The organism is Streptomyces sp. LARHCF249, from assembly GCF_052871255.1.
The window spans coordinates 171,828-229,108 of sequence record NZ_JBIXJQ010000011.1; the positions used below are offsets into that span (position 1 = coordinate 171,828).

Below are 57,281 nucleotides of genomic sequence, written 5' to 3' on the forward strand. Positions count from 1 at the left end.
GTGGAGTTGTTGGGGGGGGTTTGGTTTGGAGCTTTTGTGGGTTTGTTGGGCGGGCCCCCCCCCCCCCCGGGGGGCCCCGCCCCGGCCATTCCGGCTTCTGGGAGCAAATGACGCATCCTTGACAGGAATCCCCGCGAGAGAGGCGCTTCCAGGATGAGTGCACCCATTGCGACTGTGCGCGGCCGTGGCTATCGGACGGATCAGGTCGACCGGTACCTCGCCCGGCTGTCCGGCAGCCGTGACGAGGCCTGGGAGCGGGTGGCACGGCTGACCGTCCTGGCGAAGCAGATGGAGGGGGAGGCGGGGCGGCTGCGTGAGGCGGTGGCCGCGCTGGCTCCGCAGACGTACGAGGACCTGAGCGAGCGGGCCCGCCGGATCCTGCTGCTGGCGCAGGAGGAGGCGGACGTCCTGCGGGGCGATGCGCGGGTGGACGCGGCGGAGGCGCTGGGCGCGGCCGAGGCGTACGGGCAGCGGGTGGGGGAGCTGGCGCGCCAGGATGCGGAGGCGGTGCGCGAGCAGACCGAGGTCCGGGCCCGGCAGGGGCTGCTGCGGGCGCAGCGGGAGGCGGACGACGCGCGGGCGGAGGCGCGGGAGGACGCGCAGGCCTGGCGGGCGGAGGCGCAGGCGGGGCTGGCGGAGGCGCGGCGCCGGGCGGAGGCGCTGCTCGCGGAGCGCGAGCAGGAGCAGCGGGAGCGGTGGGAGGCGGCCGAGCGGGAACTGCAGGGGCGGGAGGCGGAGCTGGAGGCGCGCCACGCGGAGCTGGAACGCTACGCCGAGGCCCGGCTGGCGGAGGCCCGCCGGGGTTTCGCGGAGGCGGAGGAGGCGGCGCGGCACGGCCAGGAGGACGCGGAGGCGCTGGCCGCCGAGCTGCTCGCAGAGGCGCGGGTGGCGGAGGAGCGGGTGGGGCGGGAGACGGACCGCATCCTGCGCGAGCACGCGGAGGCGGAGGAGGAGATGCGGGCCCACATGAACCATGTCCGCTCCAGCCTGGCGGCCCTGACGGGCCGAGCCCCCGCGGAAGGCTGACCCGGGCCGGCTGCGGAGCGGCCGAAGGGGCTCAGCCCTCGTAGCGGTACGGGTCGCTGCGCAGGCCGCGGGCGGTGACGACCACGGTGAACGGGGGCTTCGCCGTGGCCGGGAGCGGCGCGGTCAGGGCGCCGGTCAGCGGGTCGGCTTGCGCGGGGACGGGGGAGCCGTCCACGGTGAGGGCGGGAGCGGCGGAACCGGGGGCGGCGGAGGCGGGCGTGGTGAGGCCGCCGCCCTGCACCGTGAGGCGGCCCTCGGAGACGTTGACGTCCGTGATCACCGGGTTCGGGCGGACGGCCATCTTGTTCACCAGGTAGGCCCCCGCCGGGGCGCCCGTCAGGGCCCAGATCTCGGAGGGCAGGCGGGGGAGCCCCGCGCCGACGTCCGAGAGGAAGAACAGGACGACGTAGAGCATCGTGACCCCGCTGAGGGCGACGTACTGGAGGTCGACCAGGTCCGTGCGCCCGCCGTCGTTCGCGATGAGCTCCCGCAGCGGACGGCGCCCCGACGCGGTGGCCTTGGCGGCCGGCTTGGGCATGCTGCCGTTCTCGACGCGCAGGCCGACCACCGCCTTCGCCGCGATCATGGCCACGTACGGGCCCCCGAGCAGCGGCAGGTACACGGTCGTGAGCGAGGACAGCGGGCCGTCGGAGCCCTGGAAGTACGCGGCTCCACCGCCGGTCGTGAGCCCGTACCCGAGGGTGGCGAGCAGCAGCCAGACCAGGATCACCGTCCAGGCCAGGGCGAGTGCCGTGGAGGTGGAGAGCCGCCCGTCGCGGCCGGTGATGAAGGCCGGGTGGCGGTACAGCCGGCGGGCGAGCGGGCCGGCCAGCGCGGCCAGCAGGAGCAGTGCGAGGAATGCGGAAGCCATGCGTCGTCCCCCCGGAAACGGTCGTGGTTCCGACTTAACCCGCTGACGCGGAGCATGACAAGTCGCCGCCGGGCCGGGGCTGTTACTCCTCGATGTGCTCCGGCAGCACCGGGAACCTGCGCGGCGCCACCAGCAGCAGCACCAGAAGGGCGGCCAGGGCCGCGCCCGTCGCGCCGAGGAAGATGTGGTCCACGGCGGCGGCCACGGCCTCGCGCAGGTAGTCGGCGGCTGCCTGGGAGAGCAGGCCCGGCTGGTCCAGGGCCTTCGTCACGTCGTCCAGGGCGTCCGGCAGTCCGGGCACGGGGGCGTCCGCCAGGCGGGCGGCGAGGGTGGCGTTGGCGACGGCCGCCAGCAGGGCCGCGCCGATGCTCTGGCCGACCTGGCGGGAGAACAGCACCGAGGCGGTCGCCGTTCCGCGCTCCGTCCAGCCCACGGTGGACTGGACCCCGATGAGCAGCGGGAGCTGGAAGAGGCCGAGAGCGCCGCCCAGCAGCAGCATGATCAGCGCGGGTTGCCAGGGGCGGGCGGGATAGGGGAGCAGGGTGAAGGAGTACAGGATCACCGCGGCCAGCCCGATGCCGACGGCCGCGGTGTTCCGGAAGCCGATCCGCCGGTAGACGTGCTGGCTGAGGGCGGCGGTGATGGGCCAGCTCAGGGTCATCACGGACATCACCAGCCCCGCGCCGACGGGCCCGAGGCCGAGCACGGACTGGGCGTACGTCGGCAGGAACACCATCGGGGCGACCATCAGCAGGCCGAGCGCCCCCATGGCGAGGTTGACGGCGGCGATGGTGCGCCGGCGCCACACCCAGCCCGGCAGGATCGGTTCCTCGGCCCGGCGTTCCACCCGTACCACCACCGCGGCCAGCACCGCGCTCGCGCCGAGCAGCCCCAGCGAGGGCGCGGACAGCCAGGGCCAGGCGACCCCGCCCTGGACGAGCGCGAAGAGCAGCAGCCCGCCGCAGGCGAAGATGGACAGCGCTCCCGCCCAGTCGACCGGGCCGCGGCGCCCGGGGGACCGTACGGGCTCCTTCAGGTGACGGGTGGTCATCCACAGGGCGAAGGCGCCCAGCGGCAGGTTGATCAGGAAGATCCAGCGCCAGTGGGCGTACGAGGCGAGCATCCCGCCGAGCGCCGGGCCGGCCACCGCCGAGACGGCCCACGTGGTGGACATCCTGGCCTGGATCCTCGGCCGGTCCTTGAGCGGGTAGAGATCGGCGGCCAGCGTCTGCACCGTGCCCTGGAGGGCGCCGCCGCCCAGGCCCTGGACGATCCGGAAGGCGATGAGGGCGGCCATGTTCCAGGCGAGCGCGCACAGCAGCGAGCCGACGAGGAACAGGCCGATGCCGAAGAGCAGCACGGGCTTGCGGCCAAAGGTGTCGGACAGCTTCCCGTAGACGGGCAGGGTGACGGTGACGGCGAGCAGATAGCCGGAGAAGAGCCAGGAGAAGACCGAGAACCCGCCGATGTCGCCCACGATCTGGGGCACGGCGGTGGCGACGATGGTGCTGTCGATGGCGACGAGCGACATGCCGAGCATCATCGCCGCGACCACGGCGGCGGGTGGCCGCCCCTGCGCCGGCGCGGGCCTCGTGCCGGACCCGGTGTCCCTGCCGCCGGGACCGCCCGTGCCGCCCGGACCGCCCGTGCCTGCCGTACCGGCCGTGCCGGATGCGGCGCCTCCGGGTATGCCGTCAGGTCTTCCTTCCGCGCTCTCCGCTGCCGCCACCGAGATCCCTTCCCCCTGCACGTACTCGCGGGGAACACCTTCTCACCGCTGCCGTATCCGGCGGTATCCCCCATGGCAGCTCCCTCGAAGGGTGGAGAACCCCTAGGGGACGCTCCGCACAACGGCCCAGGGGTCATTCGTCCCGGCGGAGGAGGAGGACGGTTCCGGCGCGTCCTTAACTGGTTCACACGGGCCGGGAACCCGGGGGGTGGGGTTAACCCCCGGGTGGATACGGCGATGGGCACCAGGGCGCCGGAGCCCGGTCCGCAACAGACTTTGGGCGCGGCGACGCAGGTACACAGCGGCATATCGAGAAGGAGAAAGACCGTGACAACGGCTATGACCGAAACCAGGCACGGGGGTACTGGAGGGCATGCTGCCGTCGCGGCCCGGGCGCGGAAGGTCGTCAAGGCCTACGGCTCCGGTGAGACGCGGGTCGTCGCCCTCGACGACGTGGACGTGGACATCCACCGCGGCCAGTTCACCGCGATCATGGGCCCCTCCGGCTCCGGCAAGTCCACGCTGATGCACTGCCTCGCCGGACTGGACACGGTGACCAGCGGGCAGATCCACCTCGACGACACCGAGATCACCGGCCTGAAGGACAAGAAGCTCACGCAGCTGCGCCGCGACCGGATCGGTTTCATCTTCCAGGCCTTCAACCTGCTGCCGACGCTCAACGCCCTGGAGAACATCACGCTCCCCATGGACATCGCGGGCCGCAAGCCCGATGCGCAGTGGCTGGACCGGGTCGTGGAGACCGTCGGCCTCGCCGGCCGTCTCAAGCACCGTCCGACCCAGCTCTCCGGCGGCCAGCAGCAGCGCGTGGCGGTCGCCCGCGCCCTCGCCGCCCGCCCGCAGATCATCTTCGGGGACGAGCCCACCGGAAACCTGGACTCCCGGGCCGGCGCCGAGGTCCTCGGCTTCCTGCGCCGCTCCGTGGACGAGCTCGGCCAGACCATCGTGATGGTCACCCACGACCCGGTGGCCGCCTCCTACGCGGACCGCGTCATCTTCCTCGCCGACGGCCGGATCGTCGACGAGATGTACGGGCCCACCGCCGAGCAGGTCCTCGACCGCATGCTGTGCTTTTCTGGGGGACGCCCCCAGACCCCCGACTTCGACGCGCGCGGGCGGACGTCATGAGCAACACCGTCCTGAAGACCTCGCGGCGCAACTTCGTCGCGCACAAGGGCCGGATGGCGCTCTCCGCCGTCGCGGTCCTGCTCTCCGTCGCCTTCGTCTGCGGCACCCTCGTGTTCACCGACACCATGAACGCCACCTTCGAGAAGCTGTTCGCGGTCACCAGCTCCGATGTGACGGTCAGTGCGAAGGAGGCGAAGGACGGCGAGGAGATCTCGGCCCGCGGCAGGCCCGAGATACTGGCAGGCTCGGCCGTCGAGCAGGTCAAGAAGGCCGAAGGCGTGGCGGGCGCCGAGGGCGCGGTCATGTCGATGTCCGTCACGGTCGTCAACTCCAAGAACGAGAACATGGGCTCGACCACCGGTGCCCCGACCATCGCCGGCAACTGGAACGACAACGAGCTCAAGTCCATGAAGATCACCTCGGGTCACGCACCGCGCGGCCCCACCGAGGTGATGGTCGACGCCGACACCGCGGACAAGCACCACCTGAAGCTCGGCGACGAACTGCGCACCATCGCCGTCACCGGCGACTTCCGCGCCAAGATCAGCGGTATCGCCACCTTCACCGTGACCAACCCGGGCGCGGCGATCGTCTACTTCGACACCCCCACGGCGCAGCAGCACCTGCTCGGCGCCCCGGGTGCCTTCACGCACGTCAACGTCACCGCCAAGGACGGGGTGAGCGACGAGCGGCTCAAGGCGAACATCGCCGCGGCCGTCGGCGCGGACACCTACAAGCTCCAGACCTCCAAGGAGGCCTCCGACGCCAACCGCAAGGACGTCGGCTCCTTCCTCGACGTCCTGAAGTACGTGATGCTCGGCTTCGCCGGGATCGCCTTCCTCGTCGGCATCTTCCTGATCTTCAACACCTTCTCGATGCTGGTCGCCCAGCGCACCCGCGAGATCGGCCTGATGCGCGCCATCGGCGCCGACAGCGGACAGGTCCTCAAGTCCGTCGTCCTCGAGGCCTTCCTGCTCGGCGTCGTGGGCTCGGTCCTGGGGGTCGGGGCGGGCGTGGGCCTCGCCATCGGCCTGATGGAACTCATGGGCCAGATGGGCATGCGCCTGTCCACCGACGATCTGACCGTCGCCTGGACCACCCCGGTCATCGGCATCCTCCTCGGCGTCGTCGTCACCGTCGTCTCCGCCTTCGTCCCGGCCCGCCGGGCCGGCAAGGTGTCCCCGATGGCCGCCCTGCGCGAGTCGGGCACCCCCGGCGACAAGAAGGCCGGCGCCGTCCGCGCCGTCCTCGGCCTGGTCCTCACCGGCATCGGCGGCGCGGGCCTCTACCTGGCCGCCGCGGCCGATGAGGCCGGACCCGGCTCGCTCTGGCTGGGCCTGGGCGTCGTCCTCACCCTCATCGGCTTCATCGTGATCGGCCCGCTGCTCGCCGCGGGCGTGGTGCGGGTGCTCTCCGGAGTGGTGCTTCGGCCCTTCGGCTCCGTGGGCCGGCTCGCCGAGCGCAACGCCCTGCGCAATCCGCGCCGCACCGGCGCCACCGCCGCCGCGCTGATGATCGGCCTCGCGCTGGTCGCCTGCCTGTCGGTGGTCGGCTCGTCGATGGTGGCCTCCGCCACCGACGAGCTCGACCAGTCGGTCGGAGCGGACTACATGATCGCCTCGCAGACCCAGCAGCCGGTCATGCCGCAGGCCGAGCAGGCGCTGAAGTCCGTCCGGGCCCTCGACCACGTCACCGCCTACCGCACGGTGGAGGCGAAGCTCACCGCCCCCGACGGCTCCACCGAGACGGACGAACTCGGTGCCACCGACCCGACGTACGCCAAGGACATCCGCCGCAAGATGATCGCCGGCGAGCACGCGGCGGCGTACGGCAAGGACTCCATGTCGGTCGGTTCGGAGTACGCCACCCGGCACGGCATCAAGGTGGGCGACGAGCTGACGGTCGCGTTCGCCGCCGGCAGCACCGTCAAGCTCAAGGTCGCGGCGATCACCAGCGACGAGGGCAACCTCGACAAGGGCATGAAGTACATCAGCACCGCGGTCGCCGAGGCGAACGTCCCGGCCGACCGGATGCCGCGCCCCTTCATGCTGCTGGCCGGCGCGAAGGAAGGGCAGTCCGACGCCGCGTACAGCTCGGTCAAGGCGGCGCTGGCGGAGTACCCGCAGTACCAGGTGCTCAACCGGGCCGACTACAAGCAGTCCCTGAAGGACCAGGTCGGACAGATGCTCAACATGGTCTACGGGCTCCTCGGCCTCGCCATCATCGTCGCGGTCCTGGGCGTCGTGAACACCCTGGCCCTGTCGGTGGTCGAGCGGACCCGCGAGATCGGCCTGATGCGCGCCATCGGCCTCTCGCGCCGCCAGCTGCGCCGCATGATCCGCCTGGAGTCGGTGGTCATCGCCCTCTTCGGGGCCCTGCTCGGCCTCGGGCTGGGCATGGGCTGGGGCGCCACCGCGCAGCAGCTCCTCGCCCTCCAGGGCCTGGAGGTGCTGGAGATCCCGTGGCCGACGATCCTCGGGGTGTTCGCCGCCTCGGCCTTCGTGGGCCTGTTCGCCGCGCTGGTCCCGGCCTTCCGGGCGGGGCGGATGAACGTACTGAACGCGATCGCGAGCGAGTAGCGGGCCCGCGTTCGCCAACGGGGGTACGCCGGTCCGGGACCTCGGGGTTTCCGGACCGGCGTCGTTCCCGCTTCTCGTACGGGTTACACGCGGCGCATCAGGACGACGCCCTCCGCTTCGCCCACCAGGGCGAACCGTGCGCCGGGGTGCAGCTGGTGCGCGTAGTCGGCCGGGTCCTCGCCGGCCCACTTGGAGGAGTTGTCGAGGGTGATCCAGTCCGGGACCACGCCCTTGCTGCCGCCGATCCACAGCACCCGGCAGCGGGAGGTCAGCCGGGTCAGCGGGCCGGTGTCGGCCTCCACCGTGGCCCCGTCGGGGATCCGGCGGAGGAGTTCCTCCACGGCGGTGACGCGGGCCGGCTTCTCGTACGTGGCGGCCTGGGCGAGCTTCTCGGTCGGCAGGCTGGTCGCGCTCAGCGCGAGGCCCGCGGCGAGGACGGCGGTCGGCAGCTGGAGGGCGTACGCGCGCAGCCAGGGCCGCTCGCCGCGCCGGACGGTGTCGATGGCGTCGACCAGGGCCAGGGTGACGACGGGCATGAGCACGGCGCTGTAGTGCCAGTCGGTGGACCAGTAGTGGTCGTCGCCGGACAGGAACCGCCAGCCGAGGGTGGGTGCGGCGACCAGCAGCAGCGGCGAGCGCAGGGCGAGCAGCCCGGAGGTGGGGATCAGCACCCAGGCCAGGGTGGTCAGCTTGGTGTCGAGGCCGGCGAAGGGGCCCGCGCCGTCGATCTTGTCCCAGTAGCCGTAGCCCGCCGCCGCGAAGGCCGGTATGAACACGGTGAACACGAGGACCGCGAAGACCACGGCCCCGGCGGCGACCCCGAGGGCGATCCAGCCGGCCCGCCGGTCGGTGGGCATGGCCCGCCAGGCGACGACCACGGCCAGCGCGGCCAGCGTGAAGCCCAGGTCCTCCTTGACCAGGAGCAGGGGCAATCCCCACAGCAGGGCGGCCCGCCACCGCCGGTCGAGCACCGCCTCCAGCGCGAAGGCGAGCAGCGGCACGGCGAAGGCGATCTCGTGGAAGTCGAACTCCACGGCCCGCTGGATCCCCCAGGACAGCCCGTACGCGATCCCGACGGCGAGCCCGCGGGGCCGCCCGAGGAGCCGTCCGGCCACGCGGGTGACGGGGACCGCGGACAGCGCGAAGAGGGCGGCCTGGGCGGCCAGCAGGGTGAGGGGGCCGGGGAAGACCCGGTAGAAGGGGGCGATCAGCGCGATGATCGGGGAGAAGTGGTCCCCGAGGATGTTGGCCCCGGGCCCCTTCAGATCCGCGACGGGCGCCTGGAGGTGCGCGTAGGCGCGGATGGCCTGCTCGAAGATCCCGAGGTCCCAGGAGGCCCATTCCATCCGCCGGAACCGCCCGACGGACAGCACCAGGTACACGGGGAGCAACCCGCCGGCCACCAGCCAGGGCCCGGCCCAACGGGCTCGCCCCGGCTTTGCCGGAGCCTGCGCCACCGCCGCCGCGCGGGCTATCGCATCGCTCGTCACGGCCTCGTGCTCCCTCGGCGAGCTCAGACGGTCAGTACGTCGACATCGTAGAGGGGGATGTGCTTGTCCCGGGTGACGAGCGTGAGCCCTTCGGACTGGGCCTGGGCGATCAGTATCCGGTCGAAGGGGTCCTTGTGGTGGAGGGGCAGCCTGCCCGCCAGGACGCCGTGGTGGGTTTCGATGGGCAGGGCCTGGAACTGTGTGTTGCAGGCCTGCATCGCGAGATCCTCGGTGCTGGTGAGCTTGCCCGCAGCCTGTTTTACGGAGATCTCCCAGGGCGTGACGGCGCTCATGTACACCGTGAGCTCCCGCCCGAGGAGCTCCCGCGTCTCATCGGGAAGCTCCCCGTTCATCCACCACAGGACGACGTGCGTGTCGAGCAGGAGCTTCACGCGTCGACCTCGAAGGCCTCGGCGAATCCATCCGGCAGGTCATCGAAGTCGTCGGCGATCTTGATCCGGCCCGCCAGGGCGCCGTAATCCGTGCGCCGAACCTTCCCCGCGAGCGGGATCACCTTCGCGACCGGTTCGCCGGCCTTGCTGATGATCACCTCCTCACCGGTGGCGACCGCCTCCAGGATCTTGGAGAAGTTCGTTTTCGCCTCGTGGACGTTGTACTGCCGGGCCGCTTCCATGGGGTCTCCAGGGCAGAGGTGGACTAACTGCTGGACCAAGCGTAATCAGATCGGCCGAGTCGGCGCCAGCTCCGTCACCCTCCCGGGTGACCCGAATCCCCCGCGCGTGGCGGCCGGGGCCGTCGTAGGGTGGGAACCCCCGGCCCGTGTGACGTGTCGGGTCCTTCGCGTTGCCCTTTCACGACCCTCACCGGATGGAAAGCCTCTACATGAGCCTGCACGGACTGCTCGACGCCGTCACCCGGGACCCCGCCCTCGCCGAGGCGGTCACCGCGGCCGGGGACGGCAACCGCATGCATGTGGACCTGGTCGGCCCCCCCGCCGCGCGGCCCTTCGCGATCGCCGCGCTGGCCCGGCAGACCGAGCGGACCATCCTCGCCGTCACGGCCACCGGGCGGGAGGCCGAGGACCTGGCCGCGGCCCTGCGCTCGCTGCTGCCCTCGCCCGACCAGGTCGTGGACTACCCGTCCTGGGAGACGCTCCCGCACGAACGGCTCAGCCCGCGCAGCGACACCGTCGGCCGCCGCATCGCCGTCCTGCGCCGGCTCGCGCACCCGAGCAAGGACGACCCGGCCGCCGGCCCCGTGTCCGTGGTCGTCGCGCCGATCCGCTCCGTGCTCCAGCCGCAGGTCAAGGGGCTCGGGGACCTGGTGCCCGTGGCCCTGCGGCAGGGCCAGAGCGTCGACCTCGGCGAGGTGACCCAGGCGCTGGCCGCCGCCGCGTACGGCCGCGTGGAGCTCGTCGAGAAGCGCGGCGAGTTCGCCGTGCGCGGCGGCATCCTCGACGTGTTCCCGCCCACCGAGGAACACCCCCTGCGCATCGAGTTCTGGGGCGACGAGGTCGAGGAGATCCGCTACTTCAAGGTCGCCGACCAGCGGTCGCTGGAGATCGCCGAGCACGGCCTGTGGGCCCCGCCCTGCCGCGAGCTGCTGCTCACCGACGAGGTGCGGGAGCGGGCCGCGGCCCTCGCCGAGGCCCACCCCGAGCTCGGCGAGCTGCTGAACAAGATCGCCGAGGGGATCGCCGTCGAGGGCATGGAGTCCCTGGCCCCGGTCCTGGTCGACGACATGGAGCTGCTCATCGACGTCCTGCCCGCCGGGGCGATGGCCGTCGTCTGCGACCCCGAGCGGGTCCGGACCCGGGCCGCCGACCTGGTCGCGACCAGCCAGGAGTTCCTGATGGCCTCCTGGGCGGCCACCGCGGGCGGCGGCGAGGCCCCCATCGACGTCGGCGCCGCCTCCCTGCGCGGCATCGCCGACGTCCGCGACCACGCCCGCGAGCTCGGCATGATGTGGTGGTCGGTCTCCCCCTTCGCCGCCGACGAGGCGGACCTGGCCGGCGGGGACACCCTCAAGCTCGGCATGCACGCCCCCGAGGCCTACCGCGGGGACACCGCCCGCGCGCTCGCCGACACCAAGGGCTGGATCGCCGACGGCTGGCGCACCGTCTACCTCACCGAGGGCCACGGCCCGGCCGCCCGCACCGTCGAGGTGCTCGGCGGCGAGGGCATCCCGGCCCGGCTGGAGGCCGATCTCCGCACCCTGGAGCCGTCGATCGTCCACGTCGCCTGCGGCTCGGTCGACAACGGCTTCGTCGACCCGGTCCTGAAGATCGCGGTCCTGACCGAGACCGACCTCACCGGGCAGCGCACCGCCACCAAGGACCTCGGCCGGATGCCGACCCGGCGGCGCAAGACGATCGACCCGCTGACCCTGGAGGCCGGCGACTACATCGTCCACGAGCAGCACGGTGTCGGCCGCTACATCGAGATGGTGCAGCGCACCGTCCAGGGAGCGACCCGCGAGTACCTCCTCGTCGAGTACGCCCCCGCCAAGCGCGGCCAGCCCGGCGACCGGCTCTACATCCCCACCGACCAGCTGGAGCAGGTCACCAAGTACGTCGGCGGCGAGGCCCCGACCCTGCACCGGCTCGGCGGCGCCGACTGGACCAAGACCAAGGCGCGGGCCAAGAAGGCGGTCAAGGAGATCGCCGCCGACCTCATCAAGCTCTACAGCGCGCGCATGGCGGCGCCCGGCCACGTCTTCGGCCCGGACACCCCCTGGCAGCGCGAACTGGAGGACGCCTTCCCGTACGCGGAGACGCCCGACCAGCTCACCACCATCGCCGAGGTCAAGGAGGACATGGAGAAGTCGGTCCCGATGGACCGGCTGATCTGCGGCGACGTCGGCTACGGCAAGACCGAGATCGCGGTCCGGGCGGCCTTCAAGGCGGTGCAGGACGGCAAGCAGGTCGCCGTCCTCGTGCCCACGACCCTGCTCGTGCAGCAGCACTTCGGCACCTTCTCCGAGCGGTACGCGCAGTTCCCGGTCGTCACGAAGGCGCTGTCCCGCTTCCAGGGCGAGGCCGAGTCCAAGGCCACCCTGGAGGGCCTGAGGGAGGGTTCGGTGGACGTGGTCATCGGTACCCACCGGCTCTTCTCGCAGGAGACCAAGTTCAAGGACCTGGGCCTGGTCATCGTCGACGAGGAGCAGCGCTTCGGCGTCGAGCACAAGGAGCAGCTGAAGAAGCTCCGCGCCAACGTCGACGTGCTCACCATGTCCGCGACCCCGATCCCGCGCACCCTGGAGATGGCGGTGACGGGCATCCGCGAGATGTCGACGATCACCACCCCGCCCGAGGAGCGGCACCCGGTCCTCACCTTCGTCGGCCCGTACGAGGAGAAGCAGATCGGCGCGGCCATCCGCCGTGAACTGCTGCGCGAGGGCCAGTGCTTCTACATCCACAACCGGGTCGAGTCCATCGACCGGGCGGCCGCGAAGCTGCGTGAGATCGTGCCCGAGGCGCGGATCGCGACCGCGCACGGGCAGATGTCCGAACAGGCCCTGGAGCAGGTCGTGGTGGACTTCTGGGAGAAGAAGTTCGACGTGCTCGTGTCGACGACGATCGTCGAGTCCGGCATCGACATCTCCAACGCCAACACCCTGATCGTGGAGCGCGGCGACAACTTCGGCCTCTCCCAGCTGCACCAGCTGCGCGGCCGAGTGGGCCGCGGCCGCGAGCGCGGGTACGCCTACTTCCTCTACCCGCCGGAGAAGCCGCTGACCGAGACCGCCCACGAGCGGCTCGCGACGATCGCCCAGCACACCGAGATGGGCGCCGGCATGTACGTGGCCATGAAGGACCTCGAGATCCGCGGCGCGGGCAACCTGCTCGGCGGCGAGCAGTCCGGCCACATCGCGGGCGTCGGCTTCGACCTGTACATCCGCATGGTCGGCGAGGCCGTCGCCGACTACCGGGCCGCCGTCGAGGGCCAGGTGGAGGAGGAGCCGCCGCTCGAGGTCAAGATCGAGCTGCCGGTGGACGCGCACGTCCCGCACGACTACGCGCCCGGCGAGCGGCTGCGCCTCCAGGCGTACCGGTCCATCGCGTCGGCCAACTCCGAGGCGGACGTCAAGGCCGTGCGCGAGGAGCTCACCGACCGCTACGGCAAACTGCCCGAGCCGGTGGAGAACCTGCTGCTGGTGGCCGGACTGCGGATGCTCGCGCGCGCCTGCGGCGTCGCCGACATCACCCTGCAGGGCCCCAACATCCGCTTCGGGCCGGTGGAGCTGCGCGAATCGCAGGAGCTGCGCCTCAAGCGGCTCTACCCGGGGGCGGTGCTCAAGCCCGCCACCTCGCAGGTCCTCATCCCGCGCCCGAAGACCGGCCGGGTCGGCGGGAAGCCGCTGGTCGGGCGGGAACTGCTGGCCTGGACCGGCGAGTTCCTGACCACCATCCTCGGCTCCTGACCGCCCGCTCCCGACAAGGGTGGAGGCCGGAAGCCCTCCCGGGCTTCCGGCCTCCCGGCCCGAACGGCGGGCTATTTCATCGGATCCTCGTCGATGCCCAGCTTCTTTTCCATCTGCTGCTGGGTCTGGTCGATCCTGTCGGTGTACTTGCCGCCGGTCCGCTCGTTGGCCTCCTGCTCGGCCTTGTCGGACATTTCCTTGGCCTTGGCCTTGGCCTTCTCCGGGTCCTTGAACCTGTCGAAGATCCCCATGTCGCGGGCTCCTTCCGTATCCCGTTTGCGACGGTACGCCCGTTTGGGGTGATCCGCTCGCCGGGGTCCGGAACCCGCTGTTCAGGCCGCATGGGCGGCGATCGCGCGGCGACCGTACAACGGTTGGGCACATCCCCTCACCGTGGCCGGAATCGCTGTATACGCTCATACCCGAAACCCTTTCCGCACGGCCCGTCAGGAGCACCGATGCACGCCCCCGGCATCCCGCCGCAGCACGGTCACCAGCCCAGTACCGGGGGCGTGGTGGCCCTGCGCGTGATCTTCGCGCTGCTGCCGATCCTGAGCTGTGGCTTCCTGGCCTGGGGTTCGATGCTGCGGCTCGCGATCGTGACCCGCGCGGCCCGCGACTGGACGCTGCTCGCGCTGAGCTGCGGGCTCTCCGTCGGCTCCGTCGTGCTGATCGGCCTCGACCCCACCGCGGACACCAGCGGCTGGCAGGGCAACACCGGGGCCGGCGGCATCATCCTCACCGGCTTCGCGACCTGCGTGTACTTCCTCGTGGCCGACATCCGCCACCACGAACGCCTGCGGACCGCGGGCCCCCAGGCGCACTGGTACCCGGCGCAGACCGCCCCGTACGCCCGCCCGCAGCAGGCCGCCACACCCGCCTACGGCTACCCGTCCACCCAGACGACCGTCCCGGCGCACCTGTCCCCGCAGGTTCCCCCGCAGGTCCCGCAGCAGCCCCCGCAGCCGACCCCGCCCCCGCGCATCGGGCAGGTCCGCGCCGAACTCGACGAGCTCAGCGAACTGCTGCGCAAGCAGACCCCGCCGCCCGGCAGCCCGCACCGGGACACCGACCAGACCCCGATCCAGGACCCGAATCAGTGACCGACCGGCTCATCGGAGACCGCTACCAACTGTCGTCCATCCTGGGCCAGGGAGGCATGGGCCAGGTCTGGACGGCGTACGACCGGCGCCTGGACCGGCGGGTCGCCGTCAAACTGCTGCGCCCCGACAAGGTCGCCGGCCCGGGCACCGTCGCCGAGGAACTGCGCCGCCGCTTCGTGCGCGAGTGCCGGGTCACGGCGCAGGTGGACCACCCCGGCCTGGTCACCGTGCACGACGCGGGCAGCGACGCCGACGAACTCTTCCTCGTCATGGGGTACGTGGAGGGCTCCGACCTCGCCGACCACCTCGCCGCCCACGACCCGTACCCCTGGCAGTGGGCGGTCGCGGTCGTCGCGCAGCTGTGCTCGGTGCTCGCGGCCGTGCACGCGGTGCCGATCGTGCACCGCGACCTGAAGCCGCGCAACGTGATGGTCCGCCCGGACGGCACCGTCCTGGTCCTCGACCTCGGCGTGGCCTCGGTCATGGACACCGACACCACCCGCCTCACCAGCACCGGCACCCCGATCGGCAGCCCCGCGTACATGGCGCCCGAGCAGGCCATGAGCGGCTCGGTGGGCCCGTACACCGACCTCTACGCGCTGGGCGTGCTGCTGTACGAACTCCTCAGCGGCAACGTCCCCTTCGCGGGCTCCACCGCCCTGGGCGTGCTCCACCGCCACCTGTACGAGCCCCCGGCGCCGGTCCGCCCGCAACGCCCGGAGATCCCGCCGGAGCTGGAGGCGCTCATGCTCCGCCTCCTGGCCAAGGACCCGCAGGACCGCCCGGCCTCCGCGCAGGCGGTCTACGAGGCCCTCGCGCCGCTGCTGCCCGCCCGCGGCAGCCGCGCCCCCGCCGGCCCGCTCGACCCCACCCGCCCCTTCCTGCGCCCGCAGGCGCCGTGGCCCGACCGGGCCACCGTGATCCCCCCGCAGCCGACCTCCCCGCCGACCCCGGTGCCCGCGCAGCCCGACATCCCCGGCGCCGTGGACGAGGCGCGCAAACTGCTGGACCAGGGCCGGCTGACCCAGGCCGGGGACATCCTCGGCGGGATCCTCCCGGCCGCGGCCGCCCAGCACGGCGAGCACTCGCCGGTGGTCCGCTCCCTGCGCAAGCAGTACGCCGCCACGCTGATGGACGACGGCCAGTACCGCCGCGCCCTGCCCGAACTGCGCCGGCTCGCCGACGAGTTCCCGGCCAGCGACCCCCAGTCGCTGCGCTTCCGCTACGACGCCGCGCAGTGCCTGGAGCAACTCGGCGAACCGGCCGCGGCCCTGGCGGAGTACCGCTCGCTGCTCCCGCTCTTCGAGAACCACTACGCCAACCCGGACCCCGGACTCCCCCTGGAGGTCCGCCGCCGGATAGCCCACCTGCTGCTCTCCCTCGGCGACCGGCCCTCGGCCCGCGACACCCTGGCCCGCCTGCTGTTCGACGCGGAACGCCTGCACGGTCCGAACCACCCCTTCCCGGGCGAGATCCGGCGCACCCTCCACTGGCTCGGTCAGGTCCGCTGACGCCTCCTGCGCGCAAGCTCCAGACCCAGTACGACCGCCAGGGCGAGCGCACCGGCCGCCGCGCCCGGAAGCAGGCCCGGCGGGCGGAACGTGCAGGTCACCGCCGTGGTGCGGCCGTCCAGGGGGATCGCGACCAGACCCAGGTGGGAGGCGGCCGGGCGGTCGTTGCAGGTCCAGCCCGCGATCGCGGGGACCGAGAGGACCGCCGTGCCGGTGCTGCCCGGCGGGAGCACGGCGCGGACCTGCGCGGAGCCGACCGCGACCGAGGTGGCGGCCGTGGCGCGCAGCCGGGCCACGGCCGTGTCCAGCAGGCCGCGGTCCAGGCAGGACAGCGTCCACCGGGCGGGCGCGGCCCGGTCGAAGACCAGCGCCGAGGAGGCGCCCCGGGAGACGCCCATCGGCTGGACGGCCGCCCGGTTGCGCGGGGCGTTGCCGTTCAGCCGGAAGGCCGGCCCGTCGGCGAGGCGGGCCGTCGCGTTGTACTCCGGCGCCCACAGGTAGGCCTCCGTGCCCGCGCGGCAGACCCCGGGCGCGCGCGGGTCTTCGTACACCCGCGCGCCCAGCAGCAGTTCCTGGTTGGCGAAGGGCGAATCGCCGTACGCGGCGGGTGCGCCCGGCGGGCGGGTCGTCACCAGCGGCGGGACCTCGGCGCGGCGGACGGTGCCGTCCGGCTGGAGGCGCGCGCCGACCGCGAAGACCGCGTCCGTCACCGGGCTGTCGATGCTCTGGACGTTGCGCCCGCGCGAGGTCCAGCCGGCCCCGAGGGAGGCCATCGTGCGCGTGAACACCTCCGGAGTGTGGCTGCTGTAGTACGAGCCGCCCTCCCCGCCCAGCAGCAGCGGGTCGTTGCCCGTCAGGGCCGGCCGGCTCGGGTCGGTGCGGTACGCCGGCCAGCCCTCGGCGCCCGCCAGGGCTCCGGCGCGCGCGGTGTGCGCCGGGCCCCAGGACGGGTAGTCGTCGAGGCCGCCGAGCTTGCCCCGGTGGCCGTACGCGGTCGTGGCGGCCCCCTGCCCGACGAGTACGGCCGCCAGCAGCGCGGCCGCCGGAACCGCGAGCCGGCGGTGGCGCAGCGCCCACCAGGCCCCGGCCGCCGCCACCAGCCCGCCGCAGAACAGCACGTACCCCCAGGCCGTCACCAGCGTGCTCCCGCTCGCCCACAGGGCGGCGGCCGCCAGCAGGCCCGCCCCCGCCGCCAGCGCGCGCGGCCCCGGGAGCCCCGCCGACAGCCCTGCCCAGGCGGCGATCACGGCGATCCCGGCCAGTACGAAGGTCTGCCGGTACGGGCTTCCGTTCGGGGTCGCGAACAGGTGCCAGGCCAGGTGCGTCGGGGCCCACTGGAGGGAGAGCACCACGGCCGCCGTCAGTCCGGCCCAGGCCAGCCGGGTGCGCGCCGCCGCCGCCCGGTGGAAGGGCAGCGCGGCCACCAGCAGCAGGGTCCCGGTGCCCACGAAGACGGCGGGGGAGGAGAAGGAGTACGTCGCCGGAAGCAGCCGGGCGAACAGGTCCGCCCAGGACACCGGCCGGAACTCCTTGACCCAGCCGGGGTAGGCCTGCCCGGAGCTGAGGAAGAGGGGAGCCAGCACCGGGGCCGCGAGCGCGATCCCCAGCGCGGTCGTGGCGGCCGCCCGGCCGATCACGGCCGGCCGGGCCTTCGCCGACTCCCGAGTCAGCACCACCCGTACCAGCAGCACCAGCGCCGCGCCGAGGGTGGCCATGTAGGCGGTGTAGAAGTTCGCCGTCCAGCAGACGGCCACGACCAGTACGGCGGCCGGCAGCCGCCGCCCGCGCAGCGCCCACTCGCCGGTCAGGCACAGCAGGGGGAAGGCGATCAGGCCGTCGAGCCACATCGGGTTGTAGGAGGCCTCGATCACCGACCAGCCGCACAGCGCGTACGAGGCCCCGAGCAGCCCCGCCGCCCACCAGGCCCCCCGGCGCTGCGTGCGCAGCAGCCAGGTCATGGCCGCCGCCGCGGCCGCCGTCTTGAGCACCGTGACCACGTACACCGCGAGGTCTATGTCCGCGCGCGGGAACAGCCCGACCAGCACCGCGAAGGGGCTGGCCAGATAGGTGCCCAGGTCCGGCAGGAAGCTCGTGCCGTATCCGGACTGCCAGTTGAACAGCAGCCCGCCCTCCGCGCGGCCGTGCAGGAGGTCCCACAGGTGCGCGTGGAAGGGGACGAACTGGTTGCCGAGGTCGTTGATGCTGCGGTGGCGCGGGCCGTACGGGAAGACGCGGGCGACGGCGTCCCCGGCACCCACGGCCACCACCGTGAGCAGGGCGGCGAACGCGGAGCCGGCCAGGCTCAGGCGTCGCGGCGAGCGGTGCGGTGTCGACATGGTGCGCCGACTTTGGCACCACCGGGGGACAGCGGGATGGCCACCGGGTGAACGAGTACCTCAACACCCGGGGAATCGTTGGTCGAAGCAGTGGCCCGGATCACCCTGACTGCATACCATCGATGATCGCACGGCCCTTGTGCACCGACGCACAATCTCCCGGCCCTGGAGGCTCCTTTGCACCGTCGCACTGCGCTCTCCGTCTCCACCGCCCTGCTGCTGGCGGCCCCCCTGCTGTCCGCCTGCTCGGGGCAGGCGCGCCCCGGTACCGCGGCCGTGGTCGGCGGCGAACGGATCACCACCTCCGCCCTCCAGGCCCAGGTGAACGACGTGCGCGCCGCCCAGAACCGCACCGGGCAGGCCGCCGCCGAGCTCATCGCGAGCACACCCAACCTGGAGCGCCAGAAGCTCGACTCGATGCTCCAGAGCCACATCATCGACAGGATGGCCAAGACGGCCGGGATCTCCGTCTCCGCCAAGGAGATCGAGGACGAGCGCAAGGCGTACGTCGAGGAGAACCAGGGGGCCGAGCAGTTCGAGGCGCTGCTGCTGCAGAAGGGCGCCATGGCCCCCGGCCAGGTCGACCGCTTCCTCCGGGACCGGGTCCTGCTGACCAAGCTGACCGCCAAGTACGGCAACGGGAAGCTGGAGGAGCCCGCCCGGACCGCCGCGAAGGCCCTGCGCATCGAGGTCAACCCGCGCTACGGGTCCTTCGACGTCCAGCAGATCAAGCTGGGCGCCGGGGAGACGCCCTGGATCACCCAGCGGACCCGGCCCGAGCAGGCACCCGCCGGAGCCTGACGCCCGCCCGCGGAGGTAGGTTCGGAGGGTGACCGACCACGACCACCCCGAGTCCACCACGGCCGAGCCCACCGGCCGCATCGTCCTGCTGACCACCAGCCACCGGGTCGCCCCCGGCGTGCTGTCCTGGCCCGCGTGGCAGACCCTGCACGCCGCGGAGCGGGTGCTGTGCGCCGACCCCGGCCACCCGCAGCTCCCGTACCTGCGGGAGGCGGGCGTCGAGGTCGTCCACGAGAGGCCGGACGCGCAGGAGCTGGTCGGGGCCTGCGCCGGCGGCGGCACGGTCGTGGTCCTCCTGAGCGGCGAGGGCGACCAGCGGCTCACCGACGGACTGGCCAGGCTCGCGGGCTCGGGCCGGGTCGCCATGCCCGACCTGGAGCTGCTGCCCGGTTCGTACGACCTGCCGGGCGCCCGCCTGCTCGACCTGGTCCAGGTGATGGACCGGGTCCGGCGCGAGTGCCCGTGGACCTCCCGGCAGACCCACCGGGGCCTGGCCAAGTACGCGATCGAGGAGGCGTACGAACTGGTCGAGGCCATCGAGGACGGGGACCGGGAGGAGCTGCGCGAGGAGCTCGGGGACGTCCTGCTCCAGGTGGTGTTCCACGCCCGGATCGCGGAGGACCACGAGGTGCCGGACGAGGCGTTCTCCATCGACGACGTGGCCGCGACCCTCGTCGAGAAGCTGATCCACCGGCACCCGCACGTCTTCGGCGACGAGAAGGCCGAGACCCCGGAGGACGTCAGTGCCCACTGGCAGCGCACCAAGGCGGTCGAGAAGCGCCGGGAATCCGTCACGGACGGGATTCCGCTGGGCCAGCCGGGGCTCGCGCTCGCGGCCAAGCTCGCCGGGCGGGTCCGTACGGGCGGTGTGGCCGTGGAGCTGCCCCCCGGTGAGGGCATCGGGTACGAGCTGCTGGAGCTGGCGGCGCGCGCCGAGGCGGCGGGGATCGACCCCGAGACCGCGCTGCGCGCGGCGGCCCGCGTCTACCGGGACGCGATCCGGGCCGCCGAGGGCGTCGGCGAGTAGCCCCCAGCAGCAGTACTGAACCCGTCAGCCCCTCGGCGATCGGCCCGAGGGGTTGTGCCAGTGCGGCGCGGGGCGGTTCAGGAACCACTCCCCGAAGCCCAGCGGGCGGCCGTTCGGGCCGTGCCCCTTGCCGGCGGCCGGTACGGAGTCGTGGAAGATCCGGCCGGGGTGGGCGCCCAGCTCCTCCAGGAGGAAGGCGGTCTCCTCGATGAACAGCGGCGGTCCGCTGAGGTAGACGTCCTGGTCGGGCCACAGGCCCCGGTTGCCGAGCGCGGTGGCCAGCCGGTCGGTGGCCTGGTTGCGGTGCTGCCCGGGGGCCGGCGTGATGTAGGTGACGGCGAGCCAGGGGCAGGCGGCGGCGTACTCGTCGATGAGCGCGCGGTCGTAGAGGTACGCGGCGTCCCGCGCGACCACGAAGAGCCGTACGTCCTGATCGGGAGGGTGCTCCGCGAGGTCCTCCAGGATGGCCCGGACCGGCGCCCAGCCGGTCCCGGCGGCGATCAGGCTGGCCGGGCGGTCCGCGTGGCGGAAGGTCAGCTGCCCGCCCGCCGCACCGAGCCGCAGCGTCTCGCCCGGCTGCACGTCGCGGACCAGGGCGGTGCTCAGCCGCCCCCGCTCGATCCGGCTGACGTGCAGGTCCAGGGTGCCGTCGGGGCGGGGGGCGTTGCCGACGGAGTACGTGCGCCAGGTCGTCGGGACCCGCTCGCTGCTCACGCTCGTGTACTGGCCGGGCAGATAGGGGAAGGGGGCGTGCGGCCTCAGGGTCAGCACGCCGATGTCCTGCCCGTACTGGAGGTGGCGTACGACCTCCGCGTCCCACCAGGGCGGGTCCTCGCTCGAGGCGGCGCCGGCCAGCATCGCGTCGGCGATCACCTGGTACGCCTCGGCCCAGGCCTTCTCCACCTGCGGGGTCCAGGCCTCGCCGGAGGTCTCGGCGAGGGCGGCGAGCAGGCTGGTGCCCACGGCCGCGTAGTGCTCGGGCCCGGCCCGGAACTTGCGGTGGTCGCGGCCCAGGTCGCGGAGATAGGGGACGAGGCTGTCGTTCTCCAGGTGGGCGATCACGTGGGTGAGCGCGGCGAAGAGCCGGTCCCGCTGCCGCTCCATGTCCTCGAAGGAGGCCGGGAAGAGCTCACGGACGTTGGGGTTGTGCCAGAAGAGGTGGGAGTAGAAGAACTTGACCGCGTGCTCGGCCCGTCTCTCCACCACCGCGAAACTGCTTTTCAAGATCCTCACATCCACAAAACCGAAAGTAGGAGTGTCGGGGAAGTCGAGGTCAAGTGACAGCGGATCTACGGACAGCCGCGACGAAGCACCCATATCGGATGGGGTCCGGGAGTCGGGATACGGTCATCGGGTGCACGAGCAGATCCCCGCAGCCTCCGCAGACACCCCCTCGGCCTCCCCTTCCCCCACGGGACCGACCCTGTTCGACTGGGAGTTCGCGACCGATCCCTATCCGGCCTACGCCTGGCTGCGCGAGCACTCCCCGGTGCACCGCACCAAGCTCCCCAGCGGGGTCGAGGCCTGGCTGGTCACCCGGTACGCCGACGCCCGCCAGGCCCTCGCCGACCAGCGGCTCAGCAAGAATCCGGCGCACCACGCCGAGCCCGCGCACGCCAAGGGCAAGACCGGGATCCCGGGGGAGCGCAAGGCGGAGCTGATGACGCACCTGCTCAACATCGACCCGCCGGACCACACCCGGCTGCGGCGGCTGGTGTCGAAGGCGTTCACCCCGCGCAGGGTCGCCGAGTTCACACCGCGGGTGCAGGAGCTGACCGACCACCTCATCGACCAGTTCGCGGCGAAGGGGGAGGCGGACCTCATCCACGAGTTCGCCTTCCCGCTCCCCATCTACGCCATCTGCGAGATGCTCGGCGTACCGCGCGAGGACCAGGACGACTTCCGCGACTGGGCCGGGATGATGATCCGCCACGGCGGCGGTCCGCGCGGCGGGGTCGCCCGTTCCGTGAAGCAGATGCGGACGTATCTCGGGGAACTCATCCACCGCAAGCGGGATGATCTGGGCAATGACCTCATTTCCGATCTGATCCGGGCGAGTGACCACGGCGACCATCTGACGGAGGCCGAGGCCACGGCCATGGCTTTCATCCTGCTTTTCGCCGGTTTCGAAACCACCGTCAACCTCATCGGCAACGGCGTCCACTCCCTCTTCATGAACCCCGGCGAACGCGAGCGCCTCCAGGCCTCCCTCGCGGCCGGCGAGAGCGGCCTGCTGGAGACCGGCGTCGAGGAACTGCTGCGCTACGACGGCCCGGTGGAGCTGGCCACCTGGCGGTTCGCCACCGAGCCGCTGACCCTCGGCGGGCAGTCGGTCGCGGCCGGGGATCCGGTCCTGGTCGTCCTCGCGGCCGCCGACCGCGACCCCGGGCGGTTCGCCGAGCCGGACACCCTCGACCTCTCCCGGGCCGACAACCAGCACCTCGGGTACGGCCACGGCATCCACTACTGCCTGGGTGCTCCGCTCGCGCGACTTGAAGGACAGACCGCGCTTGCGACTTTGCTCACGCGTCTGCCAGATCTGGAACTCGCTGTTCCGCCCGAGGAGCTGCGCTGGCGCGGCGGACTGATCATGCGTGGCCTGCGCACCCTTCCCGTGCGCTTCACACCCCGAAACATCTGAAGGGCAACTGACCGGAAGTCAGTTGCCGACCGGAGTTGTGACAACCGTTCGAAGGCCGCTAGGTTCTGCCGTTATCCAGCCGTTATGCGAAAGGTGCAGCCTCATGCGTTCCGGGAACGGCCGCCACAGACGCCCCCGTCAGGTGCCCGCGATAGTCGTCACTGCCGGAGTCACCGGCTCCGCGCTGGCCCTGCCGCTGCTCGCCGCCACCGGCGCGAGTGCGGCCGACACGTCCACGTGGGACAAGGTCGCCGAGTGCGAGAGCGGTGGCGCCTGGAGCGCCAACTTCGGCAGCGGACAGTACGGCGGCCTGCAGTTCACCCAGGAGCAGTGGAAGAACGCGGGTGGCCTCGACTTCGCCGAGCGGGCCGACCTGGCGAGCCGTTCCCAGCAGATCGCCGTGGCCGAGCGCGTACTGGCCTCCCAGGGCCCGCAGGCCTGGCCGCTGTGCGCGGCTTCGGCCGGGCTGGACGGGCAGGGCGCCGCAGCCGCGGTCGACCCGGGCCTGCCCGGCGGCTCCGTGACCCCGACCGCGCCCTCCCGCCCGGACGACACCGTGCCCACCACCGGGCCCGGCAAGCCGTCCACGGACTTCGGCGCTCCGACGCACCCCGCGCCGAGCCCCTCCGGCACCCCGTCGTTCACGCTCCCCGACAGCCCGCTCGCGCCCTCCCTCGGACTGCCCGTCATGCCCTCGCCGGACGACCCCTCCACGGCTCCGGCCCCGGTGGACCCGACCGCGCCGACCACCCCCGTCAGCCCGGGTGAGACCACGGCGCCGCCGGTCGCCCCGCCGGCCACCCCGGGCCAGCCCCCCGTGACCCCGGGCGCCCCCGTGACCCCGGCAGACCCGACGGCGCCGGCGACTCCGGGTGTCCCGGACGCCTCGGCCGACCCCACCGCACCCACCGCACCGGCCGCACCGGCCCCCGAGGGCAGCGGCAAGCACCGCGGTGCGCCGGCCGCCGAGGCGCCGACCGCACCTGATGCCGCGTCGGAGCCCACGTACACCGTCAAGGAGGGCGACAGCCTGATCGCCATCGCGGACGCCAAGGGACTCGAGGGCGGCTGGAACGCGCTCTACGCGGCCAATGAGCAGGTCATCGGCAAGGATGCCAATCTGATCAAGCCCGGCCAGAACCTGGATCTAACTGCCGAATAAGGGCAGTTCGGGCGGCCGGAAAGAGTTGATTGTCCGTTTTCTGTAAGTGAGACATGTGTCTCTTCCGGTCAACTGGCGTGTCCCGCCCGGGGGCTTCCGCGAACCCCGTCCTCACCTGCGCAAATACCCGTACGAAGGGCGCAAGTAGGGGCTGTTTCTCCCCGATGGGGCTCGTTGAACATCGGGGAGGGACCTGTCTACCTTCTGAGTCGCCCGCCACCGCGGGCTCCTTCGACCGCATCGCCGAATCCTGCCGGCGGACGGGGGGAACAGTCGTCGCGTCAAGCGCCGAAGGCAGGAGCGGGGGAACCAAGGTAGGTGCCGGGAGCGGCCGTTGAGAGACGGTCACGCCACCGGCTAGGGGTTAAGACGTGCGCTAGGTCGCACGGCCGGGCAACTCACTCGCCCGAACCCGACAGCTCACCTCGTAGGCGTCGGTGAGGAGAATCTCCATGCTGCTTTCCGGCAAGGGCAAGCACCGCCGCGCCTCCAAGGCCGCCCGCATCGTCACGCTCGCCGGTGTCGCCGGTGTCGCCGTCGCCGCCCCCCTGATGGCCGCGGGCACCGCCAGCGCCGCCACCGCGTCCGAGTGGGACAAGGTCGCGCAGTGCGAGTCCGGCGGCAACTGGGCCATCAACACGGGCAACGGCTACTACGGCGGCCTGCAGTTCTCGTCCTCCACCTGGGCCGCGTTCGGCGGCAAGACGTACGCCGCGCAGGCCAACCAGGCCTCGAAGGCCCAGCAGATAGCCGTCGCGGAGAAGGTCCTCAAGGGCCAGGGCAAGGGCGCCTGGCCGCACTGCGGCAAGGGTCTGTCGAACTCCTCCTACACCGGCGGCGGCTCGACCGAGACCGCCCCGAAGCAGGAGAAGAAGACCGAGCCCAAGAAGACCCAGCCGAAGAAGGCCGAGCCGAAGAAGGAGACGAAGCGCTCCGAGGCTCCGACCACCCGTTCCGAGCGCTCCGAGGCCCCGGCCCCGAAGACCGGCAACGGCTCGTACGAGGTCAAGTCCGGTGACACCCTGGGCACCATCGCCGAGGCCAACGGCGTCCAGGGCGGCTGGCAGAAGCTGTTCGAGCTGAACAAGGACATCGTCTCGGACGCCGACCTGATCTTCCCGGGTCAGAAGCTGAAGCTCAGCTGAACACTGCGGCAATAGCCGCGGCAGCGCGCACCACGCGTAACAGCCCCACCGCCCGGCGCGTATCCCCCCACGCGCCGGGCGGTGGCGTGTGCGCCGGCAGAACGGCGATGACCAACAGCCGTATGTCCTGGAAGAGGGGTATTCGGGCCCTTTTTCGTCCCAGGGGCCGGGCGGTCGGCCGATCGAGAGCCCCGAGCCGGTTAGGCTCTAGTCGGCAAGGCCATCCCACGGCCTGATGCCACCGCACACCCAGCGTCACATCCCAGAAGGAGATGCTCGTGCCGTCCATCGACGTCGTCGTAGCCCGGGAAATCCTGGACTCCCGAGGCAACCCCACGGTCGAGGTCGAGGTGGGCCTCGACGATGGCAGCACCGGCCGTGCTGCAGTTCCGTCCGGCGCCTCCACCGGTGCATTCGAGGCCATCGAGCTCCGTGACGGTGACCCCGACCGTTACTTCGGCAAGGGTGTCGAGAAGGCCGTCCTCGCCGTCATCGAGCAGATCGGCCCGGAGCTCGTCGGCTACGACGCCACCGAGCAGCGCCTGATCGACCAGGCCATGTTCGACCTGGACGCCACCGACAACAAGGGCTCGCTCGGCGCCAACGCCATCCTCGGCGTCTCCCTCGCCGTCGCGCACGCCGCGTCCGAGGCCTCGGACCTCCCGCTCTTCCGCTACCTCGGCGGCCCGAACGCGCACCTGCTGCCCGTTCCGATGATGAACATCCTCAACGGCGGGTCGCACGCCGACTCCAACGTGGACATCCAGGAGTTCATGATCGCCCCGATCGGCGCGGAGTCCTTCTCCGAGGCGCTGCGCTGGGGTGCCGAGGTCTACCACACCCTCAAGAAGGTCCTGCACACCAAGGGCCTCTCCACCGGGCTGGGCGACGAGGGCGGCTTCGCCCCGAACCTGGAGTCCAACCGCGCCGCGCTCGACCTCATCGTCGAGGCCATCAAGCAGGCCGGCTACACCCCGGGCAAGGACATCGCGCTCGCGCTCGACGTCGCCGCGTCCGAGTTCTACAAGGACGGCAAGTACGAGTTCGAGGGCCAGTCCCGCTCGGCCGCCGAGATGACCGAGTACTACGAGGAGCTCGTCTCCGCGTACCCGATGGTCTCCATCGAGGACCCGCTGTACGAGGACGACTGGGCCGGCTGGAAGACCCTCACCGACAAGCTGGGCTCCAAGGTCCAGATCGTCGGCGACGACCTCTTCGTCACCAACCCGGAGCGCCTGGCCCGCGGCATCGAGGAGGGCTCCGCGAACGCCCTGCTCGTGAAGGTGAACCAGATCGGTTCGCTGACCGAGACCCTCGACGCCGTCGAGATGGCCCAGCGCAACGGCTTCAAGTGCATGATGTCGCACCGCTCCGGCGAGACCGAGGACGTCACCATCGCCGACCTCGCGGTCGCCGTGAACTGCGGTCAGATCAAGACCGGCGCCCCGGCCCGCTCGGACCGTGTCGCCAAGTACAACCAGCTGCTGCGCATCGAGGAGATCCTCGACGACGCCGCGGTGTACGCGGGCCGCAGCGCCTTCCCGCGCTTCAAGGGCTAATCACGCTCTTGCCTCCGTACGTCCCCGCACTCGGTCCCGTACCGTGTGCGGGGACGTATTGCGTAGTGCGTGCACAGGGGAGGCGGACCAATGGCCGGGAACCGGGATCGGTTCTCCACCTTCTCCACCGCGACCAGGCTCAAGCAGCTCGGCGAGCGGACCGCCGCCCATGTCTACCGCTCGCAGTCGCGCCGCCAGGTCCGCCGCAGCCGGCTGACCGGCCGGGCCGCGCTCCTGGTGCTCGTCCTCTGTACCCTGGTCGTCGCCCTCGCGTATCCGATGCGCCAGTACGTCTCCCAGCGTTCGGAGATCGCGGAGCAGCAGCGGGCCGCGGCCGCCGCGCGGGAGCGCCTGGAGCGGCTCCGCGACGAGAAGGCCCGCTGGCAGGACGACGCCTATGCGGAGCAGCAGGCGCGCAAGCACCTGCACTTCCTGCGCCCGGGGGAGATCGGCTACATCATGACCGACCCCGGGGCCCAGGCGGCGGCCGAGCGGCACCGGACCGGCCGGGCCGGCTCCGACCGCCCCTGGTACTCCAACGTCTGGGACGGCGTCGACAAGGCCGACCGCCCGGGCGACTGACCCACACTCCAAGCACACCGAAACGAAGAGACCTACTCCAGGCATGCAGACGCCCCCGCCCCAGACCGACCGGACCGAGCCGACCGACGCGGACATCGAGGCGTTCGAGCAGCAGCTCGGCCGCCCGCCGCGCGGGCTGCGCGCCATCGCCCACCGCTGCCCCTGCGGCCAGCCGGACGTGGTGGAGACCGCGCCGCGGCTCCCCGACGGCACCCCCTTCCCGACGCTGTACTACCTGACGTGCCCGCGCGCGGCCTCCGCGATCGGCACGCTCGAGGCCAACGGCGTGATGAAGGAGATGCAGGCCCGGCTCGCCGAGGACCCCGAGCTCGCCGCCGCCTACCAGGCCGCGCACGAGGACTACATCCGGCGCCGCGACGCCATCGAGGTGCTCCAGGGCTTCCCCAGCGCCGGCGGGATGCCGGACCGGGTGAAGTGCCTGCACGTGCTCGTCGGCCACTCGCTGGCCGCGGGCCCGGGCGTGAACCCGTTCGGCGACGAGGCCCTCGCCATGCTGCCGGAGTGGTGGGCCAAGGGCGCCTGCGTCACCCCGTGCGCGGAGAAGAAGGAAGAGTCGCTGTGACCCGGGTCGCGGCCGTCGACTGCGGTACGAACTCCATCCGCCTCCTGGTCGCGGACTGCGACCCCTCCACCGGCGACCTGGTCGAGCTGGACCGGCGGATGACCATCGTCCGGCTCGGCCAGGGCGTGGACAGGACCGGGCGGCTGGCCCCGGAGGCGCTGGAGCGCACCTTCGCGGCCTGCCGCGAGTACGCGGAGGTCATCAAGGAGCTGGGCGCGGAGAAGGTCCGCTTCGTGGCGACCTCGGCCTCCCGGGACGCGGAGAACCGCGCCGACTTCGTCCAGGGCGTCCTGGACATCCTGGGCGTCGAGCCCGAGGTGATCTCCGGGGACCGGGAGGCGGAGTTCTCCTTCACCGGCGCCACCAAGGAGCTGACCGCCCACGAGCACCTGGAGCGGCCGTTCCTGGTGGTGGACATCGGCGGCGGCTCGACCGAGTTCGTGGTCGGCGGGGAGCACGTGCGGGCGGCCCGTTCCGTGGACGTGGGCTGCGTGCGGATGACCGAGCGCCACCTCGTCGTGGACGGGGTCGTCAGCGACCCGCCGACCGAGGCCCAGGTGGCGGCCGTACGGGCCGACATCGAGGCGGCGCTGGACCTGGCCGCCGAGACGGTCCCGCTGGCCGAGGCCCGCACCCTGGTGGGCCTGGCCGGCTCGGTGACCACGATCGCGGCGATCGCGCTCGGGCTGCCCGAGTACCGCTCGGAGGTCATCCACCACTCCCGGATCTCCTACGAGCAGGTCCGCGAGATCACCGGCCGCATGCTGACGTCGACCCACGCCGAGCGCGCGGCGATCCCCGTGATGCACCCGGGCCGGGTGGACGTGATCGGCGCCGGCGCCCTGGTCCTCCTGGCGATCATGGAGCGCATCGGCGCCTCGGAGGTCGTCGTCTCGGAACACGACATCCTCGACGGCATCGCCTGGTCCGTGGCCTGAACGGCGGGCGGGCGAGGGGCTGTAGGGGCCTGCGGAGGGTCCTGAAACGGCCTGGGAGGGGTCCCGGGTCCCGTGATCCACACGAAGTTCGTGAAGTTCTTCACAAGGAAAAGGGGCCTGATGGGCCAACGGAAGGGTCTTTCGGACCCTTCCCGAGGCCCTCGGGCCCTTTTTCGTGGCCGTTCGTGCGATCGGCGGACCCGACGGGTTCCGCATCGGAGGTATGGACGAAGCCCGGTGGTCCAGTCCGGTTGAGGGCCTGGAGGCCAGTTCAGGACGGGTGAACAACGACTCCCGTTACACCGTGGTTCCCGCACGGCGCCATGACCTCCGTCACGTGGGCGGCGGAGTGTAGCAGAGGCCTTCCGACACCTTGTGAAGGGGCTCACGAGCGACACCCCATTGGGTGCTGGATACTCGTTCCATGAGCACCACGGAGCGTCCCAGGATCCTCGTTGTAGGAGGTGGGTACGTAGGCCTGTACGCAGCCAAGCGCATCATGAAGAAGATGCGCTACGGCGAGGCGACCGTCACGGTCGTCGACCCGCGCTCGTACATGACCTACCAGCCCTTCCTCCCCGAAGTGGCCGCAGGCAGCATCTCGCCTCGGCACGTCGTCGTCCCGCTGCGACGCGTGCTGCCCAAGGCCGAGGTACTTACCGGCCGGGTCACCAGCATCGACCAGGACCGCAAGGTCGCCGTCGTCACGCCGCTGGTCGGCGAGGCGTACGAGCTGCCCTTCGACTACCTGGTGATCGCGCTCGGCGCCGTCTCCCGCACCTTCCCGATCCCCGGCCTCGCCGAACAGGGCATCGGTATGAAGGGCGTCGAAGAGGGCATCGGCCTGCGCAACCACGTACTCGAGCAGCTCGACAAGGCCGAGTCCACGACGGACGAGAACGTCCGCCGCAAGGCCCTCACCTTCGTCTTCGTGGGCGGCGGCTTCGCCGGCGCGGAGACCATCGGCGAGGTCGAGGACATGGCCCGCGACGCCGCGAAGTACTACGCCACGATCAAGCGCGAGGACATGCGCTTCATCCTGGTCGACGCGGCCGACAAGATCCTTCCCGAGGTCGGGCCCAAGCTCGGCACCTGGGGCAAGGAGCACCTCGAGTCCCGCGGCATCGAGATCTACCTCAACACCTCCATGGACTCCTGCGTGGACGGCCGCGTGGTGCTGAAGAACGGCCTCGAGGTCGACTCCAACACCATCGTGTGGACCGCGGGCGTCAAGCCCAACCCGGTGCTGGCCCGCTACGGCCTGCCGCTGGGCCCGCGCGGCCACGTCGACGCCGAGCCCACCCTCCAGGTCAAGGGCACGGACTACATCTGGACCGCGGGCGACAACGCCCAGGTGCCGGACATGGCGTCCCGCAAGGCCGGCGTCGAGAACGCCTGGTGCCCGCCGAACGCCCAGCACGCGCTGCGCCAGGCCAAGGTCCTCGGCGACAACGTCATCTCGGGCATGCGGGGCTTCCCGCAGAGCGAGTACTCGCACTCCAACAAGGGTGCGGTGGCGGGCCTCGGCCTCCACAAGGGCGTCGCGATGATCGTCATGGGCAAGATGAAGATCAAGCTCAAGGGCCGGCTCGCCTGGTACATGCACCGCGGCTACCACGGCATGGCCATGCCGACCTGGAACCGCAAGATCCGCGTCTTCGCCGACTGGACCCTCGGCATGTTCCTCAAGCGCGAGGTCGTCTCCCTCGGTGCGCTGGAGACCCCGCGCGAGGAGTTCTACGAGGCCGCCAAGCCGGCCCCGGCTCCCGCCGCGGCACCGGCCCAGAAGGCCAAGGCCTCCTGACCCGGGCCTGACCGGAACACCCCCAGCACGTCCCCGAAGGGGCCGCCCGCCATCCGTGGTGCGGGCGGCCCCTTCGGCATGTCCCGGCCCGGGAATGGGTAGGCCGCTCTGTCGGAGCTTTCTGGAGGTGCCTACGATGACCGACGCCGCGCCGCGGCTGGCCGCACTCGCCGAGACCTTGCTGGGCGCCCCCCTGCCCGTCCGCATACGGGCCTGGGACGGCAGCGAGGCCGGCGCGCCCACCGGCCCCACCCTGGTGCTGACCAACCGCAGGGCCCTGCGCCGCATGCTGTGGAAGCCGGGCGAGCTGGGCCTCGCGCGCGCCTGGGTCGCCGGCGACCTCGTCGTCGAGGGCGATCTCTTCGACCTGCTCGACCGGGTGGCCGGGCTGCTCTGGGAGCGGGAGTCCGCCACCGCGCCCACCGCCCACGCCAAGCACGCCCGGCTCGCCCGCGCCGGCAGCACCCTCGCACTGCTGCGCGACCCGGCCGCGCGGGCCGCCGTACGCGACCTCGCCGCGCTGGCCCGGCCGTGGCCCGCGCCCGCCCCGCCGTCCGAGGAGGCCCCCCGCCGCAGCGGGCCCGTCCACACCAAGGTCCGCGACCGCGCGGCCGTCAGCCACCACTACGACGTCGGCAACGAGTTCTACGCTCACGTGCTCGGCCCGTCCATGGTCTACTCCTGCGCCTACTGGAGCCCCGGGGCCACCCTGGAGGAGGCCCAGCGCGACAAGCTCGACCTGGTCTGCCGCAAGCTCGCCCTCGCGCCCGGCGCCCGGCTCCTGGACGTCGGCTGCGGCTGGGGCTCCATGGCCCTGCACGCCGCCCGCGAGTACGGGGTCCAGGTCACCGGCATCACGCTCTCGCGCGAGCAGGCCGCGTACGCCCGCAAGCGGGTCGCCGAGGAGGGCCTGGCCGACCGGGTCGAGATCCGCGTCCAGGACTACCGGGACGTCAAGGACGGCCCGTACGACGCCATCTCGTCCATCGGCATGGCCGAGCACGTCGGCGCCGACCGCTACCGCGACTACGCCCGCACCCTGCACGCTCTGCTCCGCCCCGGCGGCCGCCTGCTGAACCACCAGATCGCCCGGCCGCCGGAGCCCGACGAAGAGGCCTACCGGATCGACGAGTTCATCGACGCGTACGTCTTCCCCGACGGGGAGCTCTCACCGCTCGGCAGTACCGTCGGCGAGCTGGAGCGGGCCGGGTTCGAGGTCCGCGACGTGGAGGCGCTGCGCGAGCACTACGCGCTGACCCTGCGGGCCTGGGTGGCCCGCCTGCAGGGCCACTGGGAGGAGGCCGTACGCCTCACCTCGCCGGGCAGGGCACGGGTGTGGCTGCTGTACATGGCGGCCTCCGCGCTCGGCTTCGAGCACGGCCGGCTCGGCGTCAACCAGGTCCTCGCGGTGCGCCCCGGGGCGGCCGGCGACTCCGGGCTGCCGCTGAGGCTGCGCACCTGGGGCGCGTGAGGTCCCCTACGGACGACGGGAAGGGCCCCGGGGCGTGTGCCCCGGGGCCCTTCCCCCTCCGGACGTCCTGAACAGCCGGTCCGCTACTCCGTCTTGATGGCGGTGAGCATGTTCAGCCGGGCGGCGCTGCGGGCCGGCCACATGGCGGCCAGGACACCGACCACGGCCGCCAGCAGGAGGAAGACGCCGATCCGGTCCCACGGGAGGACGAGTTCGTAGTTCGGCATGGAATTCGCCAGCGTGGTGCCCACGCCCCAGGCGAGGAAGACGCCGATGGCGACGCCCAGGACCGCGCCGAACAGCGAGATCACCACGGCTTCCAGGCGGATCATGTTCTTGACCCGGCTGCGGTCGAGGCCGATCGCCCGCAGCATGCCGATCTCCTGGGTCCGCTCGAAGACGGACATCGCCAGGGTGTTGACCACGCCGAGCACCGAGATGATCAGCGCCATTCCGAGCAGGCCGTACATGATGTTCAGCATCGTGTTGATCATGCCGCCCATCTCGTTGCGCATGTCCTGCTGGGTGGCGACGGTGATGGCCGGGTTCTTGCCGAGGGCGTCGACGACCTTCTGCTGGCCGGCAGCGGATTCCCCGCCGTCGACGTTGACGTACACCTCGCGGACGTACTGCTCCTCGCCGTGCTCGCTGAGGATCTTGTTGTCGAGGACGTACGGGGAGAGCAGGCCGTCCATGTCCTTGTAGACCGCGCCGACCTTCAGGGTGCCCTCCCGGCCGTCGTCGTACCGGACCTGGAGGGCGGAGCCGACGGCGAGGCTCTGCTTCTTCGCGGTCTTCTCGGCGACCGCCAGCTCGCCCTTGCCGAGGCTGTCCAGCGAACCGCTGGTGACCTCGATGTTCAGCATCTGGCCGATGGTGGCCGGGTTGACGCCGGAGGCCGAGCGGAAGTCCTCGCCGACCATGAAGTAGCCCGCCGCCTGCGGGGAGACCGCCTTGATCCCGGGGGCCTTGGCCAGCGTCTCGGCCACCGACTTGTCCAGGCTGCCCATGTCGCTCGCCATGGAGACGCGGTAGTCCGCCTTGAGCTTCTCGGTGCTCATGCGGTCGACAACCTTGCCCACGGTGATGCCGAGCACCGACAGGGTGGTGACCAGGGTCAGGCCGATCGCCAGGGAGGCGGCGGTGACGGCGGTGCGGCGCGGGTTGCGGACGGCGTTCTGGGCGGCCAGCTTGCCGGGGACCCCGAACACCTTCTGCAGCAGCGGGCGGACGGCCGCGATGACCGGCTTGGAGAGCAGCGGCAGCAGCACGATCATGCCGATGAGCATGAAGAACGCGCCCGCGCCGATCACCATGCGGCCCTCGTCCTTGCCCATGGACACGCCGAGCAGGACCAGGCCGACGGCGAGGACGCCGATGACCGAGCCGATGACGTTGCGCAGCACCAGGGACTTCGCGCTGGACGGCAGGTGGGCGCTGCCCATGGCGGCGACCGGGGCGATCCGGCCGGTGCGCCAGGCGGGCAGCACCGCGGCGACCGTGGTGACCAGGATGCCGACGACCAGGGCAGCGACCACGGTGGCCGGCGCGATCACGAGGCTGCCGCCGGGGAGCTTGGCGCCGAAGGAGCCGATCAGGGAGCGGATGCCGACGGCCAGGCCGATGCCGCTGATCAGGCCGATGACGGCGGACAGCGTGCCGACGACCAGGGCCTCGGCGAGGACCGAGCGCATGACCTGGCCGCGGTTGGCGCCGACGGCGCGCAGCAGGGCCAGCTCCTTGGTGCGCTGGGTGACCAGCATGGTGAAGGTGTTGTAGATGAGGAAGACGCCGACGAACAGCGAGATCCCGGCGAAGACGAGCAGCATGGTGCCGAGCTGGCCCAGGCCCTTCTCGATCTCCTTGGCCTGCTCCGCGGCGAGCGCCGCGCCGGTCTGCGCCTTGGTGTTCTTGCTGTCGAGCAGCGGCTTGATCTCGGCGAGCAGCTGGTCGGCGGAGGCGCCGGCCTTGGCGGCGACCGACAGCTCCTCGAAGTAGCCGGGCTTGAGGTAGAGCTCCTGGGCGACCTTGGTGTCGAAGAGCACCAGGCTGCCGCCGGCCTGGACGGCGCCGTCCTCGGTGGTGAAGACACCGGCGAGGGCGTACTCCTTGACCGGGCCGTTGGTGGCGACGCGGACCTTGTCGCCGACCTTGTACGCGCCCGCGTCCGCGGTCGCCTTGTCGAGCGCGACCTCGCCGGCCTTGACCGGCCCGGCGCCCTGGACGAAGGAGTAGCGCGGGTCCTTGCCGTCCTTGACGGGCGCGTAGTTGGCGCCCTTGTTGGACCAGCCGGCGCCGATCAGCTTGCCGTTCTCGTCGCCCACGCCGGCGAAGCCGGAGACGCGGCCGGAGACGGAGTCGACGTCCTTGAGGGCCTTGACCTTGTCGAGGGTCGCCTGGCCGATGCCGGGCTCGCCCTCCTTCTGGCCGTTGTCGTCGCGGCTCTGGCCGTACGAGGTGACCGAGACGGCCACGCCTTCGTAGCTCTTGGCGGACTGGCCGGAGAGGGACTTCTCGAGGGTGTCGGTGAAGACGAGGGTGCCGGACACGAAGGCGACGCCGAGGGTGACGGCGAGCACCGTCATCAGCAGCCTGGCCTTGTGCGCGAGCACGTTGCGCAGGGCGGTACGGAACATGGGGTCTCAGTCCTGGGGCTGGAAGTCTGGAGGAGGGCTGATGGGGGGGGGGAGACCCCGGTTCAGCTGGTGCGGCCCTTGGCGTCGAACGCCTTCATGCGGTCCAGCACGCCGTCGGCGGTGGGGCTGATCACCTCGTCGACGATCCGGCCGTCGGCGAGGAAGATGACGCGGTCCGCGTAGGAGGCGGCGACCGGGTCGTGGGTGACCATCACGACGGTCTGGCCGAGCTCGCGGACGGAGTTGCGCAGGAAGCCCAGGACCTCGGCGCCGGAGCGGGAGTCGAGGTTTCCGGTGGGCTCGTCGCCGAAGATGATCTCGGGGCGGGAGGCCAGGGCGCGCGCGACGGCCACGCGCTGCTGCTGGCCGCCGGAGAGCTGGGTGGGGCGGTGCGAGAGGCGCTCGGAGAGGCCGACCATGCTGATCACCGCGTCCAGCCACTGCTTGTCGGGCTTGCGGCCCGCGATGTCCATGGGGAGCGTGATGTTCTCCAGGGCCGTCAGGGTCGGCAGCAGGTTGAAGGCCTGGAAGATGAATCCGATCTTGTCCCGGCGCAGCTGGGTGAGCTGCTTGTCCTTGAGGGACCCCAGCTCGGTGTCGCCGAGGCGCACGGAGCCGGCGGAGAACGTGTCCAGGCCGGCGACGCAGTGCATCAGCGTGGACTTGCCGGAGCCCGAGGGGCCCATGATCGCGGTGAACCGGCCCCGCGCGAAGTCCACGGAGACGTTGTCGAGGGCGACCACCTGGGTCTCGCCCTGGCCGTACACCTTCGAGAGGCCGGTGGCGCGGGCGGCCACGGCCTGGGTGGTGTGCGGGGCGTAGTTCATGGTGGTCACGGAAGCGACTCCTGTCGGGGCGGGGCTGCGGACCGGCGGTGGTCCGCCCGTCTGCGGGACGCCTCCATCGTCGCCGCGCCCACCCCCGCTCCGGATCAGCCGCGGTGCCCGTTCCCTGGCCCACTGGAGTCTGACCGCGGGTCCGTCCGCCTCCTCCTCTGGTATGACAGGGCCCTGACGACCGGGCGGCGGTGAGGGTGGCGGTGAGGGTGGCGCGCGGGGTGGCGCGGGCCGGGCGGCGGGCCCGCAGCGGGCCATCGAAATCCCGTCATTCCCACGTCGGGCGTGATCGTCGCCGAGAAGGGGCCGACCGTGCGTTCTCGGGCCTGACGACCCCTCAAGCGCCAATAAAATCAGACAACATCGGATAGACGGCCCGTTGGCGGCGAGGGCGTTCCGGATAGGCTCGGCGCAGCGTTCAAGGCTTTTTCCACGGGGGCCGCCACGCCCTGCCCGGATGGTGGAATGCAGACACGGCGAGCTTAAACCTCGCTGGCCTTCGGGCCGTGCCGGTTCAAGTCCGGCTCCGGGCACTCCGTAGGCCGCGAGGGTCGGGCCCGTTATCCCCTGCGCTTTGCCGCGCCTTCTCCTAAGATCCTCCTCCAGCAGTAGGGTGCTTTCTTTGCGAGCGCATTACTCTTGATGCAAGGCCGCGCTCGGTGGCCACGGAGGAGTGAGATGAGGAGCAGTAACCCGGTCTTCTCGCGACGGGGGTTCAGCCGCGACAACGGTGGCTACGCGGGGTTTGACGCGCAGCACCAGCAGGCCGGGACCGCGACCAACCCGTACGCGACGAACCCGTATGCGACCGACCCGGCCACGGGCATGCCGCAGGCGCCGGTCCGCGCGAACGCGATGACCATGGACGACGTCGTGAGCCGCACGGGCATGACGCTCGGCACGCTCATCGTGACGGCGACCCTGTCCTGGATCCTGCTGCCGGTCGACCCGGCCAACCTGGGCAAGTCGTACGGCATCGGCATCGGCGCGGCCCTCGTCGCGTTCGTCCTGGCCATGGTGCAGTCCTTCAAGCGCAAGCCGGTCCCGGCCCTGATCCTCGGCTACGCGGCGCTGGAGGGTGTCTTCCTCGGCGTCATCAGCGCGGCCACCAGCACCTACATGAGCCCGGGTGTCGTCATCCAGGCCGTGATGGGCACGATGTGCGTCTTCGCCGCCGTGCTCCTCGCCTACAAGATGGGCTGGATCCGGGTCAACCGGCGCTTCGCCGGCTTCGTGATGGCCGCCGCCCTGGGCTTCATCCTGCTCATGGTCGCGAACTCGCTGTTCGCGCTCTTCGGCGGCGGTGACGGCCTCGGCTTCCGCAGCGGCGGCCTCGGCCTGCTGTTCGGCGCCATCGGCGTCATCCTCGGCGCGTGCTTCCTCGCCCTCGACTTCAAGCAGGTCGAGGACGGGCTGGCGTACGGCGCCCCGCGCGAGGAGGCCTGGCTGGCCGCCTTCGGTCTGACGCTGACCCTGGTGTGGATCTACCTGGAGATGCTGCGCATCTTCCAGATCCTCTCGGGCGACGACTAGCAGGACCGGCAGCCGCTCCAGGCTGCCGTCCCACAGCAGGGGGAAGGCCCCGCGAGCAGCTGCTCGCGGGGCCTTCCCGCGTTCGCGGGGACAGGGATCGGGGGGGGCGAGGGGGAGGGCTCAGCCGAACCGGCGGGCGGCTCTGCGCAGGTCGTACTCGTGGATGATCGCCTTGGCCTGGCCGTAGGACAGTTCGTGCGCGCCGCGCAGCCAGCTGACCTTCTCTTCGAACCGGACGAGGGAGGGGCCTTCGTCGACGGTACGGAGCCAGTCGGAGAGCTCACGACCGGTGGCCTGGGGGATTCTGTCGATCATGTTCCGGTGTGTCTGCTCGGAGAACTCTACGGACATGGGCGCCTCCGGAGGTATCGCCGTGCTGTTCTCTTCACGCCACCGTGCCGGAGAGTTCGCCCGTTGGCAATGGTGCCGGGACGGCGCGTAGGGTCGGCCGGGTGCTTGATACTTCGCCCCTGACCGCCGTCGTGGAACGTTTCGCCGACCGGCTGCGGGCCGCGCCGCAGAGCCGCCTGCGGCAAGGAGCCGCCGCCGCGGCACTGGAGCTGGCCCGCGAGCTCGCCGCGCGGGCGCGGACCCTGGAGGGCCTCCCGCCGCGGGAGGTGCCGGACGCGGGGATCTTCGTCGTGGGGGACCAGGTGGCGGTGGCCGGACGGGACCTCGCCGAGGCGCTGCGCTCCGTAGGGGAGCCGGACAGCGCGAAGGCCCCGTCCGAGATGCTGGACGAGGCCGTGCGGCTGGTGGAGCAGGCGGAAGTCAGAGCGATGCGATGACGCGGTCCGCGAGGATGTAGACGTTGCTGTCCGGGTCCTCGGCGTCACCGCAGGAGAAGGTGAGCGCGTAGGCGCCGGAGATGCCCGAGCCGCCCAGCAGCACCGGCGCGGTGCCCGACCGCAGGGCCTCGGCGAGCCGCTCCGCGGTCTCCCGGTGTCCCGGGGTCATGCAGAGCGTGGTGCCGTCCGTGAAGACGTAGACGTCCAGGGTGCCCAGCGGGCCGGGGCGGACGTCCGCGAGGGCCGTACGGGCCTCCGCGAGCTCCTCGAGGCGGCTGACGGTGCGCTCGTGGTCGGCGCCGTGGTGCGCCTGGACCGGGACGAAGTCGGGGTGCGAGGGGTGGCGCCGGCGGGCGGCGGCCAGCTCGGCCGAGTCCTCGGGGTAGTCCTCCGCGGAGTCCTCGCCCAGGGCGGGCTCCAGACCCACCATGTCGGCCTGCCGGGGCAGGAAGACAGGGCTGTCCTCGCCGAGGCCGGGCAGGCCGCCCAGCAGCGCGCCGGGAGCCTCCCCGGCGAGGCGGGGGGAGGCGTCGGCGGCGTCACGGGCCTCCTGGGCGGCCCAGAAGGCGCGCGCCTCGGCGAGCTCGCGCTCGCGCTCCTCGGCCAGGGCCTCGGCCACGGCGGCTCGTATCTCGGCGGCGGGGGACTGCACGGCGCTGCGGGCGTGCGGGACGGTCGCAGCGCGCGGGTGAACCGGCATGGCCAGCTCGCCGCGCAGGGCCGTGACCTGCTTACGCAGACCGTGGACGGCGTGCAGCGCAGCAGCGCCCACGGCCGTGGCAGCGGCCGTGGTCAGCAGCAGGGCAAGAGACATGGCGCTCACTGACTAACTCCTGATTGATTCGATCCCCCGACTTCCTACATCAGCTTGACCTGACCTGGGAATGGCATGCAGTGCATTACGTCATGAATTGGACAGGCCTTTCGTCCTGAAGCCGCAGTCTGCATATCGTCTGACCTGCACAAATGCCGATCCCCCAGGAGATAGGTCACATCCTGGGGGAGATTCGGTCACAGGTCGGCCGCGACGGGGTTAGATCTGGCGTCAGTACGCGGCAAGGGATCAAGGCCGGATCCCTTGCGGCGCCTGGGGCCCCTCTTGATCCTGTCGGCTCAGCCGCTCGCCTCGCCGGTCGCGCTGTGCTTCGCCGCCGCTACGCACAGGTGCCGCCCTCGTTCTCAGGCTCAGCTCAGCCGCCGGCTTCTTTCGGTCGCGCTGAGCGTCGCCACCGCTGCGGGCAGGCGCCGCCCTCGTTCCTCGGGCGACCCCTACCCTCCGCTCAGGCTCAGCTCAGCCGCTCGCTCTGTTGGTCGCGCTGAGCCTCGCCACCGCTGCGGGCAGGTGCCGCCCTCGTTCCTCGGGCGACCCCTACCCTCCGCTCAGGCTCAGCTCAGCCGCTCGATGACCATGGCCATGCCCTGGCCGCCGCCCACGCACATGGTTTCGAGGCCGAACTGCTTGTCGTGGAACTGCAGGCTGTTGATCAGGGTGCCGGTGATGCGGGCACCGGTCATCCCGAACGGGTGACCGACGGCGATGGCCCCGCCGTTGACGTTCAGCTTGTCCAGCGGGATCTCCAGGTCCCGGTAGGACGGGATGACCTGCGCCGCGAAGGCCTCGTTGATCTCGAACAGGTCGATGTCGCCGACCGTCAGGCCGGCCCGCTTCAGGGCCTGCTTCGACGCCTCGACCGGGCCCAGGCCCATGATCTCGGGGGAGAGGCCGGTGACACCGGTGGAGACGATCCGGGCCAGCGGGGTCAGGCCCAGCTCGCGCGCCTTGGTGTCGCTCATGATGACCAGCGCCGCGGCGCCGTCGTTGAGCGGGCAGCAGTTGGCGGCGGTGACCAGGCCGTCGGGGCGGAAGACGGGCTTGAGGCCCGAGACGCCCTCCAGGGTCACGCCGGCGCGCGGGCCGTCGTCGGCGGAGACGACCGTGCCGTCCGGGGTGGTGACCGGGGTGATCTCCCGCTCCCAGAAGCCGTTCTTGATGGCGGCCTCGGCCAGGTTCTGCGAGCGGACGCCGAACTCGTCCATGTCCTGGCGGGTCACGCCCTTGAGGCGGGCCAGGTTCTCGGCGGTCTGCCCCATCGCGATGTACGCGTCGGGGACCAGGCCGTCCTCGCGCGGGTCGTGCCAGGACGCGCCCTCGCTCTGCGCGACGGCGGCCGTACGGGCCTCCGCGTCCGCGAAGAGCGGGTTGTGGGTGTCCGGCAGGCCGTCGGAGGACCCCTTCACGGACCGGGAGACCATCTCGACACCGGCCGAGATGAACACGTCGCCCTCGCCGGCCTTGATGGCGTGCAGGGCCATCCGGGAGGTCTGGAGAGAGGAGGAGCAGTACCGGGTGACCGTGAGGCCCGGCAGGTGGTCCATGCCCATCTGCACGGCGACGATACGGCCGAGGTTGTGGCCCTGCTCGCCGCCGGGGAGGCCGCAGCCGAGCATCAGGTCGTCGATCTGGCGCGGGTCCAGCTCGGGGACCTTGGCGAGCGCGGCCTGGATGATCGTCGCGGTCAGGTCGTCCGGGCGGACGTCCTTGAGGGACCCCTTGAAGGCGCGCCCGATGGGCGAGCGGGCGGTGGAAACGATGACGGCTTCGGGCATCGGGGCTCCAAGGGGGTGCGTCGTTGCGGGACCGCATGCGAAGTTACCGCCCCGTACGGTGGAATTCACCGGGCGGGGGGTGTGATGCCGGTCGCTCCCGCGGGGTTGGCGCCCCCGGGGCGTGGCCCGCACCGCCGACGGGCGCGGCACCGCTGCCGGGGCTCCGCCCCGGACGCTCCCCAGACTACGTCCGGATCCGGGGGAGGATCCGGGGCGGAGCCCAGGTCGGTGACGTGCGGTCAGGCCGGGCCGGAGGTGACCGGGGACGGGAGCTCCTCGGCCTGGACCCGGCGGCGGCGGCGGTGCTTGAGCAGGGCCCAGGGGCCGCGGGCCGCCGTGACCTCCGTGCCCGCCTGGCCGGCCGCGGCCGACGCCGCCTTGGCCACGAGCAGCATGTCCTCGTCCCGGGACACGTCCAGCCGGTCGGACTCAGGCCACAGCCCGAGCGCCGCGCACAGGGTCGGCAGCACGGCCATGGCGGCGGTCGCGTACCCCTCCGCCGAGGGGTGGTAGGAGTCCGGGCCGAACATCTCGCGCGGGTTCGCGGCGAACTCGGGGCCCAGCAGATCTCCCATGGAGACCGTACGGGCGCCCAGCGCCACCACCCCTATGGTCTGCGCGGCGGCCAGCTGGCGCGAGACCCGCCGGGCCACCCAGCGCAGCGGCTGGTACACCGGCTCGATCGTGCCCAGGTCCGGGCAGGTGCCGACGACGACCTCGGCCCCCGCGAGCCGCAGCCGCCGCACGGCCGAGGTCAGGCAGCGCACCGACTGGGTCGGCGGCATCCGCCGCGTCACGTCGTTCGCGCCGATCATGATCACGCACACGTCCGGGGCCTGCGCGCCCCCGCCGGCCGGCCCGTCGAGCAGCAGGCCCACCTGCCGGTCCAGGTCGTCCGACATGGCGCCCGACAGGGCCACGTTGCGCAGCTCGACGGGCCGCTCGGCGACCGCCGCCAGCCCGGAGGCCAGCAGGGCCGCCGGAGTCTGCCGGGCCCGCCGTACGCCCAGCCCCGCGGCCGTGGAGTCGCCCAGCATGGCCAGGCGCAGCGGCCCCGGCCCTTCCCTGTGCAGCACGTGTTCCGGCCCGCCGAACTCGCTCCCGTAGAGCCCGTCGGCGCGCGGCGGGTCCGGCAGCCCGGTGCCCACCGTCCGCTTGGCGAACTGCATCTCGGCCAGCACCAGTCCCACCGCGGCGACCCCGACCAGCCCGAGTCCGCCCCCGCCGTACGCTGCCCCCGCCGCGATCCGGCGGGCCGTTCTCGCCCTGGACACCCTTCAGGCCACCTCGCTTCCCTGGCTGCTCCTGTTGACCTTCCTGCCCCGTACGCACGGTCGGCCAATCCCTTTCCGCATACTCTGGCCCTGCCTCCCGGAGAACCCGTGGAGTCCCCTCCTTGGAGAACATGGTGCAATTCCACGACTCGATGATCAGCCTCGTCGGCAACACCCCGCTGGTGAAGCTCAACCGTGTGACCGAAGGCCTCCAGGCCACCGTCCTTGCGAAGGTCGAGTACTTCAATCCCGGCGGCTCCGTGAAGGACCGGATCGCCGTACGGATGATCGAGGCCGCCGAGCAGAGCGGAGCCCTCAAGCCCGGTGGCACCATCGTTGAGCCGACCAGCGGCAACACGGGTGTAGGACTCGCCATCGTGGCCCAGCAAAAGGGCTACAAGTGCATCTTCGTCTGCCCCGACAAGGTCTCCCTGGACAAGATCAACGTCCTGCGGGCCTACGGGGCCGAGGTCGTGGTCTGCCCGACCGCCGTCGACCCCGAGCACCCGGACTCGTACTACAACGTGTCCGACCGCCTCGTGCGCGAGACGCCGGGGGCCTGGAAGCCCGACCAGTACAGCAACCCGAACAACCCCCGTTCGCACTACGAGACCACCGGTCCCGAGCTGTGGGAGCAGACGGACGGGAAGATCACCCACTTCGTCGCGGGCGTCGGCACGGGCGGCACGATCTCCGGTACCGGCAACTACCTCAAGGAGGTCAGCGGCGGGAAGGTCAAGGTCATCGGCGCCGACCCCGAGGGCTCGGTCTACTCCGGCGGCTCGGGCCGTCCGTACCTCGTCGAGGGCGTCGGCGAGGACTTCTGGCCGACGGCGTACGACCCGAACGTGACCGACGAGATCATCGCGGTGTCCGACAAGGACTCCTTCCAGATGACCCGCCGGCTGGCGAAGGAAGAGGGTCTGCTGGTCGGCGGCTCCTGCGGCATGGCGGTCGTCGCCGCGCTGAAGGCGGCCGAGGGCCTCGGCCCCGACGACGTGGTCGTCGTCCTGCTGCCGGACAGCGGCCGCGGCTACCTCAGCAAGATCTTCAGCGACGAGTGGATGGCCGGACACGGCTTCCTCGAGGAGGCCGGGCCCTCCGCCCGCATCGGCGACGTGCTGAACGACAAGGAGGGCGGCATCCCCTCCCTCGTCCACATGCACCCCGAGGAGACGGTCGGCGAGGCCATCGAGGTGCTGCGCGAGTACGGCGTCTCCCAGATGCCGATCGTCAAGCCGGGCGCCGGCCACCCGGACGTGATGGCCGCCGAGGTCATCGGCTCCGTGGTGGAGAAGGAGCTCCTCGCCGCGCTGTTCGCGCAGCGGGCCTCGCTGAACGACCCGCTGGAGAAGCACATGAGCGCCCCGCTGCCGCAGGTGGGCTCCGGCGAGCCGGTGTCCGAACTGATGGCGGTGCTCGGCGAGGCGGACGCGGCGATCGTGCTGGTCGAGGGCAAGCCGACGGGCGTCGTCAGCCGCCAGGACCTGCTGGCGTTCCTGGCCAAGGCCGCCAAGTAGCCTGCGGCTCGCTTGAGGCGGGTACGGGACCCGGGCGAACCCGGGTCCCGGGCCTTCGGGTCCCCGGGCGGGTCCGGCGGCGGGAGGTCGCGCAAACGGTACGGGCCCGACACGTAGCGGCAGCACCGGCTTAACACGGCTCCGGCACAGTGGTGGTTGTCGGCAGGAGCGGGAACGCTCCGGCCGCACCACCGAACGGCGTTGCGCACTTCCGGAGCGGCTCCCGGACCGCGTGGACGCCACCGGACGCGGACGGCCCTGACCCGGCCCGTGTCCATCGCGGGGACCGCCGTCGTCCCGCCCCCGGGCAACCGGGGTGCGGCGGTCCCCGCGCACATCCTTTGCCCTGGGGCGGAGCCCGCAGCGGCGCCGCTCCCGGCCCTTATGCGACGCGCCGCCGCCGGAGGCGCTTGGCGTGGATGAAGTTCACGCCCAGGATGCCGCCCCAGGCGATCAGCAGGCCCGGCAGATGGGCTTGCGTCGCGGCGATGGCCGACAGCGGAATCGCCAGCACCAGCGTGATGATCGCGAAGCCGAAGCGTTCGCCGAAGTTCCCCTCCGCCGGATCGGGGCGGCGCTCCCCGCCGCCCCCGCGGGCCGCGGACAGGCGTTCCTCCGCGAGCCGCCGCCGGACTTGCGTTTCGACCTTCTCGACGAACGAGTCCACCAGCGCGGCCTCGTACTCCGGACCCAGCTCCCGCCGGGCGTCCAGGGTGGCGTCGAGTTCCTTCTTCAGCTCTCGGGCGTGCGCGTCCATGACCCCACCGTAGGAAGCGCCGCAGGGCCCCCGCACTGGGGCTAGCCCCGTATCGCCCCCCGGTCGCGGCTTGCCGTGCTGCATAACCACATGCAGAGTGCTCGGTGACTGAATATCTCACCGGGACGGAGGGGACGGGAATGAGCGACAGCCCGGCCGCGCGGCTGCAGAAGCTGTTCGAGGGGCACCGGCTGACGCCGACCCAGCGGCGGATCGCGCACTGCATGGTGCGCGGGGCGGCGGAGGTGCCCTTCCTGTCGAGCGTGGAACTCGCCGAGCTGGCCGGGGTGAGCCAGCCCTCGGTGACCCGGTTCGCGGTGGCGCTGGGCTTCGACGGGTATCCCGCCCTGCGCCGGCACCTGCGCGAGGTGGCCCCGGCCGAGCGGCCGGACACGGCGCACGAGGACGCGTACAACGAGTACCAGCAAGCCGTGCGGGGCGAGATCGAGAACCTGAGGCAGCTCGCGGAGATGCTCGCCGACCCCTCGCCCGTCCAGGAGGCGGGCCGGCTGCTGGCCGCCTCCACCCCGCTGCCGGTGCTCGGGCTGCGGGCGGCGTCCTCGCAGGCGCGCGGGTTCGCGTACTTCGCCGCCAAGGTGCACCCGGACGTACGCCTCCTCGACGAGGGCGGCTCGATGATGGAGGACCGGATCGACGCCGCCGTCGGCGCGGGGGCCTCGGCGCTGCTCTGCTTCGCGCTCCCGCGCCACCCCCGGGAGGTGGTGGACGCCCTGGAGCGCTCCCGGCGGGCCGGGCTGACCGTGGTGACGGTCGCCGATTCGGCCTTCGCGCCGGTGGCCCGCCACTCGGACCTGCTGATCCCGGCGCCGGTCGGCACCGGTCTTGCCTTCGACACGGCGTGTGCGCCGATGCTGCTGGGCCGGGTTTTGCTGGAGGCGATGGCGGACGCGCTGCCGGACGCCCAGGCACGGCTGGAGGCCTTCGACGCGCGGGCGGCCGCGCGCGGGCTGTTCGTGGAGTGAGCGGGCGCTGAGCCCGGTGGACGCGCGCGGTCACAGCCGTGGCGTCAGTGCGGTCGGGGGGTCGTCAGCCCGGCGAGCCGGGCCGCCAGGCGGTTCCGCGCGGCGGGGATGCGGGCGCCGAGGCCCAGCGCGGTGTTGCGCAGGCGGCGCAGGGCCGGGTTGCGGGTCGTGGCGACGCGGGTCATCCGGTCCGTGAAGGCCACCACGTTCAGGGCGACGGGCCGGCGGACGGCCTCGTAGGCGTCCAGGTCGCCGGTGGCGAGGGCGCGGCCGAGGGCGTACGCGTCCTGGATCCCGGTGTTCATGCCCTGGCCGCCGGCGGGGCTGTGCACGTGTGCGGCGTCACCGGCGAGCAGCAGCCGGCCCGCGCGGTAGCGGTCCGCGACCCGGTGGTGGACCCGGAACCGGGACGACCAGAAGAGTTCGGTGACGGCGGCCTGGCCGGGGGCGCGTTCGTCCAGCAGGCGCTGGACGTGGCCGAGGCCGGGCTCGGCGGGTGCCTGGGCCTGGGTGGCGACGATGCGGTAGCGGTCGCCGGGGAGCGGCCCGACCACCATCATGCCGGCGGGGCCGAAGGTCAGGGAGACCTCGTCGCGGCCCGGCTTCCAGTCCATGGCGACGTCGGCGAGGACGAAGGACTCCTCGTACGCGCTGCCGGAGAAGGCGATGCCCGCCGCCTCACGGACCGTGCTGTGCATGCCGTCGGCGCCCACGGCGCGGTCGGCGCGCAGGGTTTCGCCGGTGGCGGTGGTGAGGGTGACCCCGTCGGCGTCCTGGGTGATGCCGGTGACCTCGTACGGCCGGTGCACGTCCCCGCCGAGGGCGCGAAGGCGGGCCAGCAGGACGGCCTCGGTCTCGTACTGCGGGGTCATGAGGGCGTACGGATAGGCCGTGCGCAGGCCGTCGAAGGCGACCGTACCGAGCGCGCGGGCCCCTTCCCGGATCCGGAACCGGTCGACCGGGAGCCCGCGGCCGATCAGCTCCGCGGAGAGGGCGCGGGTCGGGTCCAGCGCGTCGAAGACCTCCAGCGTGCGGGCGTGCACGACGCCCGCACGGGAGGTCCTGGCGGTCTGCGCCTGCCGGTCGAGGAGGACGAACGGGATGCCGGCCTCGGCCAGGGTCACGGCGAGGGTCAGACCGGTGGGTCCGGCGCCGACGATCGCGACCTCGGTGCGGTCGGGGAGCGGGAGTGCGGCGGTGCGGGTCATGCGGAGCCTCCTCCGGCGGGCCAACGATTGTTGGCCAACGACTGTTGGCATCAGAGTGCGCCCCCTCTCGCTGGTATGTCAACGGTTGTTGGCCTACGATTGTTGGCATGACGGTACGACGCTCCTCCGACCACACCCGGGCCGCGATCCTGCATGCCGCGCGGGACCGCTTCGCCGCGCAGGGATACGAGCGCACCACCATTCGCGCGGTGGCCGCGGACGCGGAGATCGACCCCTCGATGGTCATGCGCTACTTCGGGAGCAAGGAGCGGCTCTTCGACGCCGCCCTGGCCGTAGACCTCCGCCTGCCGGACCTGGCCGCCCTGCCCGCCGCCGAGCTCCCCTCGGCGCTGGTACGGCACTTCGTTGCGCGGTGGGAGGGCGAGCCGGGCGACGACGCGCTGCTGGTGCTGCTGCGGTCGGCGGTGACGAACGACCGGGCGGCGGCCCGGATGCGGGACGTGTTCGCCACGCAGGTCGCGCCCGCGCTGGCGGCCGCGCTCGGCCCTGAGCGGGCCGCGCGGGTGGCGGGCCTGGTCTCTGCCCAGCTGCTGGGCCTGGCCCTGACCCGCTACCTGCTGCGCCTGCCCGCGGTGACCTCGCTGACCCCGGACGAGCTCGTCACGGGCCTGGCCCCGGCCCTGGCGGCCACCGTCTCGGCCCCCTGACGCCGAAGGATCGCCCGCAGGGGCTCGCGGCGGTTACAGCAGGGCGTCGCGGAAGTCGCCGCCTGCTTCCGCGACGATCGCGGACATGCTCTGCGCCGGCCGGGCAAGGCTGAAGCGGACCCCGGCCGGGGAGACGGCGAAGCCGTGCACCGCCGGGCGCGGCAGGCTGTTGTAGCCGTAGTGGGCGGTGAAGAAGTACGCGCCCGTGTCCGGCACGCCGATCAGGTCGCCAGGGGCGAGCCGCGGCAGCTCCCGGGCCGTCGCGAGCAGATCCCCCGCGAAGCAGGCCGGACCGGCGATGTCCTGGGCCACCGGGTCGCCGTCCTTGGGGGCGCCCTTCGCGTCGTACGGCAGGATCCGCAGCGGCCACGCCGCCGGGGCGTAGACCGTGCGGGTCGCCAGCTGGACCCCCGCGTGGGTGAGCGCGATCGGGCGGGACCCGGTGGTCTTGGTGTACTCGACGCGGGCCAGGACCAGCCCGTGCTTGGCCAGCAGGGACCGCCCGAACTCCGTGACCAGGCCGTACGAGCCGTCGAAGAGGCTGGGCACCGCCTCGCGCAGGGCGGACACGTACTCCGCGTACGTCGGCGCCGGGTCGTCCGAGGCGAAGTTCACCGGCAGGCCGCCGCCGATGTCGAGGGTGTCGACCTGGCGGCGCCCGGCCGCCGCGTTGATCTCCTCGGCCAGTGCGTGCAGTTCCCGTACGCCTTCGGCGATCAGCGGCAGCGGGACGCCCTGCGAGCCCGAGTGGATGTGCAGCCGGGTCAGCCGCGGCCGGTCCAGAAAGGCCCGTACCAGCCACTCCCGGGCGCCCGGGTCGCGCAGCGCGATCCCGAACTTGGAGGTCGCGGTGGCCGTGGACAGGGCGTCGATGGTGCCGGCCCCGGTCTGCGGGTTGATCCGTACGCCGACCGGGGACGCGGAGGGCGCCGCGGCGAGGAGCGCGTCGAGCCGCTCCAGCTCCTGCCGGCTGTCGGCGTTGACGGCGATGCCCAGGGCCAGGGCCTCGCGCAGTTCGGCCGCGGTCTTGGCGGGGGAGTCCAGGACGGTCCGCTCCGCCCCCACCCCGGCCGCCCGGGCCAGGGCCAGCTCGCCGGGGCCGGCCACCTCGCAGCCGAGCCCGGCGTCGGCCAGCAGCCGCAGCACCGGGACGAGCGGGGCGGCCTTGACCGCGAAGGCGTGCAGGACGGGCGTACCGGGCACCAGCACGGCCGCGAAGGCGGCGGCCAGGGCGGCGGCGGAGGCCCGGATCCCGGCCGTGTCCAGCAGGCAGACCAGGGGCTCGGAGTCCAGCAGCCCCTGTTCGACGGCGGCCCGTACGGCCAGATCGCGGCGCGCGGCGGCGCGTTCCGGGTCCATGTCGGCAGCCATGTCCGCCATCCCATCATCCGAAGGAGGCGGGCGCAGCTGTTGACTGAATCTATTCAGGAGGTCAGGATGTGAATGGATTGACCAACATCGGAGGAGGCACCGCCATGTCAGGACCCCGCCCCGTACGTGCCGCGCGCGGCACCGAGCTCAGCACCCTGGGATGGCAGCAGGAGGCCGCGCTGCGGATGCTCCAGAACAACCTCGACCCCGAGGTCGCCGAGCACCCCGACAAGCTCGTCGTCTACGGCGGAACCGGCAAGGCCGCGCGCGACTGGCGCTCGTACGACGCGATGGTCCGCACCCTCCAGACCCTCAAGCAGGACGAGACGATGCTCGTCCAGTCCGGCCGCCCGGTCGGCGTGATGCAGACCCACGAGTGGGCCCCGCGCGTCCTGCTCGCCAACTCCAACCTGGTCGGCGACTGGGCCAACTGGGAGGAGTTCCGGCGCCTGGAGCAGCTCGGCCTGACCATGTACGGGCAGATGACCGCCGGTTCGTGGATCTACATCGGCACCCAGGGCATCCTCCAGGGCACCTACGAGACCTTCGCGGCCGTCGCTGCCAAGAAGTTCGGGGGAACCCTCGCCGGCACCATCACCCTCACCGCCGGCCTCGGCGGCATGGGCGGCGCCCAGCCGCTCGCCGTGACGATGAACGACGGCGTCGCCCTCTGCATCGACGTCGACCCGCGCGCCATCGACCGCCGCATCGAGCACCGCTACCTGGACGTGAAGGCCGACAACCTGCGCCACGCCCTCCAGCTGGCCGTCGAGGCCCGCGACGCCCGCAAGCCGCTCTCCATCGGCCTGCTCGGCAACGCCGCCGACCTGCTCCCGCAGATGCTGGCCGAGGGCGCGCCCATCGACATCGTCACGGACCAGACCTCCGCGCACGACCCGCTCGCCTACCTGCCGACCGGCGTGGACTTCGACGACATGGCCTCCTACGCGGCCAAGGACCCGGCGGGCTTCACCACCCGGGCCCGCGAGTCGATGGCCCGCCACGTCGAGGCCATGGTCGGCTTCATGGACGCGGGCGCCGAGGTCTTCGACTACGGCAACTCCATCCGCGGCGAGGCCCAGCTGGCCGGCTACGACCGCGCCTTCGCCTTCCCCGGCTTCGTCCCCGCCTACATCCGGCCGCTGTTCTGCGAGGGCAAGGGCCCCTTCCGCTGGGCGGCGCTCTCGGGCGAGGCCTCGGACATCCACAAGACCGACAAGGCGATGCTCGACCTCTTCCCGGAGAACGAGTCCCTGCACCGCTGGATCAAGATGGCGGGCGAGCGCGTCCACTTCCAGGGCCTGCCCGCGCGCATCTGCTGGCTCGGCTACGGCGAGCGCGACAAGGCCGGCGAGCGCTTCAACGACATGGTCGCCTCCGGTGAGCTGGCCGCCCCGCTGGTCATCGGCCGCGACCACCTCGACTGCGGATCGGTGGCCTCCCCGTACCGCGAGACCGAGGCCATGCTCGACGGCTCCGACGCCATCGCCGACTGGCCGCTGCTCAACGCGATGGTCAACGTCGCCTCCGGCGCCTCCTGGGTCTCCCTGCACCACGGCGGCGGCGTCGGCATGGGCCGCTCCATCCACGCGGGCCAGGTCACGGTCGCCGACGGCACCCCGCTCGCCGGCGAGAAGATCCGCCGGGTCCTCACCAACGACCCGGGCATGGGCGTCATCCGGCACGTCGACGCCGGCTACGACATCGCCGAGTCCGTGGCGGACGAGCGCGGCGTCCGCGTCCCCATGCGCGAGGGCGACGAAGCGTGACGTTCCACGAGATGTGGGCCGAGCTCGCGCCCATCGGCCGCAACCCGGACTCCGGCGGGTACCGCCGGTACGCCTGGACCGGGGCCGACGCCGACTGCCGGACCTGGTTCCAGGAGCAGGCCGAGGCGCGCGGGCTGGCGTACGAGACCGACCGCAACGGCAACCAGTGGGCCTGGCTCGGCGACCCCCTCGCGGGGGACGCCGTGGTCACCGGCTCGCACCTGGACTCCGTCCCCGACGGCGGGGCCTTCGACGGCCCCCTCGGGGTGGTGTCCTCCTTCGCGGCCCTGGACGAACTCCGCAGGAGGGGCGCGGAGTTCGCCAGGCCACTTGCCATCACCAACTTCGGTGACGAGGAAGGGGCCCGCTTCGGCCTCGCCTGCGTCGGCTCGCGGCTCGCCGCCGGGCAGCTGACCAAGGAGAAGGCGTACGAACTCCGCGACGCCGACGGGATCTCCCTCCCGCAGGCCATGGAGACCGCCGGGTACGACCCGCAGGCCATCGGCGCCGACCCCGAACGGCTCGCCCGCATCGGCGCGTTCGTCGAACTGCACGTGGAACAGGGCAGGGCCCTCGACCTGTCCGGGGACCGCGTCGGGATCGCCTCCGCGATCTGGCCGCACGGCCGCTGGCGGTTCGACTTCCACGGCGAGGCCAACCACGCGGGCACCACCCGCCTGGCGGACCGCCGCGACCCGATGCTCACGTACGCGGCGACCGTGCTGGCCGCCCGCACCGAGGCGGCCCTCGCCGGGGCCGTCGCCACCTTCGGGAAGATCGCCGTCGAGCCCAACGGCGTCAACGCCATCCCCTCCCTCGTGCGCGGCTGGCTCGACTCCCGCGCCGCCGACCAGGCCACCCTCGACACGGTCGTCACCGCCATCGAGAAGGCCGCCCGCGAGCGCGCCGACCAGGACGGCATCGACCTCGCAATCGTCCGGGAGTCCTTCACCCCGGTCGTCGAGTTCGAGCACGCCCTGCGCGACGAGATGAACCGGATCCTGGGCGGGGCCGTCCCCGTCCTCGGCACCGGGGCGGGACACGACGCCGGCATCCTCTCGGCGGCCGTCCCGACCGCGATGCTGTTCGTACGGAACCCCACCGGCGTCTCCCACTCCCCGAAGGAGTTCGCCGCCGAGGACGACTGCGTCGCCGGAGTCCTCGCCCTCGCCGACGTACTGGAAGGTCTCGCATGCAGGTGAAGGGGCACGTGGTGACCGCGGAGAAGACGTACTGGCTGGAACACGCCTGGCTCGGCACCCATGTCGAGCCGGGCGTGGCCCTGGACGCAGCGGCGGACGGGCGGATCGCCGCCGTGCGGACCGGGGTCGAGACCCCGCCCCCGGGTGCGGAGATCCTGCGCGGCCTGACCCTCCCGGGCCTGGCCAACGCGCACAGCCACGCCTTCCACCGGGCCCTGCGCTCCACCGTGCAGGTCGGCTCGGGGACCTTCTGGACCTGGCGCGACGTCATGTACAAGGTCGCCCAGAACCTCACCCCCGACAGCTACTTCGCGCTCGCCCGGGCCGTCTACGCCGAGATGGCGCTGGCGGGCATCACGAACGTCGGCGAGTTCCACTACGTCCACCACGCCCCCGGCGGCGCCCCGTACGCCGACCCGAACGCGATGGGCGAGGCCCTGATCGAGGCCGCCGCCGCGGCCGGCATCCGGATCACCCTCCTGGACACCGCCTACCTCTCGGCGGGCTTCGGAGAGGCGCCCAGCCCGCACCAGCTGCGCTTCTCCGACGGCACCGCCGAGGCGTGGGCGGAGCGGGCGAGCGCACTGAAGCCCCGCGAGCACGCCCTGATCGGCGCGGCGATCCACTCGGTGCGCGCCGTCCCCACCGCCCAGCTGGCCACCGTCGCCGCCTGGGCGCAGGAGCGCCGGGCCCCGCTGCACGTCCACCTCTCGGAGCAGACCGCCGAGAACGACGCCTGCCAGGCCGCGCACGGCCGGACCCCGACGCAGCTCCTCGCCGACCACGGCGTGCTCGGCCCGCGCACCACCGGCGTCCACAACACGCACCTGACGGACGCGGACATCGCCCTCCTCGGCGGTACCACCACCGGCACGTGCATGTGCCCCACCACGGAGCGCGACCTCGCCGACGGCATCGGCCCGGCGACCCGCCTCCAGCAGGCGGGCAGCCCGCTCTCGCTGGGCAGTGACAGCCACGCGGTCATCGACCTGCTGGAGGAGGCCCGGGCCATGGAGCTGAACGAGCGGCTGCGCAGTCGTACGCGGGGGCACTGGACGGCGAACGCGCTGCTGTCGGCCGCGACTGCCGAGGGCCACGCCGCCCTCGGGCGTCCTGACGCGGGCCGCCTGGAGGCGGGGGCGCCGGCGGACTTCACCACGATCGCCCTGGACTCCGTCAGAACGGCCGGCGCGGTGCCGCGGCTGGGCGCCGAGACGGCGGTCTTCGCGGCCTCGGCCGCGGACGTCCGCCACACGGTGGTCGGCGGCCGCCACGTCGTCCGCGACGGCGCCCACACCGTCGTCCCGGACGTCCCGTCCGCCCTCGCTTCCGCCATCGCCGCCCTGCGCGCCTGACCGCAGCGCCGGGGTGGGGGAACACAGCCACTCGACGACCACGAGGAACCATGACCACCTCCGCAATCACGAACATCGGCAGCCTCGTCACCAACGACCCCGCCCTCGGCGACGGAGGCCCCCTCGGCCTGGTCCAGAACGCGGCCGTCGTCATCGAGGACGGCAAGATCGCCTGGGTCGGCCCCGCCGGCAAGGCCCCGGCCGCGGACGAGGCGTACGACGCCGCAGGCCGCGCCGTCATCCCCGGCTTCGTCGACTCCCACTCCCACCTCGTCTTCGCGGGCGACCGCACCGCCGAGTTCAACGCCCGGATGTCCGGCCGCAGCTACTCCGCCGGAGGCATCCGCACCACCGTCGCCGCCACCCGCGCCGCCACCGACGCGGAGCTCGAGGCCAACCTGGTGCGCCACCTCGACGAGGCCCGCCGCCAGGGCACCACCACCTTCGAGACCAAGTCCGGCTACGGACTGACCACCGCCGACGAGGCCCGCGCCCTGCGCATCGCCGCCGCGCACACCGAGGAGGTCACCTACCTCGGCGCGCACATCGTGTCCCCCGACTACGCCGAGGACCCGGCCGGCTACGTCGACCTCGTCACCGGCGAGATGCTGGCCGCGTGCGCCCCGTACGCCCGCTGGGTGGACGTCTTCTGCGAGAAGGGCGCCTTCGACGGGGAGCAGGCCCGCGCCGTCCTCACCGCCGGCGCCGCCGCCGGACTGATCCCGCGCGTCCACGCCAACCAGCTCTCCTACGGCCCCGGGGTCCAGCTCGCCGTCGAGCTCGAGGCCGCCTCCGCCGACCACTGCACCCACCTCACCGACGCCGACGTGGACGCCCTCGCCCAGGCGGCCGCGACCACCGTCGCCACCCTCCTCCCCGGCGCCGAGTTCTCCACCCGCGCCCAGTGGCCCGACGCCCGCCGCCTGATCGACGCCGGCGCCACCGTCGCCCTGTCCACCGACTGCAACCCCGGCTCCTCCTACACCAGTTCCATGCCGTTCTGCATCGCGCTCGCGGTCCGCGACATGGGGATGACCCCCGACGAGGCCCTCTGGTCGGCCACCGCGGGCGGCGCCCGCGCCCTGCGCCGCGGCGACATCGGCTCCATCACCCCCGGCGCCCGCGCCGATCTGGCCCTGCTCGACGCGCCCAGCCACGTCCACCTCGCCTACCGCCCGGGTGTCCCGCTCGTTTCCGGCGTGTGGCAGCGGGGTGTCCGCGTGCACTGACGAACGGTCAATTCCGGCCTTCCCTTTGTCTTCCCTCCGCAGGGCCCCGGGCGTACCTTGAGCCACCAATCTGATGTGTCGTCAGTAACTTGTGGTCCCGAGGTCCGAGGGGAAGACGAAGGTGTCCAACCGGAAACGCTCCACCGTGCTCGCGCTGGCCTCCGCGCTGGCCGGATCGGCGGTACTGCTGGCCGCCCCCGCAGCCCAGGCCGCGGTCGTCGACGTCGCCTACGACTGCAAGACCCCGATCGGGGACAAGTCGGCGGTATCGCCCATCGACATCAAGGCCGTCAAGGAAGGCGACGGCTACAAGCTGACGATGTCCTTCCAGAAGGGCGTCTCGTCCAGCCCCATCGAGCTCGGCAAGGGCGCGATGAACCCCAGCGCGGTCATCGTGGTCGGCGGAGCCGAGAAGGCCACCGTCCCGGTCTCCGGCCCGCCCAACCCCGAGGCCGCGCCCGCCAACACCCCCATCAAGATCACCGACCTCTCGGGCACCTACAAGCCCAAGAAGAGCGGCAAGGTCACCTTCACCGCCGGGGTGCTCACCATCAAGGCCATGGGCACCACGACCACCTGCACCCCCGGCAACAGCCCGGGCCCGTCCCTGGAACTGGACGTCACCGCCCCCGGCGGCGCCGCCCCGGCCGGCGACGAGGACGGCGACGGCACCCTCCCGCAGACCGGACCCACCGACTCCGCCCTCGCCCTGGGCACCCTCGGCGGCACCGTGCTGCTCTCCGGGGCGGCCGGCGTGCTCTGGCTGAACCGGCGCGGCCGGCGGGCCCGGTCCTGAACGGAGCGCCCCGGCCATGCCCGTGCTCCCCATCCTCCGACGGCTCGGCGTGCCGCTCCTCGCGGCCACCGCGCTGTACACGGCCGCCGCGAGCCCCGCGGCGGCCGAAGGGCCCGGCTGGACCGCCGAGCCCGTCGCCGGACCCGCCGCCGAGGCCCGGCCCGGCGGCGGCCGCCCGTACTTCTACCTCTCCGGCACCCCCGGCACCGTCCTCGAGGACCGCCTCGCCCTGTCCAACACCACCGACCGGGAGCGCACGGTCACCCTGCGCGGGGCCGACGCCTACAACACCGCGGGCGGCGCCTTCGCGGTCCGCCCGGCGAAAGGGTCCAGCGGCGCCGGATCCTGGATCAGCTTCGGCGCCGGAGCCACCGTGAAGGTCCCGCCCCGCACCCGCGCGGTGGTCCCCTTCACGCTCACCGTGCCGCCCGCCTCCCCGCCCGGCGACCACCCCGCCGCCGTGGTCGCCACCGAGGGCGGCCACGAGGTCGGCGTACGGGTCCACCTGCGGGTCAGCGGCCCCGCCCTGGCCGCCCTCACGGTCGAGGACGTCGCCGTACGGGGCAGGGGCTCGGCCGCGGTCGTCGCCTACACCCTGGTCAACCGCGGCAACGTGGCCCTCGCCCCCGACCTGGCACTCGAGGCCGGGGGCCTGTTCGGCGAGGTGCCGGGACGCACCGGCCGCGCCCTGCCCGTGGAACTGCTCCCCGGCCAGCGGGTGGAGCTGACCGAACCCTGGCCCGCAGCCCCGGTCCTGGACCGGGTGCGCGTCACCCTCACCGTCACCGCCCCCGGCGGCGCCCGCGCGGTGGCCGCCGGATCGCGCTGGCTCGTGCCGTGGGACCTCGTCGGCTGGACGGGGGCGGGCCTCCTCGCCCTCGGCGGGACCACCGCGGCCGCGCTGTGCCTCGTACGCGCCCGGCGGCCCCGCCCGGACCCGCCGGACGGGGCACCGCCCGCGGCCGGACCTGCCCCTGCACCGGAACACGAACTGACGGGAGCCTCCCGGTGAGAAGACTCGGAGCCCTGCTCGCCGCCGGGCTGGCGGTGTGCGCGCTCGCCCTGGTCCCGGCGCCCCCGGCCGCCGCCGAGGAGGGCAAACCCGGCGTGTCGCTCTCGCTCCAGGAGGCCGCCAAGGGCACCGAGATCACCGTCACCGGCACCGGCTGGCGGGCCAAGACCCTGGTGATGCTGCTGGTCTGCGGGCAGAACATGATCGGCGGCACCAACAGCTGCGCCAACGCCGACGGCGTGGCCGTGTCCGTCGCCGACGACGGGCACTTCGCCGCGCAGCTGCCCGTGGTGGCGCCGCCCAAGCCCTGCCCCTGCGTCGTCAACGTCACCTCGGTGAACGGGGACCAGTCCACCGTGGCCGCCGCGCTGAAGATCACCGACCACCCGGTGGCCGAACTGCCCGCCGAATCCGGCACGGCCCGTCTCGCGATGCTCACCGGGGTCCGGCTGGAGGGCGACGACGGGGTGCTGACCTGGTTCGGCGCCCCGCCCAGCCGCACGTTCAAGGTCACCGTCGGCAACCTCGGCTCCGCCCCCGTCAAGGACCCGGTCTTCCAGCTCGGCACCGCGCACGGGGTGTTCGCGCCGCTGTGGGAGGAGGTCCGCTGGAAGGGCACCATCGCACCCGGCGGCAAGGCGGAGATCGCCCTGAACGTGGCCCTGACCGCGGGCGCGTACGGCGACTACACCGTCTCCCTCAAGTACGGCGAGACCGTCGTGGCCACCCAGCCCTGGGGCGTGGACCGGCCGTACGGGGTCCTGCTCTTCTGGGGCCTGCTCCTGCTGGTCATCCCGGCCGCGGTCTTCCGTATCGGCATGGCCGTCGTCGACAGGGTCCGGCCGCGCACCGCGCCCCCCGGCCGCCACCGGGGCGCCCGCATCCCCGAGGCGGCGGCCGCCGTGACGGCCCGCCTGCCCGGGCTTACCGCCGTACGAGGATCCGCGCGCGCGGCCTCCCCGCCCCCGGCTGCTTCCCCGCCGCCCCACGAGACCCCCACGGCGGTCCTGCCGTGGTTCACCCCGGACAGCGCGCCGGAGACAGCACCACAGACGTCCGCACCGTCTGAGAACCGTTCGACGACGAAAGGACATTCGTGAAGACCCAACGGAGGGTGAGCGCGGCCGTGGTCGCGCTGCTGCTCGGCGGCGCGGGTATCGCCATCTCGGCTTCGCCCGCCCTGGCCGCCGAGGCCACGTTCAAGGTCAAGTGCGTTCCGCCGGCCGGCGGAGGCGATCCGGTGGAGGGCGAGACCACTGCCAAGATCACCGCCCCGGCCACGGCCAAGGTCGGTGACGAGGTCGACGTCGTCTGGGAGACCGTCAAGCCCGCCTCGAACAACACGGACCTGATGGACATCCCGCAGGACTCCGTCCAGCCCACCGGCTGGATCGCGGTGGGCGGCGGGATGGGCGAGCTGAAGGTCGTCGGGGAGAAGAAGAACCCGCCGATCCCCAAGAAGGCCCCCATGGTCATGTCGCCCATGAAGGGCAAGCTGAAGCTCACCAAGGCCGGCAAGATCACCCTGACCCCCGGCAAGTACGACGTCGCCGTCACGTTCTCCTTCGGCACCTTCGTCACCAAGTGCGCGCCGACCGGCGAGGTGAAGGGCGGGGCGACCATCGACGTGGCGGCCGGCTCCAGCGGCGGCACGACCAGCGGCGGCACGACGAACGGCGGTACCACCAGCGGCGGTACGACGAGCGGCGGTACGACGAACGGCGGCACGACGAACGGTGGTACCACCAGCGGCGGAGGCGGCGGCCAGACCGACTTCCCGGGCAAGGCCGTCGAGGTCGCCTTCGACTGCGGCCCGGTCGTCCCGGGGGGCATCAAGACCCCGGTCACGA

At 72.4% G+C, this 57,281-nt stretch carries 47 protein-coding genes, 1 tRNA gene and 1 riboswitch (1 of these 49 only partly in view); of the genes, 31 read left to right on the forward strand and 17 right to left on the reverse strand.

All coding sequences use genetic code 11. From position 1 onward, the window contains the following. Nucleotides 1-153 precede the first annotated feature (153 nt). On the forward strand, nt 154-1,026 hold the full coding sequence (locus ACIPUC_RS28910) for a cellulose-binding protein (RefSeq protein ID WP_446593269.1): 873 nt from the start codon (nt 154-156) through the stop codon (nt 1,024-1,026). 31 nt (nt 1,027-1,057) lie between these two features. On the opposite strand, the gene ACIPUC_RS28915 is transcribed toward ACIPUC_RS28910, so the two are convergent. Further along, a complete protein-coding gene (locus ACIPUC_RS28915; protein WP_446593270.1) occupies nt 1,058-1,897 on the reverse strand; it encodes a hypothetical protein in 840 nt (279 codons plus the stop codon). An 82-nt stretch (nt 1,898-1,979) separates the two neighbouring features. Then, on the reverse strand, nt 1,980-3,587 hold the full coding sequence (locus tag ACIPUC_RS28920) for an MFS transporter (RefSeq protein ID WP_446593392.1): 1,608 nt from the start codon (nt 3,585-3,587) through the stop codon (nt 1,980-1,982). Nucleotides 3,588-3,965: 378 nt separating this feature from the next. Between ACIPUC_RS28920 and ACIPUC_RS28925 the strand changes: the two genes are divergently transcribed. Next, the gene (locus tag ACIPUC_RS28925; RefSeq protein ID WP_446593393.1) at nt 3,966-4,772 is read left to right on the forward strand and encodes an ABC transporter ATP-binding protein; all 807 of its coding nucleotides are present in this window, start codon (nt 3,966-3,968) and stop codon (nt 4,770-4,772) included. Next, on the forward strand, nt 4,769-7,351 hold the full coding sequence (locus tag ACIPUC_RS28930; RefSeq protein WP_446593271.1) for an ABC transporter permease: 2,583 nt from the start codon (nt 4,769-4,771) through the stop codon (nt 7,349-7,351). The genes ACIPUC_RS28925 and ACIPUC_RS28930 overlap by 4 nt, the downstream gene beginning before the upstream one ends. 83 nt (nt 7,352-7,434) lie before the next feature. Here the strand turns inward: ACIPUC_RS28930 and ACIPUC_RS28935 are convergent, their stop codons facing one another. The 3 genes from ACIPUC_RS28935 to ACIPUC_RS28945 are packed head-to-tail and all read right to left on the reverse strand — an operon-like array spanning nt 7,435 to nt 9,475. Continuing rightward, nucleotides 7,435-8,841 carry a DUF2079 domain-containing protein gene (locus ACIPUC_RS28935; protein WP_446593272.1) on the reverse strand — a complete coding sequence of 469 codons (1,407 nt, stop codon included), beginning with the start codon at nt 8,839-8,841 and terminating at the stop codon, nt 7,435-7,437. Nucleotides 8,842-8,864: 23 nt separating this feature from the next. After that, nucleotides 8,865-9,233: a type II toxin-antitoxin system VapC family toxin gene (locus ACIPUC_RS28940; RefSeq protein ID WP_446593273.1), complete on the reverse strand. Its 369-nt coding sequence runs from the start codon at nt 9,231-9,233 to the stop codon at nt 8,865-8,867. Then, a complete protein-coding gene (locus tag ACIPUC_RS28945; protein WP_446593274.1) occupies nt 9,230-9,475 on the reverse strand; it encodes a type II toxin-antitoxin system Phd/YefM family antitoxin in 246 nt (81 codons plus the stop codon). The genes ACIPUC_RS28940 and ACIPUC_RS28945 overlap by 4 nt, the downstream gene beginning before the upstream one ends. A gap of 209 nt (nt 9,476-9,684) precedes the next feature. Between ACIPUC_RS28945 and mfd the strand changes: the two genes are divergently transcribed. Next, complete coding sequence (mfd, locus tag ACIPUC_RS28950; protein WP_446593395.1) at nt 9,685-13,224, forward strand: transcription-repair coupling factor; 3,540 nt, start codon at nt 9,685-9,687, stop codon at nt 13,222-13,224. Nucleotides 13,225-13,295: 71 nt separating this feature from the next. Here mfd and ACIPUC_RS28955 read toward each other — a convergent pair whose 3' ends face one another. After that, nucleotides 13,296-13,475, reverse strand: coding sequence for an antitoxin (locus ACIPUC_RS28955; protein WP_446593275.1), 180 nt, complete (start codon nt 13,473-13,475; stop codon nt 13,296-13,298). 207 nt (nt 13,476-13,682) lie between these two features. On the opposite strand from ACIPUC_RS28955, the gene ACIPUC_RS28960 reads away from it, so the two are divergent. Together ACIPUC_RS28960 and ACIPUC_RS28965 are read left to right on the forward strand one after the other, a co-directional pair. Then, the gene (locus ACIPUC_RS28960; protein ID WP_446593276.1) at nt 13,683-14,327 is read left to right on the forward strand and encodes a hypothetical protein; all 645 of its coding nucleotides are present in this window, start codon (nt 13,683-13,685) and stop codon (nt 14,325-14,327) included. Further along, nucleotides 14,324-15,838, forward strand: coding sequence for a protein kinase domain-containing protein (locus ACIPUC_RS28965; RefSeq protein ID WP_446593278.1), 1,515 nt, complete (start codon nt 14,324-14,326; stop codon nt 15,836-15,838). Before ACIPUC_RS28960 ends, ACIPUC_RS28965 begins: the two co-directional genes overlap by 4 nt. Here the strand turns inward: ACIPUC_RS28965 and ACIPUC_RS28970 are convergent. After that, the gene (locus tag ACIPUC_RS28970) at nt 15,826-18,174 is read right to left on the reverse strand and encodes a YfhO family protein (protein WP_446593279.1); all 2,349 of its coding nucleotides are present in this window, start codon (nt 18,172-18,174) and stop codon (nt 15,826-15,828) included. The two genes, ACIPUC_RS28965 and ACIPUC_RS28970, sit on opposite strands and share 13 nt — an antisense overlap. A 177-nt stretch (nt 18,175-18,351) precedes the next feature. On the opposite strand from ACIPUC_RS28970, the gene ACIPUC_RS28975 reads away from it, so the two are divergent. Then, on the forward strand, nt 18,352-18,975 hold the full coding sequence (locus ACIPUC_RS28975; RefSeq protein ID WP_446593280.1) for a SurA N-terminal domain-containing protein: 624 nt from the start codon (nt 18,352-18,354) through the stop codon (nt 18,973-18,975). A gap of 28 nt (nt 18,976-19,003) precedes the next feature. Then, nucleotides 19,004-20,002: a nucleoside triphosphate pyrophosphohydrolase gene (locus ACIPUC_RS28980; RefSeq protein WP_446593281.1), complete on the forward strand. Its 999-nt coding sequence runs from the start codon at nt 19,004-19,006 to the stop codon at nt 20,000-20,002. Nucleotides 20,003-20,026: 24 nt separating this feature from the next. Here ACIPUC_RS28980 and ACIPUC_RS28985 read toward each other — a convergent pair whose 3' ends face one another. Next, nucleotides 20,027-21,235 (reverse strand): globin domain-containing protein, encoded by a 1,209-nt coding sequence (locus tag ACIPUC_RS28985; RefSeq protein ID WP_446593282.1) that lies wholly within the window; start codon nt 21,233-21,235, stop codon nt 20,027-20,029. A gap of 121 nt (nt 21,236-21,356) precedes the next feature. Between ACIPUC_RS28985 and ACIPUC_RS28990 the strand changes: the two genes are divergently transcribed. The 9 genes from ACIPUC_RS28990 (at nt 21,357) to ACIPUC_RS29030 (ending at nt 31,887) form a co-directional block, all read left to right on the forward strand. Next, on the forward strand, nt 21,357-22,643 hold the full coding sequence (locus ACIPUC_RS28990) for a cytochrome P450 family protein (protein WP_446593284.1): 1,287 nt from the start codon (nt 21,357-21,359) through the stop codon (nt 22,641-22,643). 103 nt (nt 22,644-22,746) lie between these two features. Next, nucleotides 22,747-23,805, forward strand: coding sequence for a transglycosylase family protein (locus ACIPUC_RS28995; protein WP_446593285.1), 1,059 nt, complete (start codon nt 22,747-22,749; stop codon nt 23,803-23,805). Between the two features lie 276 nt (nt 23,806-24,081). Continuing rightward, nucleotides 24,082-24,254, forward strand: a riboswitch (cyclic di-AMP (ydaO/yuaA leader). 3 nt (nt 24,255-24,257) lie between these two features. Further along, the gene (locus tag ACIPUC_RS29000; RefSeq protein WP_446593286.1) at nt 24,258-24,950 is read left to right on the forward strand and encodes a transglycosylase family protein; all 693 of its coding nucleotides are present in this window, start codon (nt 24,258-24,260) and stop codon (nt 24,948-24,950) included. A 272-nt stretch (nt 24,951-25,222) separates the two neighbouring features. Then, nucleotides 25,223-26,509: a phosphopyruvate hydratase gene (gene eno, locus ACIPUC_RS29005; protein WP_069920566.1), complete on the forward strand. Its 1,287-nt coding sequence runs from the start codon at nt 25,223-25,225 to the stop codon at nt 26,507-26,509. A gap of 90 nt (nt 26,510-26,599) precedes the next feature. After that, complete coding sequence (locus ACIPUC_RS29010; protein WP_446593287.1) at nt 26,600-27,091, forward strand: FtsB family cell division protein; 492 nt, start codon at nt 26,600-26,602, stop codon at nt 27,089-27,091. Between the two features lie 43 nt (nt 27,092-27,134). Further along, nucleotides 27,135-27,674, forward strand: a complete 540-nt coding sequence (locus tag ACIPUC_RS29015) for a DUF501 domain-containing protein (RefSeq protein WP_446593288.1) — start codon at nt 27,135-27,137, stop codon at nt 27,672-27,674. Further along, entirely contained in the window at nt 27,671-28,612 is a 942-nt protein-coding gene (locus tag ACIPUC_RS29020) for a Ppx/GppA phosphatase family protein (protein ID WP_446593289.1), read from the forward strand. The genes ACIPUC_RS29015 and ACIPUC_RS29020 overlap by 4 nt, the downstream gene beginning before the upstream one ends. A 424-nt stretch (nt 28,613-29,036) precedes the next feature. Continuing rightward, nucleotides 29,037-30,416, forward strand: coding sequence for an NAD(P)/FAD-dependent oxidoreductase (locus ACIPUC_RS29025; RefSeq protein WP_446593290.1), 1,380 nt, complete (start codon nt 29,037-29,039; stop codon nt 30,414-30,416). Between the two features lie 136 nt (nt 30,417-30,552). Continuing rightward, complete coding sequence (locus tag ACIPUC_RS29030) at nt 30,553-31,887, forward strand: class I SAM-dependent methyltransferase (RefSeq protein WP_446593292.1); 1,335 nt, start codon at nt 30,553-30,555, stop codon at nt 31,885-31,887. Between the two features lie 83 nt (nt 31,888-31,970). On the opposite strand, the gene ACIPUC_RS29035 is transcribed toward ACIPUC_RS29030, so the two are convergent. Both ACIPUC_RS29035 and ACIPUC_RS29040 read right to left on the reverse strand, forming a co-directional pair. Beyond that, on the reverse strand, nt 31,971-34,523 hold the full coding sequence (locus ACIPUC_RS29035; RefSeq protein WP_446593293.1) for an ABC transporter permease: 2,553 nt from the start codon (nt 34,521-34,523) through the stop codon (nt 31,971-31,973). 62 nt (nt 34,524-34,585) lie between these two features. Then, on the reverse strand, nt 34,586-35,350 hold the full coding sequence (locus tag ACIPUC_RS29040) for an ABC transporter ATP-binding protein (protein ID WP_446593396.1): 765 nt from the start codon (nt 35,348-35,350) through the stop codon (nt 34,586-34,588). Nucleotides 35,351-35,810: 460 nt separating this feature from the next. Between ACIPUC_RS29040 and ACIPUC_RS29045 the strand changes: the two genes are divergently transcribed. Further along, nucleotides 35,811-35,892 (forward strand) — tRNA-Leu (locus ACIPUC_RS29045). A 145-nt stretch (nt 35,893-36,037) separates the two neighbouring features. Beyond that, nucleotides 36,038-36,892, forward strand: coding sequence for a Bax inhibitor-1/YccA family protein (locus ACIPUC_RS29050; protein WP_446593295.1), 855 nt, complete (start codon nt 36,038-36,040; stop codon nt 36,890-36,892). A gap of 120 nt (nt 36,893-37,012) precedes the next feature. Here the strand turns inward: ACIPUC_RS29050 and ACIPUC_RS29055 are convergent, their stop codons facing one another. After that, nucleotides 37,013-37,243: a DUF4287 domain-containing protein gene (locus ACIPUC_RS29055; RefSeq protein ID WP_069920555.1), complete on the reverse strand. Its 231-nt coding sequence runs from the start codon at nt 37,241-37,243 to the stop codon at nt 37,013-37,015. Between the two features lie 101 nt (nt 37,244-37,344). Here ACIPUC_RS29055 and ACIPUC_RS29060 point away from each other — a divergent pair, with 101 nt between their 5' ends. Continuing rightward, nucleotides 37,345-37,680: a hypothetical protein gene (locus tag ACIPUC_RS29060; protein ID WP_446593297.1), complete on the forward strand. Its 336-nt coding sequence runs from the start codon at nt 37,345-37,347 to the stop codon at nt 37,678-37,680. On the opposite strand, the gene ACIPUC_RS29065 is transcribed toward ACIPUC_RS29060, so the two are convergent. The 3 genes from ACIPUC_RS29065 to ACIPUC_RS29075 all read right to left on the reverse strand — a co-directional run bounded on the left by ACIPUC_RS29065 (nt 37,664) and on the right by ACIPUC_RS29075 (nt 41,561). Further along, nucleotides 37,664-38,494 carry a hypothetical protein gene (locus tag ACIPUC_RS29065; RefSeq protein WP_446593398.1) on the reverse strand — a complete coding sequence of 277 codons (831 nt, stop codon included), beginning with the start codon at nt 38,492-38,494 and terminating at the stop codon, nt 37,664-37,666. The two genes, ACIPUC_RS29060 and ACIPUC_RS29065, sit on opposite strands and share 17 nt — an antisense overlap. 572 nt (nt 38,495-39,066) lie before the next feature. Continuing rightward, nucleotides 39,067-40,287 carry an acetyl-CoA C-acetyltransferase gene (locus ACIPUC_RS29070; RefSeq protein WP_446593299.1) on the reverse strand — a complete coding sequence of 407 codons (1,221 nt, stop codon included), beginning with the start codon at nt 40,285-40,287 and terminating at the stop codon, nt 39,067-39,069. Nucleotides 40,288-40,526: 239 nt separating this feature from the next. Further along, on the reverse strand, nt 40,527-41,561 hold the full coding sequence (locus ACIPUC_RS29075; protein ID WP_446593300.1) for an SGNH/GDSL hydrolase family protein: 1,035 nt from the start codon (nt 41,559-41,561) through the stop codon (nt 40,527-40,529). A 134-nt stretch (nt 41,562-41,695) separates the two neighbouring features. Between ACIPUC_RS29075 and ACIPUC_RS29080 the strand changes: the two genes are divergently transcribed. Beyond that, nucleotides 41,696-43,081, forward strand: coding sequence for a cystathionine beta-synthase (locus ACIPUC_RS29080; RefSeq protein WP_446593399.1), 1,386 nt, complete (start codon nt 41,696-41,698; stop codon nt 43,079-43,081). A gap of 382 nt (nt 43,082-43,463) precedes the next feature. Here ACIPUC_RS29080 and ACIPUC_RS29085 read toward each other — a convergent pair whose 3' ends face one another. Next, the gene (locus tag ACIPUC_RS29085) at nt 43,464-43,838 is read right to left on the reverse strand and encodes a hypothetical protein (protein ID WP_446593301.1); all 375 of its coding nucleotides are present in this window, start codon (nt 43,836-43,838) and stop codon (nt 43,464-43,466) included. Nucleotides 43,839-43,978: 140 nt separating this feature from the next. Here ACIPUC_RS29085 and ACIPUC_RS29090 point away from each other — a divergent pair, with 140 nt between their 5' ends. After that, entirely contained in the window at nt 43,979-44,821 is an 843-nt protein-coding gene (locus tag ACIPUC_RS29090; RefSeq protein WP_446593302.1) for a MurR/RpiR family transcriptional regulator, read from the forward strand. Nucleotides 44,822-44,865: 44 nt separating this feature from the next. On the opposite strand, the gene ACIPUC_RS29095 is transcribed toward ACIPUC_RS29090, so the two are convergent. Then, nucleotides 44,866-46,029, reverse strand: coding sequence for an FAD-dependent oxidoreductase (locus ACIPUC_RS29095; RefSeq protein ID WP_446593304.1), 1,164 nt, complete (start codon nt 46,027-46,029; stop codon nt 44,866-44,868). Nucleotides 46,030-46,136: 107 nt separating this feature from the next. Here ACIPUC_RS29095 and ACIPUC_RS29100 point away from each other — a divergent pair, with 107 nt between their 5' ends. Beyond that, entirely contained in the window at nt 46,137-46,697 is a 561-nt protein-coding gene (locus ACIPUC_RS29100) for a TetR/AcrR family transcriptional regulator (protein WP_446593306.1), read from the forward strand. A 33-nt stretch (nt 46,698-46,730) separates the two neighbouring features. Here ACIPUC_RS29100 and ACIPUC_RS29105 read toward each other — a convergent pair whose 3' ends face one another. After that, nucleotides 46,731-48,068: a diaminopimelate decarboxylase gene (locus ACIPUC_RS29105; protein ID WP_446593308.1), complete on the reverse strand. Its 1,338-nt coding sequence runs from the start codon at nt 48,066-48,068 to the stop codon at nt 46,731-46,733. A 104-nt stretch (nt 48,069-48,172) separates the two neighbouring features. Here ACIPUC_RS29105 and hutU point away from each other — a divergent pair, with 104 nt between their 5' ends. The 8 genes from hutU to ACIPUC_RS29145 all read left to right on the forward strand — a co-directional run. After that, nucleotides 48,173-49,837: a urocanate hydratase gene (hutU, locus tag ACIPUC_RS29110; protein WP_446593309.1), complete on the forward strand. Its 1,665-nt coding sequence runs from the start codon at nt 48,173-48,175 to the stop codon at nt 49,835-49,837. 11 nt (nt 49,838-49,848) lie between these two features. Then, a complete protein-coding gene (locus ACIPUC_RS29115) occupies nt 49,849-51,039 on the forward strand; it encodes an allantoate amidohydrolase (RefSeq protein WP_446593401.1) in 1,191 nt (396 codons plus the stop codon). After that, nucleotides 51,030-52,394, forward strand: a complete 1,365-nt coding sequence (locus ACIPUC_RS29120) for a formimidoylglutamate deiminase (protein WP_446593311.1) — start codon at nt 51,030-51,032, stop codon at nt 52,392-52,394. Before ACIPUC_RS29115 ends, ACIPUC_RS29120 begins: the two co-directional genes overlap by 10 nt. Nucleotides 52,395-52,444: 50 nt before the next feature. Continuing rightward, nucleotides 52,445-53,623: an imidazolonepropionase gene (gene hutI / locus ACIPUC_RS29125; protein ID WP_446593313.1), complete on the forward strand. Its 1,179-nt coding sequence runs from the start codon at nt 52,445-52,447 to the stop codon at nt 53,621-53,623. A 121-nt stretch (nt 53,624-53,744) separates the two neighbouring features. Then, on the forward strand, nt 53,745-54,419 hold the full coding sequence (locus ACIPUC_RS29130) for an LPXTG cell wall anchor domain-containing protein (RefSeq protein WP_446593314.1): 675 nt from the start codon (nt 53,745-53,747) through the stop codon (nt 54,417-54,419). Nucleotides 54,420-54,435: 16 nt separating this feature from the next. Next, entirely contained in the window at nt 54,436-55,431 is a 996-nt protein-coding gene (locus ACIPUC_RS29135) for a hypothetical protein (RefSeq protein ID WP_446593316.1), read from the forward strand. Then, on the forward strand, nt 55,428-56,531 hold the full coding sequence (locus ACIPUC_RS29140) for a hypothetical protein (RefSeq protein WP_446593317.1): 1,104 nt from the start codon (nt 55,428-55,430) through the stop codon (nt 56,529-56,531). The genes ACIPUC_RS29135 and ACIPUC_RS29140 overlap by 4 nt, the downstream gene beginning before the upstream one ends. Next, nucleotides 56,528-57,281, forward strand: the 5' portion of a protein-coding gene (locus tag ACIPUC_RS29145; protein ID WP_446593319.1) for a hypothetical protein. It continues 551 nt past the right edge of the window; the window shows 754 of its 1,305 coding nt (coding positions 1-754); the start codon lies at nt 56,528-56,530; its stop codon lies beyond the right edge, outside the window. The genes ACIPUC_RS29140 and ACIPUC_RS29145 overlap by 4 nt, the downstream gene beginning before the upstream one ends.

Bases quoted from the DNA above. Each gene is read 5' to 3' on its own strand.
- ACIPUC_RS28910 (WP_446593269.1), top strand. From the start codon at position 154: ATGAGTGCACCCATTGCGACTGTGCGCGGCCGTGGCTATCGGACGGAT.
- ACIPUC_RS28915 (WP_446593270.1), bottom strand. From the start codon at position 1,897: ATGGCTTCCGCATTCCTCGCACTGCTCCTGCTGGCCGCGCTGGCCGGC.
- ACIPUC_RS28925 (WP_446593393.1), top strand. From the start codon at position 3,966: ATGACCGAAACCAGGCACGGGGGTACTGGAGGGCATGCTGCCGTCGCG.
- ACIPUC_RS28930 (WP_446593271.1), top strand. From the start codon at position 4,769: ATGAGCAACACCGTCCTGAAGACCTCGCGGCGCAACTTCGTCGCGCAC.
- ACIPUC_RS28945 (WP_446593274.1), bottom strand. From the start codon at position 9,475: ATGGAAGCGGCCCGGCAGTACAACGTCCACGAGGCGAAAACGAACTTC.
- mfd (WP_446593395.1), top strand. From the start codon at position 9,685: ATGAGCCTGCACGGACTGCTCGACGCCGTCACCCGGGACCCCGCCCTC.
- ACIPUC_RS28955 (WP_446593275.1), bottom strand. From the start codon at position 13,475: ATGGGGATCTTCGACAGGTTCAAGGACCCGGAGAAGGCCAAGGCCAAG.
- ACIPUC_RS28960 (WP_446593276.1), top strand. From the start codon at position 13,683: ATGCACGCCCCCGGCATCCCGCCGCAGCACGGTCACCAGCCCAGTACC.
- ACIPUC_RS28970 (WP_446593279.1), bottom strand. From the start codon at position 18,174: ATGTCGACACCGCACCGCTCGCCGCGACGCCTGAGCCTGGCCGGCTCC.
- ACIPUC_RS28995 (WP_446593285.1), top strand. From the start codon at position 22,747: ATGCGTTCCGGGAACGGCCGCCACAGACGCCCCCGTCAGGTGCCCGCG.
- ACIPUC_RS29000 (WP_446593286.1), top strand. From the start codon at position 24,258: ATGCTGCTTTCCGGCAAGGGCAAGCACCGCCGCGCCTCCAAGGCCGCC.
- eno (WP_069920566.1), top strand. From the start codon at position 25,223: ATGCTCGTGCCGTCCATCGACGTCGTCGTAGCCCGGGAAATCCTGGAC.
- ACIPUC_RS29010 (WP_446593287.1), top strand. From the start codon at position 26,600: ATGGCCGGGAACCGGGATCGGTTCTCCACCTTCTCCACCGCGACCAGG.
- ACIPUC_RS29015 (WP_446593288.1), top strand. From the start codon at position 27,135: ATGCAGACGCCCCCGCCCCAGACCGACCGGACCGAGCCGACCGACGCG.
- ACIPUC_RS29025 (WP_446593290.1), top strand. From the start codon at position 29,037: ATGAGCACCACGGAGCGTCCCAGGATCCTCGTTGTAGGAGGTGGGTAC.
- ACIPUC_RS29030 (WP_446593292.1), top strand. From the start codon at position 30,553: ATGACCGACGCCGCGCCGCGGCTGGCCGCACTCGCCGAGACCTTGCTG.
- ACIPUC_RS29035 (WP_446593293.1), bottom strand. From the start codon at position 34,523: ATGTTCCGTACCGCCCTGCGCAACGTGCTCGCGCACAAGGCCAGGCTG.
- ACIPUC_RS29040 (WP_446593396.1), bottom strand. From the start codon at position 35,350: ATGAACTACGCCCCGCACACCACCCAGGCCGTGGCCGCCCGCGCCACC.
- ACIPUC_RS29050 (WP_446593295.1), top strand. From the start codon at position 36,038: ATGAGGAGCAGTAACCCGGTCTTCTCGCGACGGGGGTTCAGCCGCGAC.
- ACIPUC_RS29055 (WP_069920555.1), bottom strand. From the start codon at position 37,243: ATGTCCGTAGAGTTCTCCGAGCAGACACACCGGAACATGATCGACAGA.
- ACIPUC_RS29065 (WP_446593398.1), bottom strand. From the start codon at position 38,494: ATGTCTCTTGCCCTGCTGCTGACCACGGCCGCTGCCACGGCCGTGGGC.
- ACIPUC_RS29070 (WP_446593299.1), bottom strand. From the start codon at position 40,287: ATGCCCGAAGCCGTCATCGTTTCCACCGCCCGCTCGCCCATCGGGCGC.
- ACIPUC_RS29085 (WP_446593301.1), bottom strand. From the start codon at position 43,838: ATGGACGCGCACGCCCGAGAGCTGAAGAAGGAACTCGACGCCACCCTG.
- ACIPUC_RS29090 (WP_446593302.1), top strand. From the start codon at position 43,979: ATGAGCGACAGCCCGGCCGCGCGGCTGCAGAAGCTGTTCGAGGGGCAC.
- ACIPUC_RS29095 (WP_446593304.1), bottom strand. From the start codon at position 46,029: ATGACCCGCACCGCCGCACTCCCGCTCCCCGACCGCACCGAGGTCGCG.
- ACIPUC_RS29100 (WP_446593306.1), top strand. From the start codon at position 46,137: ATGACGGTACGACGCTCCTCCGACCACACCCGGGCCGCGATCCTGCAT.
- ACIPUC_RS29105 (WP_446593308.1), bottom strand. From the start codon at position 48,068: ATGGCTGCCGACATGGACCCGGAACGCGCCGCCGCGCGCCGCGATCTG.
- hutU (WP_446593309.1), top strand. From the start codon at position 48,173: ATGTCAGGACCCCGCCCCGTACGTGCCGCGCGCGGCACCGAGCTCAGC.
- ACIPUC_RS29115 (WP_446593401.1), top strand. From the start codon at position 49,849: ATGTGGGCCGAGCTCGCGCCCATCGGCCGCAACCCGGACTCCGGCGGG.
- ACIPUC_RS29120 (WP_446593311.1), top strand. From the start codon at position 51,030: ATGCAGGTGAAGGGGCACGTGGTGACCGCGGAGAAGACGTACTGGCTG.
- hutI (WP_446593313.1), top strand. From the start codon at position 52,445: ATGACCACCTCCGCAATCACGAACATCGGCAGCCTCGTCACCAACGAC.
- ACIPUC_RS29135 (WP_446593316.1), top strand. From the start codon at position 54,436: ATGCCCGTGCTCCCCATCCTCCGACGGCTCGGCGTGCCGCTCCTCGCG.